The following is a 57671-nucleotide window of genomic DNA, read 5'->3' as shown; positions in this document are numbered from 1 at the left end:
CTTGGCTTTCCATCTCTAAAGACCACACAGGCGGCGACCGGATTGGTTCCTTGTATATTCGAATTATCAAAGCATTCGATATGCCTAGGCTCCTCACTAAGGCGCAGGTCTTTTTTCATCTGGGCCATCACTCTATTTACGTGCCTATCCGGATCGGTGATCTTCATTTGCTTGAATCGTTCCATGCGATAAAATTTCGCATTTCGTATAGAGAGATCAACGATTTCCTTCTTCTCGCCAAGTTTGGGGACGGTGACCTTTAGATCTTCCCCTACATCTACGGCAAACGGCACATAGATCTCTTTCGATTTTGAGTGAAAACGCTGTCTGACCTCGGTAATGGCCAATTCCAATAGCTCCTTATCAGACTCTTCCAATTTTTTCTTTATTTCAATGGTATGCGAACGAATGATGGACCCGTAGGATATTTGTAAAAAATTGACATAGCCAAATCCCTCGTCCGAGATGATACTGAAAACATCCACGTTGGTGATCTTTGGATTGACTATGGTCGACTTTACCTGATAATTTTCTAGTACATCTATCTTCTCTTTTACCTTTTGGGCAGCTTCAAATTGAAGATTTTCCGCCAAAGATTTCATTTCATCTTTGAAATCTCTCAATGAATCCTTGAAATTTCCCTTGATGATCTGTCTTATAGCCCTTATCTGTTGGTCATATTCCTTAGCGGATTGGTAGTTCTCACATGGCCCTTTACAGTTGCCCAAATGATACTCCAAGCATACCTTATATTTTCCGGCTTCCACTTTTTCCTTAGACAGGTCGTAGTTACAGGTTCTTAATGGATATAGGCTTTTCACAAGATCGAGCAAGGTTCGTACGGTCTTCATGCTGGTATAGGGACCATAATACTCAGAACCGTCCTTGATCAATTTTCGCGTGGGGAATATCCTAGGGAAACGTTCGTTCTTAATACAGATCCACGGATAGGACTTGTCATCTTTCAGCAATACGTTGTAGCGGGGCTGATACTTTTTGATGAGATTGTTCTCTAGGAGTAGTGCGTCCGATTCGGTTGGAACAACGATATGCTTTATTTCAGCTATTTTTTTGACCAATACTCGGGTCTTACCGTACGCGTGATTCTTATTGAAATAAGAGGCAACACGCTTCTTTAAATTCTTTGCCTTACCTACATAGAGTATCTTTCCATCCTTATCATAATATTGATAGACGCCGGGGTCGGATGGCAGGGTTTGCAACTGAAGCTCTATAGTGGGTTTGGTCATAACACGAAATTACATATTTTGCAGTTCAAAAGAAAAGGATGAATAAAGAGGAACTTCGAGGAAAGTATAAGATGCTCCGAAAGGAACTGTCCGATCTACAATTGGAAGAATATAGTATCGAAATTGCCAACAATCTTTTATCCTTACCGATTTGGGATAAGACCTATTTTCATATTTTCTTGCCAATTGTGAGACAGAAAGAGGTGAATACAGAATACATCCTAAATATTTTAGCAGGAAAGGATAAAGAGATCATAGTTTCTAGAAGTGACTTTAGCGATCATAGCATGCGTCATTACCTGCTTACAGATAGCACCAAAATAAGAACCAATGACTTTGGGATTCCAGAGCCTGTCGATGGATTAGAGGTACCTGTAAGGAACATCGAAGTTGTATTTGTGCCATTATTGGCATTTGATAAGCAAGGACATCGAGTGGGGTATGGGAAGGGTTTTTATGATCGATTTTTGACAAACTGTAATACAGCGGTCATCAAAGTCGGCCTTTCTATCTTTGGCCCAGAGTTACTCATTGACAATGTGCAACTTACAGATATAAAGTTGAATTTTTGTGTAACTCCCACAAAAATTTATCATTTTTAAAAGGATTGTCACACTATTAACTTAACGGCAAAAAATGTACCTTAGTCGAAATAAGTTGACTAAACCACTATTAAATTAGACCTTTAGTAGATAACCGAATAACCTAACCAATTACTCCCCCACAAATGCTGCGTGTATTCGAAAGCAAACAGAAGGAGACCGATACCAATGATTCTTTATACCAAGAAATGGCTTCTATGGCCAAAGTTGGTAGTTGGAGGATGAATTTGGACGATTTAACTGTTTTCTGGGACCAAGAAGCACAAAAGATACACGAAGTGCCATCCGGTTACATTCTTAATATTGAAGAGAGCATCAATTTCATCACGGCCGACCACCGTGAGAATGCTACCATGTATTTAGAAGAATGTCGTGATTTTGGCACCCCATTTGAAATCGAAGTAGAGATCAAGACCTTTACCAAGAATATAAAATGGATACGCATAGCGGGGAAACCAGTATTTGAAGGTAGAAAAATAGTAGGAATGAGAGGCGTTTTTCAAGACATCCACGAACTGAAAACCAAAGAAGTAACACTCCAAAAGTCCCTAGATATTGTTGCTTCCCAAAATGCACAACTGCTTAATTTTGCTCACATCGTTTCGCACAACCTAAGATCCCATTCAAGCAACTTAGAACTGGTGCTGGACATCTTAGACTCTGTAAAAGGGAAGAAAGAGAAACGGGAAGTGCTGAACAACTTAAAGCAAATATCCTCTAAACTCAATGAAACCATTACACATCTGAATGAGGTTGTTACCGTTAACAGTGCCATCGAGGACAAACTACGACCCGTAGATTTCGATAATAGCCTTCAGGTGGTGCTCACATCCATAAATGAGTTGGTGAAAAAAGAGGAGGCTACGGTCAAAGCAGATTTTTCCGCACTTCCCAGTATCGATTATATTCCAGCATATTTAGAGAGCATTCTATTAAACTTGATCACTAATGCAATAAAGTATAGAAAGCCGGAGATAGCGCCTATAATTGAAGTGAAAAGTTTTATGAGGGGTAGAACACCTGTACTCACTGTGATCGATAATGGCCTTGGTATCGACCTGGACATGCATGGCGATAAGCTTTTCGGCATGTACAAGACGTTTCACGATCACCCAGATGCAAAAGGCATTGGGCTGTTCATTACCAAGAACCAAATAGAATCGTTACATGGCAGTATTAGTGTAGAGAGCACTGTTGGTGTAGGATCTAAATTCACCGTGGAATTCAAAAACGTATAATATTTATATGAAGACTCCTTTAGAGTTAGCTTGCATTATTGATGATGATAACATTTATGTTAGCCTTATCTCTAAGATCATCAAGATGAAAAAACTGGCGAAGAATCTACTGGTCTTTCGCAATGGCCGAGAGGCGCTTTCCTATTTCGATTCGCTCTCCGAAGATTTCGATGCCAAGAAAATACCCGATATCATATTTCTAGACCTAAATATGCCTATCATGGATGGATGGCAATTCATTAAAGCGTTCGGAGAAGTAAGACAAAAGTTAGATAAGAAGGTGGAACTTTACTTGGTTAGCTCTTCCATAGACCCACGAGACCTTCAAAAGGCCAATGGGATCGAAGAGATCTCCGACTACCTTTTAAAGCCGCTGAAGATCAATGATATCGAACAAATATTCGAGATCGCCTCTTAAGTAGCCGCAGTAGTATTTTCTGCTGAAGAATTGAGTGGCTCTTCTTTTTTCTTACTAGGAAATGCCTTCTTATTAAATACCAATAAAAGACCCACCCCAGTACTTATCGACATGTCTGCAACATTAAAGATCGGATCAAAGAAGGTGAAGTGCTTTCCTCCCCATATCGGAAACCAATCTGGCAAGGTAGTGTCGATAAGCGGAAATTGTAACATATCTACAACGCATCCTTGCATAAAACCAGCATATCCGCTAAAATCGGCCTTCGATATTCCAGCGTAATATTCCCAACGCAGAAATTCTTCATTAAAGGTCGTCCCAGAGTCAAAGATATAATTATAAAAAAGCGAATCGATGATGTTGCCAAAAGCACCGGCAAAAATAAGGGAAATTGCCAAGATCAATACCCTTGGGCTACTTCTTAGGATCGACCGATACAACCAATAGCCAATACCTGCAATGGCGAAGAGCCTAAAGGTGGTTAAGATGATCTTTGAAGCAGGCTCAGAGATAAACGGTATAAAATCACTTAGTTTGCTTCCCCAGGCCATCCCCGGGTTCTCTACAAAATGCATCTTAAAAAATCCCCAGTCCATGATCGCCTCGCTTCCATAGCGCGTAATCGGAAAATTAAGTTTTACGTAAAATTTAAGGAATTGATCCAACAACAAGACCAATGCGATGATAAGAACAGACTTCTTTAATGACATGCTTTAGTTATAGATAGCCACAAAAATAGCAATATTATTCGCTTTTTTTGATGTAGATATTGCCATTAATAGATTTTAACAACAATTGTGAATTTCCACTCGAAATTTTCTCTTGTACAATACGTCCATGCCTTGATGTAGCATTTACTTCACCACTTATTTGAGATATATGAATATCACCATCCAATGTGCTGACCACAACATTGGCCGCGACTTGCCGAAGCCTGCAAGACCCATCATTCAATTGAACCTGAAGGTCTTGATATACGCCTGTGATCTTGGTATTGGTATAATTTCCACGAATTTTCAATTGCCTGTTTTCTGGAAGCCAGATCTTCATGGAAATAGAAACCACCTTATGCGCGCTTAGCTTGTCGTTCGGGTCTTTGAACATAGGTTGAAAATCTGCCCCGATCTGTAATCTGTTCTCCAATTCCTTGATGCTCACCAGCAGATCATTTTGATATTCTCCTGCTACGGCAGCTTCGATCACTATTTTGTTTTCAGCATGTGTGTTCACATCAAGTCTAAAACAATTCTCTGCATTGACCTCGATGATCTGCGCAGCCTCGAAATTTAGTACTTTTTCTACACGCTTTTGCGAGGAAGCAACACTGTAAAAAAGCAGAAATATGAGAATATATCTATTACCGAAGACCATATTCATGTAGCAATTGGTACGTGTTCTGCCTGCCCCCATTCGGTCCAGGAACCATCATAGATGGCATGGTCTGAAAAACCGGTGAGCGCTGCAGCTAGCATAATGATGCACGCGGTGATACCCGTTCCGCAAGAATATATTCTAGGGGTATTTGGCAGTTTCAAACTTTTAAAGATCGCTCTGAGCTCTTCGACTTGTTTCATCTTCCCATCTTGCAACAATTCTGTATAAGGTAAATTTATCGAATTTGGGATATGCCCACCTTTTACGTCCGCTCTAGGTTCGGGCGCCGTGCCATGGAAACGACCGCTAGAGCGTGCATCCAACACACTATGACGCTTGGTCGTTATATTTTGAAGGACCTCTTCTAAGCCAACCACCATTTCATCCTGAAAATTGGCGATAAAGTCCCCACTCTCGTATGTTTTGGTTTTACTGGCCTCTGTTTTGAAGCCCTCTGATATCCACGCTGGAAGTCCTCCATCCAACACGGCAATGTGCTCATGTCCCATAGCCCTGAACATCCACCAAACCCGTGGCGCGGCATAAATGCCTAAACGATCATACACGATGATCTTGCTATCCTTGTTAATACCTAACGCCTGCGCTGCTTCGGTGAAAGCTTTTGGTGAAGGTAAGGTATTGGGCATCGCGCTTTGCGAATCCGAAAAATTTCCTTTGATATCAATAAATCGTGCCTTGGGGATCTGTAGACCCTTGAAGTAATCGTCCCCCTCGGAAGTGGCTTTTTTTATGGTCGCATCTAGGATCACCAAATTGGGCATATCGATATTCTGATGCAACCATTCTGATGAAACCAATGGATGGGGAAGCGAGTTTGAGCTCATTTTATAAATCTCAAAAAGGTTAAACAAAAACGCCCTTCACCGAAAGAATAAAGAGCGTTTTTACTTTATATAATTATAAGAAATTACTTCTGCATATTCTTTGCTTCGATGCTCAAGGTGGCATGCGGCACCAGCTTCAATCGCTCTGGGTTGATCAGTTTTCCTGTGACCCTACAGATGCCATAGGTCTTGTTCTCTATTCGTATCAAAGCGTTCTTCAAATCACGAATAAATTTCTCCTGTCGGATGGCCAGTTGCATATTGCGTTCCTTGCTCATCGTCTCGCTACCTTCTTCGAAGGCCTTAAAGGTAGGAGAGGTATCATCCGTCCCATTGTTCTCGTCATTTTTATATGCACTTTGAATCAATTCTAGATCGTGCTTGGCCTTTTCGATCTTTTCTTCGATCAGCCTTTTGAATTCTGCTAATTCTTTATCAGAATATCTCACTTTTGTCTCTGTTGCCATAGGTTCAATGTTTTTGAATAAACAATTTGGTCTTCACCTCATCAAAAGCAATATCCGTACCATGTTCCACATTGTCTGCAAGTTCTAGTTGCGCGGTGAGCGTCTCATTCTTGATGTACTCGATATTGTTTTCAACAGCTTGCTCTACGGTACCATCTTTCTGTAGGGTAACATCTATCTTATCGGTAACATCCAAGCCCGAATCCTTACGTAAGTTTTGAATTCTATTAACGAGCTCTCTGGCGATACCTTCTCTGCGTAAATTATCATCTATGTGAATGTCCAACGCTACAGTCAATGCTCCTGAATTGGCTACTAGCCAACCTTCGATATCTTGCGAGGTGATCTCCACCTCGTCGATTCCTAAAGTAATACTTTTTCCATTAATTACAACCTGAATTTCCCCGTTTTGTTCAACTTTTTGGATCTCTTCTTGCCCAAACTGCTGAATTTCAGCTGCAATTAATTTCATATCCTTTCCAAATCTAGGCCCTAAGGCTTTGAAATTGGGTTTTATCTGCTTCACCAAAATGCCTGAAGCATCATCCAGCAGCTCTATTTCCTTTACATTTACCTCGGCCTTGATCAGGTCCGAAACTGCGATGATCTCTTCCTTCTCGGTAGCATCCAGCACTGGTATCATGATCTTCTGCAACGGTTGACGTACTTTGATCATCTCCTTTTTGCGTAACGACAATACCAATGAAGATATTGTTTGTGCGCGTTCCATTTTGCGTTCTAAGACCTTATCTATGAAACGTTCCTCATAGCTCGGGAAATCAGCCAAATGTACACTTTCAGCATTTTCTATTTGTGTCTCATTTGTTAAATCTTTGTAAAGCCTATCCATAAAGAACGGAGCCACTGGTGCACTCAATTTGGCGACCTCCACCAAACATGTATAGAGCGTCTGATAGGCCGATATCTTATCTTGACCGTACTCACCCTTCCAAAAACGTCTTCTGCTTAAACGAACAAACCAGTTGCTCAAATGTTCTTGTACGAAATCTGAAATTGCCCGCGTGGCCTTGGTAGGCTCATAATCGGCATAGGCCTCATCCACATTCTTAATTAGCGAATGAAGTTCGGACAATATCCATCGGTCAATCTCTGGTCGCTCACTTAAGGGAATATCTGCTTCTTTATAGTCGAAGCCATCAATATTGGCATACAAACTGAAGAACGAGTATGTATTATACAAAGTGCCGAAGAACTTTCTTCGTACTTCGGTAATACCATCAGGGTCAAACTTGAGATTATCCCATGGATTGGCATTGCTTATCATATACCAGCGCGTCGCATCAGGGCCATGTTCTTTGAGCGTCTCGAATGGGTCTGCGGCATTCCCGAGTCGTTTGGACATCTTTTGCCCATTCTTATCGAGTACCAGACCGTTGGACACCACATTTTTGTAGGCCACAGAATCGAAGACCATCGTTGCAATGGCGTGCAAGGTGTAGAACCAACCGCGGGTCTGATCTACTCCTTCTGCGATATAATCTGCTGGGAAACTCGTTCCCTCGTCTATCTTTTCCTTGTTTTCGAATGGATAATGCCATTGTGCATAAGGCATAGAACCTGAATCGAACCAAACGTCGATCAAGTCGCTTTCGCGTTTCATCGGTTTTCCTGAAGCGGAGACCAAGGTAATTTGGTCCACAACATTTTTATGAAGGTCGATCTTATCGTAATTGGCCTCGCTCATGTCTCCCACCACAAAATCCTCGAAGATATCTCTTTTCATAAAGCCTGCTGCGACCGCTTTCTGCATTTCTGCCTTTAGTTCCTCCACCGAACCGATCATCAACGCTTCCTTGCCATCCTCGGTACGCCAGATCGGTAATGGAATTCCCCAAAAGCGAGATCGCGACAAATTCCAGTCGTTGGCGTTTGCTAGCCAGTTACCAAAACGTCCTTCGCCGGTCGCCTTTGGTTTCCAATTGATAGTTTGGTTAAGCTCGAACATGCGGTCTTTGATATCCGTTACTTTGATGAACCAAGAATCCAATGGATAATATAAGATAGGCTTATCGGTTCTCCAGCAGTTCGGATAGCTATGCACATATTTTTCGACCTTAAAGGCCTTGTTCTCTTCTTTGAGTCTGATGGCGATCTCTACATCGACAGACTTTTCGGGTGCCTCACCTTCGGCATAGTATTCATTCTTGACATATTTTCCGCCCAAGGCTCCCAATTCTGGTCGAAACCGTCCTTGTAGATCGACCAATGGTACTAAGTTGTCATTTTCATCTTTCACCAACATTGGCGGAACTTCTGGGCTCGCCTCTTTTGCTACCTTGGCATCGTCTGCACCAAAAGTTGGAGCCGTATGCACGATACCTGTACCATCCTCGGTGGTAACAAAGTCTCCTGATATTACTCTAAAGGCATTCTCGGGATGGTCATTGGGAAGTGGTGCATCACTCCAAAGTTGTTCATACTTTATGCCTACGAGGTCTTTCCCTCGAAACTCTTTAGCAACAAAATACGGGATAACTTTATTTCCTTGCTTATAATTTGAAAGTGCTGATTCATCTTCAACCTGCTCAAACTTCTTTCCTGCGAATTGTTTGGCGACCAACGCCTTTGCCATCACTACATTGATCGGCTCAAAGGTGTATTGATTAAAACTTTTTACCAAAGCATACTCGATCTTAGGTCCTACGGTCAAAGCAGTATTCGATGGAAGTGTCCATGGCGTCGTCGTCCAAGCCAAAAAATGCACGTCCTCGTATCCTTGAAGGAAATCGGGGAGTGTCTCCTGCTTGGCTTTGAACTGGGCGACGACCGTAGTATCGGTGACATCCTGATAGGTGCCTGGTTGGTTCAACTCGTGCGAGCTAAGACCCGTCCCCGCTTTTGGCGAATATGGTTGAATGGTATATCCTTTATAGATAAGTTCTTTATCGTAGATCTGCTTCAACAACCACCAAACACTTTCCATATACTTCGACTTGTAGGTGATATATGGATCTTCCATATCTACCCAATAGCCCATTTCGCGGGTGAGGTTATTCCAAACATCGGTATAACGCATCACCGCCGTTTTACAAGCCTGATTGTATTCTTCTATGGTGATCTTCTTTCCAATATCTTCTTTGGTGATTCCAAGTTCCTTTTCCACACCGAGTTCTATGGGAAGTCCATGCGTATCCCAGCCGGCTTTGCGCTTCACCTGATAGCCTTTCTGAGTCTTATAGCGACAAAAGATATCTTTGATAGCACGTGCCATTACGTGGTGAATACCAGGCAATCCATTTGCAGAAGGAGGTCCTTCGAAAAATACGAACGGCTCTTTTCCTTCACGCGTTGTCACACTCTTCTCAAAGATGTTATTTTCCTCCCAATAGTTTAATACCTCTTCGGCAACTTTGGGCAAGTCAATTCCTTTGTACTCAGTAAACTTCATTATAAAACAAGCGTTGTCTTTAGTAAGTCTGCGAAATTAATGAATTTCATTGAAAATAGGGGTTAGAAAACATAAAAGCCTTCCATCGGGAAGGCTTTTGAATATATCTCTTCTACTTTTAGACAAACTTCTATCCCTTTTATCCAATTTCAGTTTTAACAATCGTTATAGAAGTCCCCGAAATAGAACTTGTAAAGATAATGTGTGAAGAGGCCATGGAATTATACCAACTTCTTTAATCACTTGCCCTCAGTATGTTGTAAACAGTGCAAGATTTAAAACCTAATATTTTCTAAATGAGAGTTTTGGGCTGGAAATTGGCATCATTAAAATATGAAATATTAATTCTTTACAAACTTTTTACTCACTACATATTCTTTTGTTTCAATGACAGCCATATAAACACCTGTTGCCGTAAACATAGGCACTTCGTATTGACCTTGAACCTGCTTATATCTGCCAGACCAAACCCGTTGGCCACCAAGATCATAAATAGTGATATTCGCTACCAATTCGCTTTTATCATTCTTAACAACAAGTTGAGCCCCATTGCTGTCAAAGAAAAGCATAAATTTATCAGACTTCTGCTGTTTATCTTCAAGACTAAGAACACTTCCAGGGAAGATCATCGAGAATCTATCTGTGTGCTCTCCCTGCGCTACAAAAAAGGAGTACGGTCCATCGGTTATATCAACGTAGCTTCTACTTTGATGATCGAAAATAAATAGTGGCAGATCCTCATCAAAATTTTCTAGTTCGTCCAGCATTATGGTGACCATCTGCGAACTTCCAGATCGGATACCTAAAGAAAGATGGGTCAGCGAACTTATATTGCCTATCGCCTGAATCACATGGGGTTGTCCTTCTATGAGCCAATACATATCATCGGTTTGATTCTCGATCAACGCTCCATCATAGCCCCAATCGATTCCGTCCGTTGTTCCTGGAACTATCGCAAGCAACAATTGCCGGTGAAATCCAATTTCATTCTCAAAGCCAATTCTAATTCTCGGAATATCATCCGAAGCACTTTGCGAAGCGTTCGGCCGCATGTTTATTGAAACATCTTGAAATGATAGATCCGCAGAAGTTTGTGCATACATACTACCTGTAAATAATATGGTAATAATAAATACGTGGCATGTGATTATTGATCTCTCCATGATCCTGGTTTCGTGATTATCCAGCTTATGTAGGAGAAATTGAGGAACTATTCGGATTTAAATTTAGTCATAATGCGCTACAATTCAGTTGATTCAATAAAATATTCTATAAGCCGAATGATTTGATCGTTGAAATCTTCCTAGTTCTTAATGAATTTCTTGGTCAGCGATGAATTCTCCGTTCTTATCACAGCAATATATGCTCCCGATGCGCTTGAAAGGGGAATTCTATATTCGGCCATTGCTTCGGTAAAAGCATCTTCCTGAACGACCTGACCCAACAGATCATAGATCGCAACATTTTTAACGATCTTGTCTGTATGGTTCTTAATGACGAATTGGTCTACTCTGCTATCATAAAAGCCGATCATCCCATCGATGGCATCCTCTGGATCGTCTACACTAAGTGAATTTCCAGAAAAGATCAGCGAAAACCTATCGGAATACTCACCCTCATCAAGGGAGAGTGTGATCTCCCCAGCTAGAAGATCAATGATCTGTCCGCTATAATTGTCTCTGAGGTAAAGTTCAAAGTCTTCATCGATATTCTCTAGCTCATCGATGTTGAACGTAACCTCTTGCGAACTACTGACATGCAATCCAAGGGATAGCTCGGTAGCCGGATCGGCGCTTCCGATGGCCTGTATGATGTAGGGTCTATCATCAATGAGCCAATACAGATCATCTAGCTGATTCTCTATCATGGCACCATCGTACCCAAAGTCCACACCATCGGTGGCCACGGGTGTGATGGCCAACAACAACTGCCTGTGAAATCCTAACTGGTTCTCAAATCCCAATCGAATTCTAGAAATAGGATTTGCCTCTTCTTCTTGATCATTAGCGATGCTTCTAATAAATGTAGAATTATCGTTCAAATCGGTTCCTTCTAACTCAAAGACACGTTGACTATTCTTAAACCGAATCGTTCCTCCATCACTATCAGATGCCACGAAAAAACCTTGACCTACAGGAATATATCTTCCAGGAGTTTTATTAGCTGTCACTTCTCCGTTTGCTGTTATGAAGTTAGGCGCGGGTACTCCACCTCCTTTTGTCAACAGCCCGTAGTTCCCTTGATATCCTTCTTGAATATGGGTACCGCCACCAAAATGCTCCCAAAAATAGAGTGTTCCAGTAATGGCATCACCATCCAAGCCTTGAACATTGTCATCGATAAACTTATTTGCATCCAAAGCAGAAGGATAGGGATTTCCGACCAAAGTTTCATTCCCAGCACTAATAGCATGCGTAATTTCACCATTGTTCGGCTTTCCTTCAAAAATATAAGGCTGCTCATCAAGGACCGCTCCTGTCCCCGAGCCCTTTAACGTGAATCCAAGACCGGCAGCAACACTGCCCGTATTACCTACATAGGCCCATCCATCTTCACTATCGGCCAATTGATTATCAAATTTATATACCCACCAATTGCTTAAAGTTATCGGTGAGGTCTGTGTTGCTGGTGGGCTTGCGCTACTGATCCAGCGCACAAGACCCTCTGGCGTTCTTAGCTGACTCATTTGAAAAGCGTTTCCAGATGTCGAGACTGGAGAGGAGAAATAGTTATACGTAAACTCGTCTGCCGTACCTTCTTGTCCCCTTGCGATGCTCCCTAAGCTGGATGCCGCACAGATGCTTCCTATGGTTTGAATTAATTGGGATTCTCCCTGCAGATCTAGCTTTCCATCGATCTTCAAATAATGGTTGCTCTGAATTAAGCTGTTGTTACTTACGGTCAAAGTGCTCCCACTATCTATGATGAGACCTGATACCTTGACATTGACATCCTGTGATACTTGATGCGCAATTCTTATAATAGCGTGGTCGGATGTAACCAATTGGTTAGGGTTCTGACCATCCACATTGATCGTGCTGAGCAAAGGTCCATTGGTGTCTGTAACAAAAGGAAGGGGTGTTGTCTCATCTTGAAGTCTTTTGATATTATACAAAGTAGCATCCGAGGCATTAAAAGAACGATCTTTTAGCTGATCGTCCAGGATCTCATCCATATCGTAGTAACGTATTAGCGAACCCCAAGAACTGCCGGTGATGTTCTTTTCTAGTGCCTTTCCACGTATCACTCCCGCATCTTCTTCAATTCTTTGATATACCATTTCCTGAAGTTGCGCATCGGTCAAAGCAATATCGAAAGCACGTACTTCATCCAAATTTCCTTTGAAAAAGTACTTGGTGCTACTCACAGTACTTGCAGGGTTTCTTCCTATTGCAAAGTTGTTGGCGCTATTTGAAATTCCACCAGATAGTGCCGAGGAATTGGAAGTGTTTACAGGAACACCATTGATATAAAGTTTTAACTTTTCGGTAGCATTTCCTGAATCATATATGGCCGCCACATGTATCCATTCATCTAGGCCCAATGCTGTAGACGCAGGAGCGGTCAATGAACTTCCATTGACCATGGCATTCAACCGTCTCGAACTATTGATCCTGATATGAAAACGATTCTGGCCTACTACATACCCCGTATCGGAGAAGGTGGGATCTAGTCTCACCCATGCCATAAGTGTGGCTTGGGACAAACCTCCAAGAATCGGAGTATCTTCCACATAGTCGTCAACACCATCAAAATATAATGAAAGCTCTCTATTCAAATCCCTGGGTGATCCAAAATAGGCCGTGAACGTATCCAAACGGTTATTTACGCCATCTTTATCGGTATCGGTGTCATTATCGATACGGCCGTCACCGTCGTTGTCGAGATCGGCATAGAGACTATTGGTAATATCTAAATTACCGTCATTGTCACTATCCAGTTGCAAAAAGTCGGGCGTATTATCATTATCCATATCGATTACTTCGGGTTGGTTGTCATTCGCAAATCCAAACACCTCATCTATGATCGTGGCAATTCCATCTTGGTCATTATCGGGTCCTGTAATGTCGCACACTCCATCTCCGTTCACATCGGCTGTACCAAAACCAGCCTCGTCTATATCGAATAAGCTATCATTGTCACTGTCCAGATCTTTGTAATCAAGTATCCCATCACCATCTGTATCGGGTAAATAATTGGGGTCTGTTGCCGCGGCATCTATAATATCATGTACGCCATTCCTATTGGTATCCACCCAAAGAGAAGGGTCCACTGTGCTTTTGCCAAGGTCCAAGAATGGGAATCCTGCCTCAATCAAATTAGAGATGCCATCATTGTCGGCATCTAGATCATAGACGTCGGCAACACCATCGCCGTCGGTGTCACAGAGGACTTGACTAATTTGTATGTCATCGAGGGCCAAATCATTGCCGAGCCCTCCAGGGCCATTATTGATGAAGCGAACCACAAAGTCTGTGGTCCCTAGTGAAACGGTGTTCGCGGTAAATTGCTGCCACACGGATTCGTCACATTGGTTGTATCCGGGGTCGCCCACATTGTCCCCACATCTGGTGATGTCGCCCGTGCTTAAGGTGAAGAGCGTCGTTGAAAGGTCGGTCGTCAAAAACTGGACCGTGATATTAGGTAATCTTCTGGGAAGTTCGAAGGAATCAAAAGCACTATCTCTATTGTCGATATTGATCGCCCAGAAACTATAGGTGATCGGAACATTTGGCAAAACACCAGAAATGGTCTGCTGATAAAAAACACCAGGATTTAGGTCGGCATTAAAGATGGCCATTTTACCGTTGACGTCTCCTGTGTGATCTCCTCCACTATACCAGCGGCTATCTGCCCAAGATGCCACATCCGGTCCCGCACCATCATCTATATCGCACGAACCGTCTGCATTCGAAATAGAATAGTAAACCGTATAGTAGCCATCTTTGAGATTATCTCCGTTGCAGCCACCACCACCAACACCGTCCTCGTAGGGATAAGTGGTACTCGCCGCAGGCAAATTGTCGTCGATGCGCGATCGTGTTGTTCCAGACCCAAAAGTTTCGTTCAAAAATATGATCTCTGTTTGTGAAGCTACGGGTGAAGTAAGACAAGCCGACTGTTCAATGGTATCTAAAACCCCGTCATTATCATCATCGAGATCCAATTCGTCCGTGATCGTATCACCGTCTGTGTCAGGGAAGCCAGAAGCACTGGAAGACCTATAAGGATCTACAGTTGTTTGGGCATTTGTGACAGTTAGAAAAGAGATGGAAAGTACTAAAAGAAAAAGGCTGCGCGTAAGTAATCGTTTCTCCATGTTTAGGGTTTTGGTTATTGGGTTTGTAGGAGAAGTTCTTAGGCTTGGGACACTAAAAGTAGCACATAAAGTATTGTTAATCAGATGAGAATTTGATAATTTCTACGAACTGAATGATTTTCTCGTTGAAATAAATCCAAATCATAAAGAAATCTAATTCTTACAAAAGTGAAGTCATTGAACGGTTGTACTTTACCAAAATAATCAGTAAATCACTATTCGTTTTCGGAAAAGATGATCACCGGAATCCAAATGAAGAAAATAGATTCCTTGGGAGATACTTAAATGAATCAAAGATATCTTCTCATCTATTTTTTTTGACACTACCTTTCTTCCCTGGGCATCAAAAATAGTGGCATTATCGATAGATCTGGTGGCCCCTTGTTCTATGTGCAGCAATTTCGAATCTTTGTTCCAAGCGACCTTGACATGCTCTGGAGTATACTGATCCTCGACTCCGAGAATGGAGCTTGGAAAAACGACAAGACTAAATCTATTAAGATAAGTTCCTGCAGCTAACGAAACTTGAAAATTCCCCTGTTTCAAATCATGAAGTGTTGCCTGGTCAGTATCTTTAAGTAAGATCTCAAAAGATTGCGACATATTTTCGAGAGCATTGATCATAAAAAAGATATCGCGCGCCGTTTCAATACTTACACCCAAAGGCAATTCTGTAGAATTTATCGGCTCTTCTATGGCCTGTATGGCATATTCTCCATTTTCGATCAACCAATAAGAATCTGTATTTTCAATACTAGAGAGTGCCCCGTCGAAGCCAAAATCGACATTGGAGGTAGTGCCTGGAATAAATGTGAGCAATAAGGGCCTATGATATCCCAATGCATCTTCGAAGCCGATACGAATCCTTGGATAGACCTGACCTATAGTACTGAAACACACCAAAAAAAATACGATGTATATGGGTAGAGATCTAATCGAATCGGCCTTCCTCATGATTGGGACTTTTAATGTATAACATCTCTAAATATAGAAATACTTCTTTGAAAATCAACAAATAAGCCGACCATCTATAAAAAAGAGGGGTCAAAAGTTATAACGAAGTGCAAAAATGAGGTTTCTTCCCGCTGCTGCAATCCCCGAGGAGTAGGGACGATAACGCTGATCGGTAATATTCTCTAATGAGGCCGTTGCTTCAAAATCTCGGAAAAAATTATATCGCCCTCTTACATTAAGCGTATACCAAGAAGGGCTAAACGGATTGCCATTCTTATCTAAGGCGTATAGATAGGCCTTATTTCGTTCTGAAGGAGCCAGATTATTGAAGCTTATTTCTCCATTATAGTTGGTAAAGACATCCAACTTAAACCTCAGGTTTTCCCAAATAAAATGCGCATCTCCAAAGATAGGAGCCGCATGCCTTGGTGGTGCATCGGTACCATCTTCTTGCTGCTCCTCTCCTCCAACATAGCTGAATTTGGTGGTCATGCGCATTTGTTCTGAGAAGGTATATTTTAACCCTGCCTCAAAACCATAGATACGTGCCCTCGCAGCATTTTGAATGGCTTGTACATTACTTATCTCACCATCATATAATATCTGAGACTCTCCATTGATGGTAAAGTCGTCTCTGATGAGCGCATCATCCAAAAAAGTATAATAGGTGGCCATTTCTATATCCAACTTGTCAAAGTTCAGAAGTAATCCCAACTCGCCACTATAAGCATATTCTGGGCTGAGGTTTGGATTTGGCACCACGACCGTTCCAGGTTCGGAATCGAATATCTTCCCAACGTCATCGATATTTGGTGCTCTAAAAGCTGTTGAGAAATGGGCTTTCCACTGTAATGTTTTGTTTGGTGACCAACTTACACCAGCGGTTCCCGTCAACGCACCTGTATTGATGGTAGCCTCTGCAAACGGAAAATTGAAAAACCGATTGTTCGCCTCAAAGTTAGAGGTGGAGGTAATAAAATTATATCTCAGGCCCGATTGTAAAGCCAGCTCTTTAGATGGTTTCCACTTATAGCTCGCATAAGCTGCGATCGACTGCCAGTCAGCTCCATTGGGATAACGTGTAGAGGTTGGCCTGCTTACACCTGTGCTTCTCGAGATGATATCTCCCGTTGATCGAATACGATTAAGTATATATTCCATTCCATAGTAAAGCGATGACTTTGTTCTTACTTTTTTTTCAAAGTCCAAATTAGCCGAGTATGCATCTACTGCCTCTTTACGACTGGTGAGGTCGTCATCATCAAAATCGCGATCATTTCTACTCTCTCTAAAGTATTGAAAGGCCAGTGTAAGTTTTGCATTATCATAAAAGCTGCCATCCCCTTTTTTCTCAACCTTGGTATTTCCCATAAACCACCTTTGAGGGCCGTAGAACCACTCTGCCGAACGCAAGTTTTCCTCTCCATATCTTATAAGTCTATCATATCTGGGATAATCGGATGTCGTAGAATAGATAAGGCCAAAACGATATTTCCAAATATCATTGGGCGAAAAGACCGCCTTTTGCAAGAAATTGAACTGATTGTACCCAGTCGGATTCTGCACAAGGGGATCCTCGTTGGGCACGGTTGTATCTTGTCCGTTGATCGTGGTGACATATTCATTTCTCAAATATGCTTCGGGACCATGGCGTCCCATGCGCAAATCGCCAAAATCCGTAAAACTGGTACTTGTAAGAAAAGCCCATTTTCTTAGACCGATATTAACATCTACGTGCGCCGTGCGTTCATTGCTGGCAGTAGCATATCTAACGAGACCGTTTCCAGTGAACTCTAGGGAACCCGATTGGGAGGTCTTTGGTTCTAAAGTGAAGAAATTCATGGCACCCCCGATGGCGTCACTTCCATAGATGACCGACCCAGGGCCAAGGATCACCTCGGTATTTTGTATGGAAAGCGGGTCGATGGCGATGACATTCTGAAGATTTCCTCCTCTAAAGATGGCATTGTTCATTCGCACTCCATCGACAGACAACAGCAATCTGTTGGTGGAAAAACCCCTGATGATAGGACTTCCACCGCCCAATTGACTTTTTTGCACGAACACTTGCCCACTGCTTTGCAATAGATCTGCTGCAGTCTGTGGATTGGCCAATTGAATATCCCCTTGCCGAATCCCGATGACCTTTTGAGCTACATCGCGTTTTTTCTGTTCAAATTTTGTCGCAGAAACCACGATCTCATCCAAAACCTGAGTAAGAGGTTCTAAATAAACAATACCCTTATTCTGGAGAATCTTTTTTCTGGTATAACCCACCAATTGGTGCGACACATGGCTGAAGATGATCACTTCGTCCTCAGAAAATATGGAAATATCTATGCGTCCGAATATATCGGTCGTCGCCGAGCTCGACTTGTCAGCATTGTAAACTGCAACATTGGCAATCGGCGTCTCGTCTACGATGTTGAGAACGCGGATCTCTTGTCCTTTAGAAGACCAGATTGTCACCAATAAAAGCCATATCCAATAATTCTTCATTTTAGCGAAACAATTCTTTTAAGACATCCAATGATCTCGGTCTTTTAAAACCCTGCAAATGTAACTGAAAATACCCAATTAAAATATGTAGTAATTCGTTCCGCTGACGGGCGGAAAACTTTATAGAATGTAGTACATCAAATTTTATGCCCAAGAGCTTGTTCAGGAGTTCCAATTCGTCACCCTCCACAAAATACTGCTGCGGTTGAATTTTTGAGTATTTCCCCTCAAGTAGATCGAAATATGGGAGTTCCTTTCTTTGGACATCTGGATAAAACCCAAGAAATTTGGAAAGATTCAATAAGAAGAGCAAATGAAAGTTTGCTACTTCATTGTGCATGTCCAACCAGATCAGTGTATTTTCGAGATAATCATACAGTAAAGAGTCGGACTCTTCCTGTTGTATACTATTGGAGAGCACCTCTGAGATAAACATCGCTATTCCCCTTTTTCTCATATCCTGAAAGATCGATATATAAGGGCGATGCACCTTCACCTCCTTAATATATTCCAAGGTTCCTTTTTCCCTATTCGAAGCTGTGAGTTCTAAGATGGTAAGCGGTTGAAAATATGCGACTTTGAGTTTTCCCTTTCTCGAACCCAAGATTCCCCTCAAAAGATAAGAACGCATTCCATACTCTTGGGTGTAACATTTAGCGATCAGGCTGCTGTCTCCATACTTTATTGTATTGATGACGATGGCCTTCGTAGTGATCATCGCACCACCATTACTTTGGCTACTTTGGTATCAGTGCCATCTTCATTAGAGGCTAGGATCATATAAACACCAGACGCTACCTTGTGTCTTCCAAAAGCAGTTAAGTCCCATTCTACGCTACCGCTAGTAGATGTCGTTTCGAACACCAAGTTGCCCTCAATATCCGTAATTTTCACGTTTGCCCGGTCTACCAGTCCCGTGATCGTTACGTTACCCGTGAAATTTGGCCTCACAGGATTTGGGTAAGCATATACATTCGAAAGATCTTCGCTTGGTTCAACCACGGACGACCTAAGGGACACCATTCCTTTTGAAGTTGCCATGAAGATCTCCCCTGTTTCATTGTCTACCGCTACATCTTTGACCGAGTTTGATGGCAAAGGAGAATTATCTTCGGTAAAATGGGCAAGTGTCTCCTGTCCGTCGCTGGAGAAATAAAACAATCCTGAATCGTTGGTCGCGATCCATTTGTTATTAGCTCCATCAATTTCGATATCGGTGATATATGTCTGAAATAAAAGCTCACTTGCTTCTCCGTCATCCAATACGATGATCTCATCTACCCTGACGTCATCGGTAAAGAAATCTTCGGGATTAAAGATAACTCGCAGACCCTTTTCCGTTCCTATCCAAAGATCGCCTCTCTCGTCTATGACCAGAGCACGCACATCGTTAACAGGTATATTGTCACCCTCACCTTTAAGACTTTTAAGCAACGGCCCTCCATTAACACCTCCATTTTCAGAAAACCCAATAAGACCATCTCTTGCTGAAGCGATGAACTTGAAACCATTGTCCGCGATCACGAACTCTGCAAAACCTTGCGTGGCGAATTCGTTTGGAAATAAGGAAGAAAAAGAATATCCCTGCCATTGCCCATTGGTCCTTAAGACCTTTAATGCTTCATCGGTGATACTGCTTAAAACCCAAAGATTCCCTTCGGCATCAAATTTTGTGTCGGAGATCCTAAGATTCACCCCAACTCCCATCGGGTTCGCATTAATACCTTCTAGCCCACTATTTGATTGATTATAGATAAGATCCGGATTACCATCTACGATCCTCAATACTCCAGACCAAAAAGAAGTGATGTAGGTGTCAGTGGTGTTTTGAGGGTTGATATTCACCTTGATCAAATTTGGCGCATTAAAGGCATCTTCGATTGCGATACTCTCCCATAATTGATCTGGAAATCGATAGCTGATGCCTCGAAACAGCAAAGGAGAAGGGACATATGATATGGTTTGATCACCGTAGACGGCCCAGATCTGATTGTCCTTGGCATCTATTGCCCAAATACTGTTAAAAAGTGGGCCACTGGGATGAATTTCTTCAACCGTGGACGTATTGCCTATGGCGGTTTTAAGTATCCCAAATTCTGTGGTGCCGCTGTAAATATCGTCCCCTATGGCTATGGCTGTGTTATATGCTACGCTGGGGTAATTCGTAAAGGTGCTGAAAGTGCTTATTTCAGTCAAACTCAAATTGAAAATATGCACACTGTTAGAAATACTAACGATCAAATTTTGGTCATTGGCAACCACATCCTCGATCGGGTTTGAAAAAGAAGTTGCCGCAACAAATGCACTACCATTCAATTGATACAGCGTCTGGTCGGATTGAGCTCCGATCAAATTATTCCCAAAGGAAGTGATAGCCAGCCAGTCTTGCCCCTGGGTATTCCCAAAAATGGTCCATTGGTTGAAATCGATAAGTTGGTCGCTTCCTACAGGAGCTCTGTAAACACCGACATTGGTTGCTGCGTAGATAAATCCTTCGAAGATAGCGGTCTGCCGTACTTGCAATTGCGATCCATTGGGGCCGATGAAATACGTATCATCAAACTCTAGGCGTTGAAGGTCGTATAGTGAAATTCCAAAATCGTTGGATAAATAGAGCAATCCATTGAATTCCATGATATGGTTAATGGCCTTTGCGTTTGGCAAAATTGTTTGTTTATCCAATATCTCTACAACGGTGGTTATGTCTTGCGTATTGATATCATAGACCTCAAGAAGTCCGTTTTCGTATCCAATAGCCAATCGGCCAGCTTCATCACTGAAAAAAATAGAAGAAATATCATCCCCAGAAAGCCCATTGACCGTTGAAACTTTTTGCAATTCATTGGTAAGCAAGTCGTATCTAAAAAACGCATTTTCAGTGGCGGCATAGAGAGCCTCGTTACTATTGGCGATCGCTACAACATTATTATACGAAAAGTGGTCTTGCCACAGGCTTGAAAATTCCTGTGAGAAAACTGTTATCGGCAGCAGTGCCAACAAGATCAAAATTCTTTTTCTCATATTGCAAAAGTAAGGTTTTAAGGATAACGATTTTAAGGCTTAAATAATATGCAGATCAAAAAAGGCTCTTCAAAATGGAGAGCCTTTTTTCAGTGATATCTTCAATAGTATATTTAAACTACACCTTGCGCGAGCATGGCATCGGCCACCTTCACAAAGCCAGCAATGTTTGCTCCCTTCTCATAGTTGACATAGCCATCTTCTTCTCGTCCGTACTTTAATGATGCATCGTGAATATCTTTCATGATATCCTTCAATTTTTTGTCCACTTCATCACGCGTCCAGCTATAACGCAAAGAGTTCTGCGCCATTTCAAGACCAGAAACTGCTACACCACCGGCATTAGATGCCTTTCCTGGAGCATACAAGATCTTGGCCTTATGGAATTCCAATATCGCTTCTGGCGTGGATGGCATGTTGGCACCTTCGCTTACACAGATACAACCATTTTTTATCAATTGCTTTGCATCGTCGCCGTCCAGTTCGTTTTGAGTAGCACACGGAAGGGCGATGTCACAAGCAACTTCCCAAGGCGTTTTTCCCTTATGATAGGTTGCAGAAGGATATTTATCCAAATATTCATGGATCCTACCGCGTTTCACATTTTTGATCTCCATGATGTGGGCCAATTTTTCTTCATCGATACCGTCCTCATCATAAATGTATCCGGACGAGTCTGAAAGGGTCACTACCTTAGCCCCTAACTGAATGGATTTTTCGGCAGCATATTGCGCCACATTTCCAGAGCCAGAGATCACCACAGTCTTATTCTCAAAACTATCATTCTTATTGGCAAGCATGTTTTGGGCGAAGTATACATTTCCATAACCTGTTGCTTCAGGACGGATGAGTGATCCCCCCCAAGACATTCCTTTTCCGGTAAGAACTCCTGTAAATTCGTTCTTTAGTCTTTTATATTGTCCAAACATATAGCCGATCTCTCGAGCACCGACACCAATATCTCCTGCAGGAACATCGGTGTTTGGTCCAATATGTCTGAATAACTCGGTCATGAAGCTTTGGCAAAAGCGCATCACTTCTCCATCCGATTTTCCTTTAGGGTCAAAATCAGAACCTCCCTTTCCTCCGCCCATCGGCAGGGTGGTCAAACTATTTTTGAAGACCTGCTCGAACGCTAGGAATTTTAAAATGCTAAGGTTGACACTAGGGTGAAAGCGCAATCCTCCTTTGTAAGGGCCAATAGCAGAGTTCATCTCTATCCGATACCCTCTATTCACCTGTATTTCTCCCTCATCATCTACCCACGCGACTCTAAACATCAAAACGCGCTCCGGCTCGATCATGCGAAGTAAGATATTCTTGCCATGGTATATATCGTGCTCTGCGATATAAGGCAAAACTGCATTGGCCACCTCGTGTACCGCTTGCAAAAATTCTGGCTCATGGCTATTTCGACTTTCCACAAGCTCCATAAAGGATTCAACTATTTTTTCCATGGAATGTTAAGTGATTAAGGATTTTCCAAAAAATCGTAAAAATACATTGGCAAATATACGGCACTATAAAAAATTCAACTACTTTTTTTTTGATTTGATAATTTTTCAAAAAAAATACCGTTTGAATAAAATTGCGCGCATCTATTAAGACAAACGGGAAGACCCTTTTAATACGTATTAAATCACATTTTATTTTTTTGTTATACGAGTTTTTATATATTTGCTGCAATGCCCTTAAAAATATTGATTAGTAACATGTTAATCAAAGTCATGACTAAAGCCCTACTTTCTTGCATGCTGATGGTAAGTTTCTATGCCTCGGCCCAGCTTGGATTTTCACACGAGTTAGGTGTAATCGCAGGCCCCGTTCCATTTCAATCTGATTATGGGTTACGTTACGATTTTGAGACCAACAAAGGGAACCTCGGATTCGGTGGAGGTATCGTACACTATTTGAACTTCTCCTATCAAAGTGATTGTGATTGCTACACAACCTATACTTTCTTTAATGACCACTTCAAGATCAGAAACGAGCTGTCTTATATGACGATCGACTTGAATCACTTTGGAGAATTAGCTGAGAAAAATTCTCCAGGAGGTGAATTTCTTCGGTCGGTATCTGGAAGGACCAAACTGCTGAACATAGGTGCACAGTTGGAATTCTTCCCTTTAAGTATCAGGGATTTTGAAAATGGTGGATTTGCGATATCACCCTTTGGAAGTATAGGGGTCATGTATACCAATTATACGCCTGAAGCAAATGGTTACGAAGAAGCTAGAGCGATTCTCGCAGCAGCAGACCCAGATAATAACTTGCTTGCCAAATATGGACCAGACGCTATTAATGTCGAATCTGGCGGAGTATTTTCGTTGACCGGTAGTGTAGGTGCTAGGTACAAATTTTCGGCTATCTCCGACGTATTGCTAGAGGCAAGATGGCAATATTTCTTGTCCAACGATATCGATGGCCTAAATCCAAATCCGGACCTTTATCCAGAGAACAGAGCCAATGATTGGTTGTTTTTTCTTACAATCGGCTATATTTTCTATTTGTAAGTTGTCCTTATTAGCCCATTATATACCCCTTCAAAAACATCATAAATGCAACTTATTGATAATCAACGTTGTAGATTGATTAAAAGTAATGTTAATTCTGTAAGTTATTGTTTTCAAGCATTTTAGGTTTTTTACTATTAAAAGCCATTTCTCCTTAGAAAGCTACCTTTTATCGAAATGCGTCATCTAGCGTTTTGACCTCCAAAAAATTACCCTATTTTCACGATCCAAATTTTTATAGCCCATTCTTTAGAATCAAGTTGTTTTCCTCAATTGGATTTTTAAGAAATAACTAAAACTAACCTTTAAAGCTATGAAAAAACTGTCTTTAGTTTTTTTGACATTTTGGTTTTCGGGAATAACAATCAATGCCAACATTGATAGCGACCTCTCTATCATTAATGAGTCTACAAAAGATTCTTTAAGCCAACAAAAGAAACCAACCAACGCCTTACGACCTCCAGCCTGTACCTCAGCCAATCTCGAATTATGGCTACGAGCAGATATCGGCGGACTTTCCTGGACGGATCAATCTGGAAACGGAGTGGGTGTCGCTGGTGGAAGCGGGGCAACATTATCCTATATCAATTATAACGAGGCCATTACCTTCAATGATAATATTACCTCGGTCTATAATTTATCTGGTGCCAACTTTGCCTCGGGTAATAACGATAGGACCATTATCGTAGTAACTAGACCCAATACGCTTGATGATGCGTTCGTATTTGGCTATGGTGCCTCTACGTCAACGAACAACAGATACTTTGCCTTAGGGACTAACTCGAACAATCCAGGAAGAGGGCTTTTGTTCGAAAACGACGACGAAACTTATTCAAATGACGGTTTTTGGGACAATGATGTCGCCAACATCAATAGCATTGTTGTGGATGGTGGAAACGCGGAATTCTATCGCGATGGCAATGGAATCTCATTGTTTGCTGATACCTCACCTTTTAATACGGGCAATGTTTCCACAGGGGTCATCGGAGGTTCTTTTTCGACCTCAGACGACTTTTGGGATGGAGAGATCGCCGAGGTATTAGTTTATAACCGCGTCTTGACCTCCACTGAGCAACAAGAGGTCGATACCTATCTCGCCATAAAATATGGGGTAACCCTTACCAAGGACTACGTGGCCAACAGCGCAAGCATCACGGCACCTCTTTGGGATTATGGAAACACTGGAGGTTTTGATAATAACATCGCCGGTATTGGTAGAGAGAATTGCCAAGGATTACAGCAATATCAAAGTAGTTCGACCAATCCGACATCTATCGTATCAATTGGTTTAACAAGTTTGCTTGCAACCAACGCTGCAAACATAAGCTTCAATGAATTCGGTGCTGGAAATCCAATGAACAACGAGGCTTTCATGCTTTGGGGCCATAATAATGGATCGGCATCCTTTAGTAGTGCCGATGGTCACCCAACACAGTTTATTCTCGATAAAAAATGGAAGGTATATGAAACTGGTTTTGTCGACGTTGTGGAAATTGCCATAGATGTCAACAATACCTTCTTTGATGTCCCTTTTAGCCCATCCTATTATTTTATCTACGATAGTGATAATGATGGCGACCTTAGTGATGAGACCGCAACGCTGATGTACGATGATGGGACCAACGGAGATAATACGGCCAATGACGGTGTTTATACCGCCGTTGGCATCAACTTTACCAACGACACGCTTTTCTCCATTTCGATACCTAATCTCGATACAGATTCGGACAATATTCCCGACTCGGTTGACATCGATGATGATAACGATGGAATTATAGACATAAGAGAACAAGGTAACTTTTTCGCCCTTCCAGGCTCTGGTGTGAGTTTTGATCCACTCTCCGACTTCGATGGTGATACTGTTCCTTTATATTTAGACGATAATGACACGCCAGTTGTGGGTGTCGGTATCGGAGACGACAACAACAGTATTGAACCAGGTTGGGATACCGATGGTGATGGAATTCCAAATTTCAGAGATCAAGATTCTGATGGCGATGGAGTGCCGGATAATGTAGAAGGACAAGCCACAGGTAGTTTTGTGATTTGGGTGAATACGGATTCAGATAACGACGGATTGGTTGACTCTTATGACACCAACGCTGCCACTGCTGCAAATGAGGGTATTTTTCCATTGATAGACACCTTGAATGATGGAACCTTGGACTTCCTCAATAGTGATGCTGATGGTGACGGGTTCAATGACGGTGCGGAAACTGGCATACCGTTAAGTGGTTTTGACTATGATGGTGACGGAATGGACAACTTCGTCGATGATGTTCCCGGGTTTAACTCGCCAGAAGGAACTATCGATGATCCGACCATCCTACCTGACGACGATGGAGATCTAGGCGTCGGTGGTGGTGATGTCAATTATCGAGATGCCTTACCCGATTTTCCAGATACCGATGGTGATACATTTACAAACGATGTTGACCTGGATGACGATAACGATGGTATTCCAGATTTTCAAGATGTGATTCAAATTGATGTTTCTGGAACATGTAGCTTTCCATCTGGAGAGTTTAAGCTGTCTAGAAATAGCCCTCCAGAGTCAGGTACTTTTGGTCAAGTCGGTGCTGTATGGCGTTTTCCAGATGTTGTAAACTATCAAGGAGTGATACTGGATGCCCTCGTAGAATTAACTGCGAAGACGTCTGGGGCTACCTTGGTCAGCATCGATGATGATACCAATAATTTTAATGACTGGAGGCCTAGAGTTAGAGGAGATGGTAGTGGCATCGAATCATGTACTTTTACTGTCGACCTAGTCATCACTGGGACCTCTATTCCATTTACCGTTCCAAGGTTTGGTGGTATTGCCCTTGATATCGACGGTGGGTCTTTCAACGAGGTCGTAAGTATTTTCAGCCCAGACTACTGGGCCCTTAATGCGGTTACAGATATTTTACATACATCTGTCTCTGGCGGGGAAGAACAATTTGCAAGTACGGGTCCAGAATATAGCTCTATCAATAGGGACCCCGAAGCTTTGTTTTTCTTTGGATATGTGAACACACAGACTTTTACGGTAAAGGTAGGTACCACAAACAATAGAACCAGACTCTTCAACTTGTCCTTCAGCGAATGTTTGGTGCAAGATCTCGATGACCCGGTGGTGGTCATCAATAACGGTAACGACAATGACAATGATGGCGTTCCTAATCACCTAGACCTAGATTCAGATGGCGATGGAATGCCAGACAGCTATGAGGTTGGACACGGACTGGACGCCGACTATGACGGCCGAGTGGACTATACCAATGTTTCAGAGTTCGGTACCAACGGTATTTTAGATGCGTTAGAAACAACACCCGATAGCGGCACACTCAACTATATTTTTAATAATCAAAATGAAGGTGATACCAAGGCAGATTATGTTGATATTGATAGTGATGGAGACGGTATTCCAGATAACATCGAGGCCCAACCTACCACAGGTTATCTAGCTCCTTCTGTAGTGCGAATCACACACCCTACATTAGGCGCTCCTTTCGAACTTGCTATTAATATCTCCAATCCTTCAAATGGATACAATACTTCCTACATTGATGGACTTGGAAACAACAGCTTCAATCTGCCAGTAGACACGGATGGAGACGGTACTCCAGATTATCTAGACACCGATTCTGACGATGATGGCCTAGCGGACATTTTAGAGAACGGAATGTCCAATGGCGCCAGTGGCGTCGATACTGACACCGATGGGCTTGATTATGTTTTTGAAGCAGGAGCAAATGTTCCTTCGGCTTTCTACGATGTAGACAGTTATGACCCTAACGACGAGATCAATGATCCATCTGCGTCCGTCTTACCAGATTCAGATGCCGATCTTGCATTAGGTGGCGATCTTGATTATCGCGATCCAAATTTCGTAAATCCACCTTCGGATGCTGCCATCGACTTTGATGGAATCGATGACCACGTCATTACTCCGGCATTCTTGGGCGGACGCAGCGAAGTCACTGTCATGGGATGGTTGAAGATGGATAGCGGTTTTAATAGTACAGGTGTGGTGGCAGGAGAAGAAATGTTCTACATCTACATTCGCAATAATGGCACGCCACGATTACACGTCGAAACAACAGGCGGCACTAATGCAGATATTCAAGCATCCTCCGGAGCCGCAAACAAGAACGAATGGGTACACGTGACGGCAACGTTTGATGCGAGTGCCAATGAAGCCAGATTATATGTAAACGGCGAGTTAGAGGCAACCTTAGCTACTAGCGGAGTATTATCCTCTGGCACCGATGACTTTACCATTGGAAGAAGAAGTGACGGAAGCGGCAGTTATTATGAAGGCGCCATCGATGAGGTACGAGTATTTTCATCTGCCCTAAATGACAAGCAAATTCAGCGTTTGGTCTATCAGGAAATAGAACAAAATGGTACTGAAGTCGCTGGAAAGATCATTCCGAAATTGGTTTCTGAAGATGGCGGGACGAGCATCTTGTGGAATGATGTGGAAGCATACTACCCGATGACCAATATCGTAACAGGACGTACCACTGATATCTCTGGAAAGGGTAGAAATGCATTCCTTAAGAACATCACCACTTTCCAAACACAAACAGCACCAATGCCATACCAAACATCCGCCGACGGTGCTTGGACTTCGCAAAGTACATGGCTTCATGGTGACGTTTGGGATATAGACTATATAAACGATAATAAGGACTGGGCCATTGTTCAGATCAATAACGATGTCACTACGGTAAATGATCATCGCCTTCTTGGACTCAGTATTTCGGGAAGCGCCTCTTTATCTGTAAACAATGATAACAGCATCATTAATGATTGGTATTTGGAAATCGATGGAAAGATCGATCTTCAGGGAGAATCTCAACTCATCCAAACCGAAGAAAGCACATTGGAGGTCACCAGTGCCGGAACTATAGAGAAAGACCAGCAAGGTACGACAGACCAATATACCTACAACTATTTCTCATCTCCAGTTGGGGTGAGCAATGTTGTTCAAAACAATGCGGATTTCATTACAGCGATGATGCGAGACCAAAATGGAAACCTGCAATTTACCAATAGTATCGATGTGCCAAATCCACAAACGACTCCCATAACATTAAGCAGTGCATGGATATACACCTTCAACGATTCTCCAGCCGAAGATTACAACTCATGGAGCTATACTGGAAATACCAATGCAATTCCTGCTGGAATGGGCTTCACTTTGAAAGGCTCGCAATACAATCCAGTGACCTCAGAACAAACATATATCTTTGAAGGGAAACCAAATAATGGGGTTATCTCCCATTCTATTTCAGGAACCAACCAAAGTCTTCTTGGAAACCCATATCCATCCGCACTGGACTGTGATGAATTTATAGATGACAATATCAACGCCATTACTGGAACGCTGTATTTCTGGGAACACTACGGTGGAAATTCACATGTCTTAGAAGAATACCAAGGCGGTTATGCGGTGTACACGAAAGCGGGCGGTGTGATGGCCGTTGCTCACCCAGATGTAAGCCAAACAGGTGCAGGTACCAGACAACCTACACGCTATATGCCCGTAGGACAAGGATTCTTTGTAGAGGCAGACGCCGATGGGGGCACCATTGAGTTCAATAATAGCCAACGTACTTATAGAACAGAAGGACCAGGAAACTCTATTTTTATCCGAGGAAGCAGTGATGAAGGAAACACTGAGGAAAGTGAAGACCAGATGCAACGAATTCGGTTTGGTATCGAGAATTCTGAAGGATTCCATAGACAATTGTTGCTCGCCTTCGCAGAGGATGCCACCGATGGCATCGATAAGGGATACGATGGGAAGTTGAATGAAGAGCAACTTAGCGATGCCTTTTGGATGATACAGGGGCAACCACATATCATTCAGGCGGTTAAAGACCTAAAAGAAACCTATGAGTTGGCACTTGGACTTAAGGTGCATCAAAAACACGCTAACGAAAACATCACTTTTATGATAGATGCGTTAGAGAATATAGAAGCGGACAACAATATATATATCAAGGATAAGCTCACTGGTGATATCCATGACCTGCGAGACGATTCCTTTAGTATCGCTTTAGAGGCTGGAGCATATTTGGACCGCTTTGTAATTACCTTTGAAAGAGACGTGGCATTGAGCAATGATGATTTTATTGAAACGGATGATTTCAATATTTCTTATGCGAACAACGTCAATGCTGTCATCATAGAAAATTCGAAAGGAATTTTCCTCAAGAAATTGGTCCTTTATGGTATTCAAGGCCAGCGAATAATGTCTCAGATTGTCAATAGCAATGACAGCAGGGTCATGATTCCTGTCCAAGGAGGCCATGGAACATTTATCATGGAGATAACGACCGAAAAAGGGAACGTCACTAAAAAGTTGATCACCAATTGATCTTCATTTATACAAATATAAGCCGCTCATCTTGAGCGGCTTTTTTTTGGCACATACACAACCAACTGTTTTATAAATGTCAGGTACAATATTTATCGATTAAGTGCATAAATATTCGTTCAAAGTAGTAGGAAAATACGTCAGATGTGTTAAAAAAGCATGTATTTCATCGATCCTACGTTCCTTAGCGATTGACAAACAATAATTTATTTTATTTTCACTTTTCCCTCTGCCCAATAGAGGGTAGCCCAAATTTAATCAAGATTAAACATTTCTGAATTGAATATGTTGAACCTCATTAACCCAAATTGCCATGAAGAAAAACTACTTTTTTCTTTTGCTAACGGCTGCCATGCTATCATCTGGAAGCCTTTTAGCAAAAGTCCCTTATTCAGTAACTCCTTTTTCAAAAAAAGTCCCTCCCAGTGAGGTAGAGAACGATTCGTTGATAGCGGAGACGAAGAAAGCTCCTGCTATACTCTCACTCCCTCCTGCGTGCACAAATAGCCAACTTGCCCTTTGGCTAAGAGCTGACGTCGGCGGATTGGGTTGGACAGACCAGTCAGGATCTGGTGTGACCGTTACCGATGGCACAGGAGCGACCCTAAATCTTACCAACTATATAAATTACAACGAGGCCATCACCTTTAACGATGGAATCACTTCGGTCTACACCTTGAACAATGTCAATTTTAATTCAGGAAACAACGACCGTACCATCTACGTCGTTACACGACCTAGAACACTAGACGATAGCTATGTCTTTGGATATGGAAACACTTCTGGAGGTACCGCCTTTGGCTATGGTTCCGAAATCAATGAGGCCACGGCAGGAGCGATCAACGAAGATGGTGAGGTCACCTTTTCTCAGACTGGTTATTGGGAAAACAACATCCCTTCCATCAATAGCATTGCCATCAATGGAGGTGCTGCCGAGTTTTATAGAGATGGTGTATTGTTTACCAACGACTCTATCTCTGCACCTTATAATACCGCCAGTGCCACAACGGCTAAGCTAGGTGGTTGGTTATCCACGTCCAATGGTTTTTGGGATGGTGAGATTGCGGAGGTACTTGTTTACAACAGAGCAATAACCAATGCGACCGAGCGTGACCAAATTGACACCTATCTCGCCCTAAAATATGGCGTTTCTCTGAACAAGGATTACATCGCTGTCGATGCCTCTATCACCAATCCACTTTGGGACTATGGGAACACAGGTGGTTTTGACAATGACATCACTGGTATAGGACGGGAAGACTGCCAAGGTTTGTACCAAAAACAATCCATTTCAAGTGCCAACGACGGTATCGTTGCTATTGGAAATATCTCCTTGGATCCTTCGAATAATGCCAACACAAGCACGATCAACAACCTTAATTTTATGCTTTGGGGAAACAACGGAGGTAATGCCGCTTGGGCCTCTAGTAATAATCCTTCTGGCTTTTTTGTGTTAGATAGGAAATGGAAAGTTGCTGAAACAGGTAGTATTGGAAATTTGGAGATTTCGATCAATATGAATAACATTTTCTTCAACATTCCCACCAGTGCCCAATATTATTTTGTCTATGATTCTGATGGAGATGGTAGCTTGACTGACGAAACTCCTACTTTGATGTATGATGATGGAAACAATGGCGATGACAACATCGCGGGAGATGGATTTTACTCAACCGCAGCACTCGACTTGCCAGACGGCGCCATCTTTACCATTGCAATCGCTAACTTGGACACCGATGGGGACGGTAGCCCCGATGCTACAGATATAGATGATGACAACGACGGTATATTGGATACTGTAGAGTCCGGTGGAATTGATCCGTTGACCGACGGTGATTCGGATCTAGTCCCGATCTTTTCAGATAATGATGATACCAACGCCGCTATTGGAGATACCGATGGTCTGGTTGAAGCTGCCTTCGATATCGATGGAGACAATATCGCCAACCATCACGACCTAGATAGTGATGGCGATGGTATCCCAGACAATGTAGAAGGACAAACAACTACAGGGTTTATTACCTATGCGGCCACTGATTCTGATGGTGATGGTTTAGTGGATACCTATGAGCCATCTGGAATTAATCCGGTAGATACTTTGAATGACGGCTCTTTCGACTTCTTAAACAACAATGCCGACGGAGATGCATTTACCGATAATTTTGAAGCAGGAATCGCCCTGAACAATCTTGATTATGATGGTGATGGCCTAGATAACTATGTTGACGATCTTCCTGGTTATGGCGATCCCGATGGAAATATCAACGATCCTACTCTATTGCCAGATAGCGATAACGACCTAGGTATCGGGGGTGGCGATGTCGATTACAGAGATGCGTTACCAGACTTCCCAGATACCGATGGTGATGGTATTAATAATGATGAAGACATTGATGACGACAACGATGGAATCCCAGATTTCTTTGATCTTATTCAAATCGACCTTGATGGATTTTGCTCCTTTCCAGATGCGCAATTCTCAGGATCTTCGCTAGTAAGCGGTACGGCCGGACAGGTTGGAGCAGTTTACAGATTTCCAAATGTGGTCACCTATATCGGACTTACTTTGGACGTGCTTTGCGAAATCACCGATAAAACATCTGGAGCGACCTTGATCAGTGAAGATTCAACAGCCTATGGTATTGACGGTCACTGGCAACCCAGAGTAAGAGGAAACGGAAATGGAATTCAGTATGTAGAGTTCGAATTACAGCTCGTTCTTGGTGGCACCAGTGTGCCCTTTAAAGTTCCCCGATTCGGTGGCGTTGCCATCGATATCGATGGATCAGCATTCACTGAGGTGGTCACCGTGTTTACGCCAGACTATTTTGCGCTGAATAATCCAACAGACGTACAGCACGTAACACTAAGTGGTGGAAGAGAGCGTTTCTCATCTAACGGCCCTAACTATAATGCGGCCAACAGAGATCCCGAAGCGATCATGTTCTTTGGATATATCAATCGTGATACTTTTAAAGTACAAATTGGGACAACCGCTAGTTATCGAAGAAACTTCTCGTTAGATTTTGGAGAATGCAACGTTCAAGATCTCGACGATCCGTTCGTTCAAATCAATAACGGGTCTGACAACGATACCGACGGATTACCCAATCATTTGGATATCGACGCCGATGGTGATGGTATTTTGGACACCATGGAAGTAGGGCATGGATTTGACACCGACTTTGACGGCCGTGTTGATAACGGATTAACAGATATTGGCGCTAACGGTCTTCTAGATGACTTAGAGACGTTCCCCGATAGCGGTGTTCTAAATTATACCTTGCGCGCCACACCAGACAATGACACAAAACTAGATTATGTGGATTTAGATAGTGACGACGATGGAATCCCTGACAATGTTGAAGCTCAATCTACCGCTGGTTATATTCCGCCGACCGTAGTGTTCATCACTAGCCCTCTGGGTTATCCTTTCGCCATTAACATATCTACAGCCGAGGGTGTCAACGTGGCCTATGGCAATGGATTTACCTCAGTAGAGGATACCGATGGGGATGGTACGCCAGACTATCGAGATACCGATTCTGATAATGATGGCATTCCCGATGTACAAGAGAACGGAATGAGCAATTTCCCTTTTGTACTCGATATCGATACCGACGGATTGGATTATGCCTTCGAAGCTGGAGCAGGAGCGCCTAGCAGTGGCGATGATCTGGACGGTTATGATCCTAACGATACTATAAACGACCCGGCAGCTTCTGTGTTACCAGATAGTGATGGAGATCTTGCTCTTGGAGGGGACTTGGACTATAGAGATCTTCCGTTTGTTAATCCACCTTCCACCGCAGCGATCGACTTTGATGGTATAGATGACCACATGACGACGCCAGGATTTATGGGCGGAATGGGTGAAGCGACCATCATGGCTTGGGTCAAGTTAGATGGCGGTTATAGCAATAGAGGGCATATCGCAGGCGAAGAAATGTTCTATATCTATACCGACGCCAGTAGAATCCCTCATGTATATGTCAATACGAACGGTGGCACAAATGCTAGTCTTGCTGCGACCTCTGGCGCACTTAAGTTAAACGAGTGGGCGCATATTACCGCTACATTCAGTGCAACTGATAATCAAGTCCGCATCTATGTCAATGGTGAACTTGAAGGAACTTTGGGGTCTTCAGGTCTATTGAACGATACCATGTCTACACCTAATAGAGATTTTACTATAGGACGTCAAAGTGGTGCGAGCACCAATTATTACCGCGGAGCCGCAGACGAAGTAAGAGCGTTCAGTACTAGGTTGAATGCCAATCAAATTCAACGTTTGGTGTACCAAGAAATTCAGCAGAATGGTACTGAGGTAGAAGGAACGGTTATTCCAAAAACAGTGGCCATGGATGGCGGAACTGCCATTCAATGGAACGATTTAGAAGCCTATTATCCTATGACCAATATTTTGACCGGTAGAACAACAGATGCCTCTGGTAAAGGAAGAAATGCATTCCTAAAAAATATCACCACCTTCCAAAGTCAGACAGCACCGATGCCTTACATCACCACCTCGGATGGGGCGTGGACCTCTCAAAGTACATGGTTATATGGCGATGTTTGGGACATCGAAGATGTTGCCAGCAACAAACCATGGGCCATCGTCAATGTTGCGCATGACCTTACGACATCCGATGACCATGACCTATTAGGTTTGATCATCGATGGCAGTGGTTCTTTTACGGTTAATAATGACCGAGCCATCACCAATGATTGGTATTTAGAGCTGGACGGAAGAATTGATCTAGAAGGAGAATCTCAATTGATACAAACTGCGAACAGTACCTTAGAAGTTACCAGCGCTGGTATTCTGGAGAGAGATCAGCAAGGTACTGCGGATCAATACACCTATAATTATTTTTCATCGCCTGTTGGGGCACCGAGTGTGACACAAAATAATTCGGACTTTATCGCGGCAACGCTCAAAGAGCCTAATGGTACTGTGCAGTTTACTACAGACATCAATGTTCCAACCACTCAAACCAATCCACTGACCTTAAGTAGCAGCTGGATATATATGTTTGACAACGGAGCAGCAGAAGATTATGACGCCTGGTCATTTACCGGGAATTTGGGAAGCATTCCTGCAGGAATGGGCTTTACTCTAAAAGGAGCTCAGTATAATCCAGGAATAGGTGCCGAGCAAAACTATATTTTTGAAGGGAAGCCTAACAACGGTACGATCACTCATGCTATTTCGGGCACCAACCAAAGCTTGGTTGGGAATCCCTATCCTTCTGCCTTAGACGCTAATCAATTTATTTTGGACAACAATGGCGCTATCACTGGAACTTTGTATTTCTGGGAACACTATGGTGGCAACTCACATAATTTGATCGATTATCAAGGAGGCTATGCATTGTATAACCTTTCGGGAGGTGTGATGGCTGTTGCTCATCCCGATGTAAGTCAATCTGGTGCGCCATCGAAAGTGCCTACAAGATACGTTCCCGTTGCTCAAGGTTTCTTTGTGGAGGCAGATGCCGATGGTGGAACCATAGAATTTAACAACGGTCAACGTGTCTTTAGGAAGGAGAACACAGGTGATTCGCAATTTATTAGAAATGCGAACCGAGATGATGGCGACAACGATATCATTGCAAATCAGCAAGAAACGCAAAGAATAAGAATCGGTTTTGAAAATGCCGAAGGATTCCATAGGCAATTGCTATTGGCATTTATCGAAGGTACCACCGATGGTGTTGACCCTGGATACGACGGTAGACTTTTAGATGATCAGCGATCGGATGCCTATTGGATGCTTGAAAATGAAAAGTATGTGATCCAAGCGGTAGATAGCTACGATAAAGATAGACGTTTGGCGCTAGGCTTCCAGATCGATGAGGCGCACGCCAACCAAGAGTTCACCATCATGATCGATGAGCTAGAAAATATATCAGAAGATGTAGATATCTATATTAGAGATAACGAAGATGGTTCGCATCATGACCTTAGAAGTGCTCCTTTCAAAGTAGTGCTGGACCAACAGGTGAATACCGACCGTTTTCAGATGGTATTCAAGCCTGCAGAGGAAGAAGTGACCCCTGAGGAGGATGCTTCACACCTACCGATCTTTGTGATCTACTCTCGAAGAGGAAAAGAAGTGAAGATCTTCAACTTTAGAAAAGACCATATTCATAACATGGTGATCTATGACCTTCAAAGAAGGCCTGTTGTAGAAGCTACCATTGAGAGTAATGATCGTAGAATTGATATTCCGGTGAACATACAAAGAGGAATCTATATTGTAAAAATATATACCGATAAAGGAGTTGTCACGAGAAAAATGTTAAGGTATTGATATCGTTTAATTTGCTCCTTACTTAATTCAGTTAAAAAGCCGCTTATTGATAAGCGGCTTTTTTATTCAACACTATTGATGTTATCAAGTAAATTACCCTATTGCCTGACGAAGATCCTCAATAAGGTCTTCCACATCTTCAATTCCAACACTTAGTCTAATCAATGAGTCGACAACTCCTGTCTTTTCACGTTCTTCCTTCGGAATAGAAGCATGGGTCATACTTGCGGGATGTCCCGCCAAGGACTCTACGCCTCCCAGCGATTCCGCCAGTGTGAAGATCTTCAACTTTTCAACGATCTTGATGGCCTCGGCATAATTGCTTCCTTTGGTAATGAACGAGACCATTCCTCCAAAATCGTTCATCTGTCGTTTCGCAACGTCATGGTTGGGATGATCTTCGAACCCTGGCCAATAGACCTTTTCAATTTTTGGGTGGCTCGCCAAATAGGCAGCGATAGCCTTCCCATTCTCACAGTGCCGCTGCATCCTTACATGAAGCGTCTTTATGCCACGAAGCACCAAAAAGCTGTCCATAGGGCCACAAACTGCACCACTTGCATTTTGTATAAAATATAACTTATCTGCTAGCTCTTTGTCTTTTACAACCAAGGCGCCCATTACCACATCGCTATGACCGCCCAGATATTTGGTGGCAGAATGCATCACGATGTCGGCCCCAAGTTCTAAGGGTTGTTGTAAATATGGAGTGGCAAAAGTATTGTCGACCGCCAATAATATATCGTGCTCTTTGGCGACCGCAGCTACCGCTTGGATGTCGATGATATTCATCATTGGGTTGGTAGGGGTTTCCACCCAGATCAAACGTGTCTTTTCGTTGACATAATGTGCAACCTTATCGGCATTTTCCATACCAATAAAGTGGAATTTTATCCCGAAATCCTCGTAAATCTTAGTGAACAAGCGATAGGATCCACCATAGAGATCATTGGTGGAGATCACTTCGTCTCCCGGCTTCAATAATTTGATCACCGCATCGATCGCAGCCAATCCACTGCCAAAAGCCAAGCCGAAATTACCATTTTCTATGCTTGCAAAGGAATCCTCTAGCGCTTTGCGTGTAGGATTGTGCGTGCGACTGTACTCAAAACCTTTGTGCCCTCCAGGCGTGGTTTGCGCATAGGTCGACGTTTGATAGATAGGAGGCATCACTGCCCCATAAGCCTTATCATATTCTTGACCACCATGGATGGTCTTTGTATTGAACTTAATATTCTCCGAACTCATAATAGCTATTCTTAATGCAGACAAAAATACCGTTTCCTTTTGGGGATTACAATCTAGTAGGTACTTTTAGAGTTATAAATCGTAAATCGTATGATGAAAAAAGTTTTATGCCTACTGCTTCTTGTTATATCGCTAATTGGTTGCGAAAAAGAAGCAACACTTACATTTGAAGCTATCGACAGCAAAGAAAGCAGTGATCATTGCGACGACGAATCTTGTGCAGAGATAGCACTCAACTATGTTTTGGCGAAGGGTGACGAGAAAGTACAAGAAACCATCAATGAGGCAATTATAAGTGCCATTCTTCCCTATCTAAACTATAGTGAGGATGAGGGTATAGAAACGATTGATGCGGCTAAAAGATCATTTTTTAAATCGTTCGAGGAAAACAAAGAGGAATTTGAATCAGAGGCCAGTTGGTATGCCTTCATATTCGGTGATGTCTCTTACCAGACCGATCAACTTATCTCCATAAGACTTGATGTAGAAATGTATGTCGGCGGGGCTCATGGTTACCAAAGCACCAAGTATTTGAATTTTGATCCAAAAACGGGAAACATCATGGAACCAAAGGATCTGTTTGAAGATCTCGATGGATTTATAGCACTGGCGGAGGGCCAATTCAGAAATAAATATAAAATTCCAGAAGTAGCAAACATCAATTCGGCCGGCTTCGATTTCGAGAATGATCAATTTCACCTTCCTGAGACCATTGGCTTTACCAAAGAGCATATTGTAATGACTTACAAACCCTATGAAATTGCTCCGTATACGGAAGGGCCGCAATCCTTGACCATCGATTATGCTACAGTCGAGGAATATCTTAAGAAACGATAGCCTTTTTCATGGCTAGAATATAGCCCAAATGGATCCCTTCGTGAAAATTGTTGAAGTTCAATCCGTCCTCTACCGTCTTCAAGGTCACTTTTAAGGAAGTCGTATAGGAACCATAATTTTTAAAGACACTTTTTGCATAGTCCTCCTTCGTCTTTTCCAATGTTGCGAACAGCCATTCCGAAACCTGCTTTACATCCTGTTCAGTGGCATCTTTTTCGTGCTTGGTTCCCTTGCGGAAACTATCGATAAACGATTGCGGCAGCATTGATTCTTTCCCTGATAGCGTATAAACGAGCAATTGCTGAGTGACCACGACATGTGCGATATTCCAAAAGATACTATTGGAAAAACCAGCTGGTACCGTATTTAACTCTTGAAGGGAAAGGTTATTCAAAAAATAGTGAAGCGACCTCCTGTTTTGCAGTGAAGTTTCGAAAACGAAATCCATGTGGCGATTTTTTGCTAAAGATAATTTTTTCAGTTTTAAATGCTGTTTCTTTGCATTGAAAAGCGTACCTCATGAAAAAAATATACCATCTTCAAACATGCGATACCTGCCAACGGATCATCAAGGAATTGCAGCTGCCTTCAGATTTTGTGTTACAAGACATCAAGACCGAAAAAATAACAACAGAACAGCTCGATGAGATGCATCGGCTCGCTGGGAGTTATGAGGCACTTTTCAGCAAACGTGCCAGATTGTATAAAGAACGTGGTCTAAAGGATAGGGCACTCACGGAAAAGGATTACAAGGACCTCATTCTAGAACATTATACCTTTTTAAAACGCCCCGTAACCATTGTTGACGACCATATCTTTATAGGAAACAGTAAAAAAGTGGTTGCGGAAGCAAAGGATGCCATTCATTCGTAATTTATAATGAGCAAAAGAACACTGGCCCTAATGGCCGCTTTTACGGCGAGTAGCATTTATGCCGTTAACCACACCCTTGCCAAAGGAGTAATGCCTATCTACATCAAATCTTTTGGATTCATACTACTGCGGGTGCTGGGCGCTGGCATTCTATTTTGGCTCATCAGTATTTGGGCGCCTAAAGAAAAGATCGCAAAGAGCGATTGGCCACGTATCCTTGCCTGTGCCTGCTTTGGCATGGTGCTCAATATGCTATCGTTCTTTTGGGGACTAGAGCTTTCTACCCCGATCAATAGTTCGGTGATGATCACCGTATCGCCCATTTTGGTGTTTATCCTTTCGGCCGTTCTAATTGGTGAGAAGATAACGTGGGTCCGAGCTGTTGGAATATTGCTTGGCTTCGCAGGAGCCTTGGGTCTCATTCTATTTGGGGATGAAGTTCGACAAGATGCACCAAATATCCCGTTGGGAAACACGCTGTTCATACTAAATGCAGCTTTCTATGCGATCTACTTGGTGCTTGTAAAGCCGCTAACCGCCAAGTATCATTCGATCACCCTGATGAAGTGGTTCTTTGCCATTGCCATTGTGATCAATTTTCCTATTACCATCGCGGAATTTAACGAAGTACAATGGACGTCACTTCCGATGGACGTTGTCTGGAAAATGGTCTTTGTTGTGGTCGGGACCACCTTTTTAACGTATTTATTGAATGTCTATGCGCTTAGAGAACTCAAAGCTTCCACAATCGGTGCATTTATCTATTTACAGCCTCTATTGGCCATCGCATTTGCCATGGTTATGGGAGCGGATGCTTTAAATATAGTGAAGGTTGTTGCCGCCGTCCTCGTTTTTATAGGCGTCTACTTGGTAACCAAGGTGTCCAAGAGAAAGCGAGAAACGTAAGCCTAGAACTTAAGGTCTACTGGTTTTTTTGCATATTTACGCGTATCCTCTCTGGTCAACAGTCTAAAATTGGCTGAGTGTTCCAATTGGTCCACCACCTTCCTTAACTCGTCCGGTAGGCCGATCAGTTTGCGTTGTCCAAGATCTAACCATCCTCCCATCATTTCACCGCGACACATGTTTCTCCCTTTATAGTCATAAAAATTATGGATGAACTCGTAAAACATGCCGTCCTCACTCATGCCACCCAATTCCAAGGTAACCTTTATAGGATGCCCCGCAAAAACTTCCCTAAAGTAGTACACATGCTCGTAGAATATGACCGGCCCAATATTATAATGCTGCATCTGTCGGTGTCCAAAACCATGCTCGCCCAAAAACGCCATACGGGTATGTGCCATAAAGGCGATATATGAAGAATTGGCCAAGTGTCGATTGGCATCGAGGTCATTCCAGCGGATATCAAACTCTTTTGAATACATAGGCGAACAATTTTTGCAAAGATAATTAATTTGCTATGCGCGCATAGTTTTTATTTTATCTGTTTTGACGATCGATGAGAATCTTTCAAGGAGCAGTTGAAGTTTTGGAGCGATGTATTTTTCACAAAAAGGCTTTTGAGGGTTGGTGTAGTAATAATTGGTAATTTCTTCTCTTGAAGGTTCAAAGTTTTTGAACGGTAGCACTTGGGTAATGATCCTTTCGTCAAATTCCGCTTGGAGGACTTTCAGAATAGAGCTGCTTTCTGCGCTTTGGTCTTGAGAAAAATAGTAAATGGCCGATCGATATTTTTTTCGCATGCTATGATCGGAAGTGCTTTGATGCGTATAAAGATGTACTTCGATCAGCTCTTTTAGCTGAATACGTGCAGCATCGAATTGAACGATCACTGCCTCCGAAAAGGAATCATCCTTTCCTTCTGAAGACACCCAACCTTGTTCAACTCGAAGAACGCCTTTCAATGACTGAAAAACAGCCTCTGTACACCAATGGCAACCTCCTCCTAGTCCGATTTTTAGAATCATTGACCTATCTGCATATGTGATTATAAAAATTATGACACATCAAAGATAACCTTATTACATTCAACAGAAAGGAGCAACAAATTGTTAATTGAATAGCAGCAATATTCACAATAGGGATGAGTAAAAATATCGTAAATTTGCCCTCCGGATAATAGAAGCTACATGTTAGACAAATTAAATATCGTAAAGCAACGTTTCGACGAGATCTCTGATCTGATCATTCAACCCGATATCATCGCCGATCAAAAGCGTTATGTACAGCTCAATCGAGAATATAAAGAATTGAAGCAGCTTGTGGACAAACGTGAGGTCTACAAGTCCTTATTGGATAATGTGAGCGAGGCCGAAGAGATCATTGCCGATGGCGGCGATGCAGAGATGGTAGAAATGGCAAAGATGCAGCTCGAAGAGGCAAAAGAACAACTTCCTGCTCTTGAGGAAGAGATCAAATACATGCTGATCCCAAAAGATCCTGAAGATGCTAAGAATGTGGTTGTCGAGATCAGAGCGGGGACCGGAGGTGATGAAGCCAGTATCTTTGCAGGCGATCTACATAGAATGTACACCAAATATTGCGAAAGCAAGGGCTGGAAAGTGAATGTCGTCGATTTTAATGCAGGCACCTCTGGTGGTTTCAAAGAGATCATCTTTGAGGTGAGTGGCGAAAACGTCTATGGTACGATGAAGTTTGAAGCTGGTGTGCATCGTGTACAACGCGTACCACAAACAGAGACGCAAGGAAGGGTACATACCTCGGCAGCAACTGTAATGGTATTGCCAGAGGCAGAAGAATTTGATATTGAGCTAGACATGAGCGAGGTTCGCATCGAACGTACCACCTCGACCGGCCCTGGAGGACAATCGGTAAATACAACCTACTCGGCCATCAAACTACATCACGAGCCAACCGGACTTATCGTAAGCTGCCAAGACGAGAAGTCGCAGCATAAAAATCTTGAAAAAGCGATCAAGGTGCTACGCTCGAGATTATACGATCTGGAATTGGCCAAAAAGCAAGCTGCCGACTCAGCCAAACGAAAGAGTATGGTAAGCAGTGGCGACCGTAGTGCGAAGATCAGGACCTATAATTATCCTCAAGGCCGCGTGACCGATCACCGCATCGGATTAACACTTTATGACCTAAGTAATATCATCAATGGCGATATTCAAAAGATCATCGACGAGTTGATGCTTGCTGAGAATACCGAGAAGTTGAAAGAAGCAAGCGAGACGATATAGTCGTTGGGTGTTGGGTACTAGGTGTTGGATGTTGGGTTTTTGTTATGAATTAGATTGAAAAATAAACCTTTAATTATTTGAGAAACTTTAGGGAACTTGATGTATGGAATGATTCAATTGCTTTTGTAAAACTCGCATATTTACATATTTCGGATTTTCCAAAAGAAGAAAAGTTTGGCTTTAAATCTCAAATAGCGCGAGCTGTAGTTTCAATCCCTTCCAACATTGCAGAAGGATGCTCTAGGAATTCTCAAAGAGAGTTTTCAAGATTTTGGCAGATAGCCCTCGAATCTTCCTATGAGTTAGAAACCCAATTGCATATCTCCAAAGAAATCGGTATTCTTTCAGAAGAAAAATACACCTTATTGGTTATTGAATTAAATCGAATCCAAAAGCGAATGAATTCGTTACGAAAATATGCAGATTAGAAAGTGTAACACCTAAAACCTAGCACCCAAAACCCAATAATGACCACAAAACAACTCATCGCCCAAATACACCAAAAGAAGTCCTTTCTCTGTATCGGCCTCGACGTCGACCTCAACAAGATCCCTGAACATTTGCTACAAGAGGAAGATCCCATTTTCGCCTTTAACAAAGCAATTATTGATGCCACCCATCATCTTGCGGTGGCCTATAAGCCCAACACGGCCTTCTATGAGGCCTATGGATTAAAAGGATGGCGCTCATTGGCCCGTACGATCGAATATCTCAATACGAATCATCCCGAGATCTTTACCATCGCTGATGCGAAGCGCGGCGATATTGGGAATACGTCCACCATGTATGCGAAGGCCTTTTTTGAGGATCTGGAGTTCGACTCGGTGACGGTGGCCCCTTATATGGGTAAGGATTCGGTAGAGCCCTTTTTGGCATTCGAGGATAAGCATACCATTCTTCTGGCATTGACCTCTAACCAAGGGGCCTTTGATTTTCAGACCAAGAAGGTACCAGAGCGCGAGCTTTACAAAGAGGTGTTAAGGACATCCATCACTTGGAAGAACTCAGAGAATCTAATGTATGTGGTGGGTGCCACCAAAGCAGAATTCCTCCAAGAAATACGCCAGATCATCCCCCAGAGTTTTTTGCTGGTCCCTGGCGTTGGAGCACAGGGCGGCAGCTTATCTGAAGTATGTAAATACGGGATGACGAAAGATGTTGGTCTGCTCATCAATTCGTCTCGTGGTATTATCTACGCTTCCAAAGGAAAAGATTTTGCTCAAGCGGCGGCAGAAAAGGCAGAAGCACTACAAAAAGCGATGGCCGCCATTTTAGAAGACTAATTCTTAAATTTCGATCATGGTGGAATATCGGGATCAGTTACAAAGAACTATTCGCCTAGCTCAGACCCCAAAGCGAATCATCTCGTTAGTTCCCAGTCAGACAGAACTGCTATATGACCTCGGCCTTGAGAATGAGGTCATGGGTATTACCAAATTCTGTGTGCATCCTTCTCACTTTAGAAGTACAAAGAACATCGTCGGTGGCACCAAGCAGGTGAAACTAGACAAGATCATAGCCTTAGCTCCAGATATCATTTTGTGCAACAAAGAGGAAAATACCAAAGAGATGGTTGCCGAATTGGAGACGATCGCTCCCGTTCATGTCTCCGATATCGCAAATATTGATGATTGCATCGAAATGATCCAACAGTATGGAACGCTATTCGACCGCAGAACAGAAGCTTCAAACATTGTACAAAAAATAGCATTTGATCTGGATGATTTTCAAAAATTCATTAAAACTCGACCGATAAAGAAGGTGGCCTACTTTATTTGGCGAAAACCATGGATGGTAGTGGGCAAAGATACCTTTATCAACTATCTTTTAGAATTGAATCACTTTGAAAATGTCTATAAGCACAAAGGTCGCTATCCCGAGATCGATCTAGAGAATCTCCGTTCAGAAGGAGGAGGTCCGGAAGTCGTATTTCTTTCTTCGGAACCTTATCCATTCAAAGAAGACCACGCCTTTGAAATAGCGAGATATGTCCAAAATGGAAAGACGGTATTTGTAGACGGCGAACTGTTTTCTTGGTATGGGTCTAGGCTTACAAAATCTTTTGAATACTTTAAAGATCTGCATCAACGGCTAAAGGACAATTCCTGATCGAGATCCTGCAGACGTTCTAACTTTTCTAGGATCTTCTGTGCCTCATATTCGCAGAAATCACTAAGTGCAGCATCTGTTTGTCTAAAATTGTAGGCGCGCTCTACCAATATCTTGTAGCGCTTTTCGAGCTGTGCTTGAGTAAAACGCCGGCGCAATTTGGAGATACGTGTTTTCATGATAACGGGTTCTGGTTATTGATAAATTAAATATAACTAAAATGCTGTAAAACAGCGTAATAAAACTGAAAAATTATTTACTGACACAAACTTTTGATTAAAACCTTAATCAGCTCAAAATATTGTTATCTTTACCCAAAATTGCTGCTAAGTGCTTAATTACACTGTCTATCGTCATAAAAATTCGACTGAGTGGGTGACCTTCGTACATGGTGCAGGGGGCAGCTCTTCTATCTGGTACAAACAACTAAGAGAATTTCAAAAGCACTTTAACATCCTATTGCTCGATCTACGAGGCCACGGAGAGTCGAAGGCCTCGATCAAGGATGCATTTAACAAGAAATACACCTTCGATGCCATCGCCAATGATATTTTGGAAGTGATCGATCACGAAAATATCCAACGTTCTCATTTTATCGGGATCTCTCTAGGTACGATCCTCATTAGACAATTGGCAGAAATGCACCCGCATCGCGTACAAAGCATGATCATGGGCGGTGCGATCATGAAGTTGAACTTCCGCTCGCAGATCTTGATGCGCGTTGGTATTGTCTTCAAATCGCTGATCCCCTATCTGTGGCTGTACAAGTTCTTTGCATTCATCATCATGCCGAACAAAAATCACAAAGAATCTCGTCTGCTTTTTATCAGGGAGGCCAAAAAACTCTATCAGAAAGAATTTGTGCGTTGGTTTAAACTTACGGCAGAGATCAATCCGCTGTTGCGATGGTTTAGACAGGTAGAATTACAGATCCCTACCTTGTATGTCATGGGTGGGGAGGATTATATGTTCTTGCCCTCAATAGAAAAAGTCGTTCAAAAACACGAATATGCCAGCCTTTTTGTCGTTCCCAACTGCGGCCATGTGGTGAATGTGGAACAACCTGCACTCTTTAATGCGGAAACCATACGCTTTATCTCCCAGCAATAAAAAACCAATCCTTTTAAAGATTGGCTTTTTTCGCTAACTAACTCAAATGAATTTACTTCATTAACCATGCAATGGATATTGCAAATATCTGTTGCTTAGCCTCGACATGCGTTAATTTAAAATTATCGAAGTATTAAAAGCTCATTACTTTAATGAATCAGGTAGTGCTGATGAACACTTTAGCCTAACAAAAAAACAGCATGTTTTCATTAAAGAAACGTTAAACACCGGATTTTGTATGATTCAAAGTGGTAATTTTAATAGAAGCGGTACTATTATTTCTATTAAATTTTGATGAAATGAAAAGACTTTTCCTGTTATTCAACCTCTTGGTCATTGTTACCATCGGTTTTGCACAAAGCACTAGTTGCAATTGTTGTACAGACAACCATCAAGCCTTCGACTTTTGGGAAGGTACTTGGGAAGTCTCAAAACCGGATGGTTCTGAAGCGGGCACCAATGTAATCGATAAGATTCAAGACGGGTGCATTTTACGCGAAAATTGGACCAGCGCCTCGGCCGGCTATACTGGCACCAGCTACAATTTTTACAATGCCCAAAAAAATCAGTGGGAACAAATATGGGTTGACAATCAAGGTGGAAGTCTTCATTTAAAAGGAAACCGGGTTGGCAATCAAATGATATTGGAATCCGATGAGTTAAAGAACCAACAGGGACAGCTCTATAAAAACCGCGTGACGTGGACCCTGAATGAAGACGGAAGCGTTAGACAATTATGGGAATACCTACAAGGAGAGAAAGTTGTAGGTGTGGCCTTTGATGGGTTATACAAAAAGAAAGTTCAGGAATAGGTGTTCTTTATCATATCTTCGGTTTCTTTCAAACTCTTAAAGACCTGAAAATCCTTTCCCTGCGTTCTTAAGGCTCCCAAAGCATTTGCAAATTGCGCTGCCTTTGTGGCATCATCATGCATGGTAAAACCATAGGCGAGGCCTCCTGCAAAAGAGTCGCCACATCCGGTAGTATCTACCACATCGGCAACAGGAATAGAAGGTATGAACTGTTTTTTGACCTTTCCTACCTCGTCTTTATACATCATGGCACCTCGGCTATCCAAGGTCACATAAAGCACTTTCACTCCGCGATCTAGGACGTATTCGGCAAAAGCATCTAGATGTTCTGTCTGATCCTCATCAAATGACGAGTCGTCTGCATAGTCCTTCTCAAACCAACAGCAAATAGACTCTTCTAGATTCATTTTTAGAACATCTATAAATGGAAACCATTGTTCTTTATCGTTCCAAAATTTTCGCAAGCGTGTGCCATCTTCTGTGACGAATGTTGTGGGCCCATGGGCGTCAAAGATTATCCGTGCATTACTATTATCCTTTATATACTGAAGCGTATCCAGGGATATCTCAAAATCGGTTATCGGAACAAACACAAAGCAATCTACATTCAGAAATGGCTTCACATCCTCTGGTGTCACTGGAGTCATATTAGCGGTCTGTTGCTCAAGCCTGTTGTTTTGATCGATAAACTTCAGATCGATGATAGTCCCTTGATCGTTTTGGTCATCGACCCCTTCCGTATTGATATTTGAATATGGCTGGAATAATCTTAAAATAGAAAGATGATCCTCCTTGTGAACATGGGAAATCGGTATCACCTCCCCAGTACCTTCCAATAGTTTTGCAAGGGCGATCGTAGGATGTGTCACACAACCATATTTTTTTATCACCTCACCTTTATGCGTGGTGATAGTATCTCTAGGTATCGGTCCTACGACCGCAATTCTTTTCAAACTCATTTTAATTTTTTTGAGCGTCCTGAAGCGCAAACACTTTACGTAAAAGATCCGTAGTCCTTGCGGACACCTTACTTCTGATTTGCTTTTCCTCTACCGCTATCATGGTATAGACACCATCCAATGCTTCTCCGGTAACATAATCGGTAAGGTCTGGATTCACCGGATTCACCAATGGCAAACTATTATATCTATTGATCAAGTTATTCCATATCTGATCTGCACCGACTTTAGAAAACGAATTCTGTATCACTGGATGAAATTTATCATATAAGGCTTGTGACGTTCTATCTTCAAGATAGGCAGTTGCGGCATTCTGTTCCCCAAGCAAAATATTTTTTGCATCATCAAAAGTAATGTCTTTCACCGCATCTACAAATATGGGAGTCGCCTCTTTTACCGCATCTTCTGCCGCTCGATTCAACGCTTTCAGACCTTCATCAGCTAGACTGCTCAATCCTATTTTTCGTAAGGCCTTGTCTACTTTTTGTAATTCCTCTGGCAGCAAGATCTTTACCAATTCATTTCTGTAAAACCCATCCTTCTGTGTCAATTTCGTCACCTGCTTATCGATTCCAAAATCCAATGCTTGCCTTAGACCAGCGGCTATGTCGGCATTAGAGAGCCCACCTTGAGGCAATTGATTGACCACCTGTTGCAGTTCCGCACATCCAAATAGCGACATTACTAGAACCAAGCTCAAGATCTTCTTTATCATAAAATTCTTTTGTGTATCTTTTCTTTATAAATGTAGTAAATAATCATGAGGATTCTAGTGCTTTTAAGCATCGCTTTTCTATTGACCGCATGTGGGGAAATGAATACCGATAAAATTGAAAAATCGGATACAAACACCAGTCAATTTATTCAGGTATTGGGAATTTCGCAGGATGCAGGATTTCCTCAGATAGCGTGCAAAAGGGACTGTTGTAAGAAAGCTTTTGAGAATACCTCGGTAGGTGAAATGGTCACAAGCATCGGCATTGTGGATCTAAATTTCACACAAAAATTCCTTGTTGAGGCCACCCCAGATATCTCTTATCAACTGCAACATCTCAACGAATCAGCTGGCAATGAGAAAACCATCGATGGCATCTTTATTACGCATGCGCATATCGGTCACTACACCGGGCTCATGTATCTCGGTCGAGAATCTCTAGGTGCAAATAATATTCCTGTCTACGCCATGCCAAGAATGAGGTCCTTTCTTGAAAACAATGGCCCTTGGAGCCAACTGATAAGTCTTGAAAATATCACCTTGGAAAACCTTGAAAAAGATTCACCCGTTGCGCTGAACGCCCATTTGAGAATCACGCCATTTTTGGTGCCACATAGGGATGAGTTCTCCGAGACCGTTGGCTTTAAGATTACTGGAAAAAGTAAGTCTGCATTATTTATTCCCGACATAGATAAATGGGAGAAATGGAAGAACGATATCGTTGAAGAAGTGAAGAAGGTCGATTACGCCCTACTGGACGCTACCTTCTTCAAGAATGGAGAAATTCCCAGAGACATGAGCGAAGTGCCACACCCCTTTGTAGAAGAGACCGTCGCACGCTTTAAAGGAACTTCAAAAGAAACCAAGCAAAAAATTATTTTTGTCCATTTTAATCATTCCAACCCAGCCTTGAATCCAGAAGATCCATTAAGACAAGAATTGGAAGCTGTCGGCTATCGATTTGCATTTCAGGGGATGCGATTACCCTTGGACTAAGAAAAAATGACCGTTTTGTTATTATAGACCATGGTCTTTCGCTCAATATGTAGTTTTATGGCTCTCGACAAGACGATCTTCTCTAGATCCCTTCCCTTGGCTACAAGATCTTTGATCGAATGCGAATGCGAAACTCGCACTACATCTTGCTCAATAATAGGTCCAGCATCCAACTCCTCAGTAACGTAATGGCTTGTGGTACCGATGATCTTCACCCCTCTTGCAAATGCCGAATGATACGGCCTAGCGCCTGGAAATGCAGGTAAGAAAGAATGATGGATATTAATGATGCTGTTGGGAAATTCTTTGATCAACCTTTCTGTGACGATCTGCATATAGCGAGCTAACACGACGAAATCCACCTTGTATTCCTTTAGAAGTTTAAGCTGTTTTTCTTCTGCGGCAGCCTTGTTCTCTTTGGTCACTGGAATGTAGTGATAGGGGATATTGAAACTTTCGGCGATCGATCTGAGATCATTATGATTGCTTATGATAAAAGGGATATCTACCTTCAATTCTCCAGCGTTATACCTTCCTAAAATATCATACAGACAATGGTCATATTTAGAGACAAACAGTGCCATTTTAGGCGTCATATCATCAGGATACATCTTCCAACGCATCCTAAAGTCTTTTGCAATGCTCTTTTCGAATGTTGCTGCTAGCGCTTCAAATCGAAAATCATCATCATCGAACTCCCCTTCAAGCCGCATGAAGAAGATATTCTGCTCTCTATCTACATGCTGGTCGATATAAACGATATTTCCACGACTATGATGGATAAAATTGGTCACTGCGGCGATGATGCCCTTTTGATCGTCGCAATTGATCAACAAGGTGATAGTGTTCATGATTTCTAGCCCTTTTCTCTTTTAAAAGTACTCTGAAAACCCGAATCTTTTTAACATCATTTCAATTTTAGATAATCCAAAATAGGAACCTCTTTTTTTTGAATATTCCGTAAATTGCAGCACCAAAATCGAGGATTTATTACAGATGAAACGACAATTAAGAAATTGAGGCATTTATTAAAGCATGTCTCCATTTGTAAATTGGAGAACGATCTGGTTGCACAGATTCTCAATTTTTTAATTAGCTCTTCATTACAATTATAAAAATTAGAACGTGTGAAACAAATTGCACCTTATACCCCTAAACATAAAGTACGAATTGTGACGGCCGCATCCCTATTTGATGGGCATGATGCTGCGATCAATATCATGCGGCGTATCATTCAATCCACCGGAGTCGAAGTCATTCATTTAGGGCACGACCGAAGTGTGGAAGAGGTGGTCAATACCGCCATCCAAGAAGATGCCAATGCTATTGCGTTGACCTCTTATCAAGGAGGCCATAATGAATATTTCAAGTATATGCACGACCTTTTGAAAGAAAAAGGCGCGGATCATATCAAGATCTTTGGCGGCGGCGGCGGGGTGATCCTTCCTGAAGAGATCAAAGAGTTGATGGATTACGGTATTACTCGGATCTATTCGCCAGATGACGGTAGAGAACTAGGCTTACAGGGAATGATCAATGATCTCGTAGAAAAATCTGATTTTCCCGTTGGTGACCAAATGAATAGTGAGGTTGAGCATTTAGCAGAGAAAGATCCTAAGGCCATCGCCAGGGTCATCTCTTCTGCAGAAAACTTTCCCGAGGTTGCAAAAGATGCATTGGCGACCATTCATGCCAAAAATGAAACCAGTCAAATTCCCGTACTCGGTATCACCGGAACGGGCGGCGCTGGAAAATCCTCCTTGGTCGATGAACTTGTACGACGTTTTTTGATCGATTTCCCAGAAAAGACCATCGGTCTTATTTCTGTAGATCCTTCCAAGCGAAAAACGGGTGGCGCCTTGTTGGGAGACCGGATCCGAATGAACGCCATCAACAATCCGCGCGTTTACATGCGAAGCTTGGCCACACGCCAAAGCAATTTGGCCCTTTCAAAATATGTGAATGAGGCGATTGAAGTCCTAAAAGCTGCTGAATATGACCTCATCATTTTAGAAACTTCTGGAATCGGACAATCGGATACCGAAATCCTAGAGCATAGCGATGTATCACTCTATGTGATGACGCCAGAATTTGGCGCTGCCACACAACTGGAGAAAATTGATATGCTCGATTTTGCAGACCTCGTTGCCATCAATAAATTTGACAAGCGAGGTGCCTTGGATGCCTTGCGGGATGTGAAGAAACAATATATGCGCAATCACAATCTTTGGGATACCCCTCAAGAAGAACTGCCGGTGTTTGGCACTATCGCTTCACAATTCAATGACCCTGGGATGAATACGCTCTACAAAGCGATCATGGATAAGATCGTAGAGAAGACCGAGGCAGACCTTAGATCGACCTTTGAAATCTCCAAGGAAATGTCCGAGAAGGTCTTTGTGATCCCTCCCGCTCGTACCCGTTATCTTTCGGAGATCTCAGAGAATAACCGTGCCTATGACAAGACGGCGAGTACCCAGGTAAACGTAGCACAAAAGCTCTATGGCATCTTTCAGACCATTCTATCGGTGGCTAAAGTGCACCAAGGGGCTATCGAAGCTACATTTTTGATGAAATCTGGGTTGAATGAAGAAGCGATCCAACGACAAGTAGAGGAAAGTGATATTGAATTTATCGGTCTACTGATCGCTGAATTCAACAAGGTGAAAATGAATCTTGATCCTTATAATTGGGAGATCATATTAAATTGGTCTGAAAAAGTACAGCGATATAAAGACCCTATCTATTCATTTAAGGTCCGAGACAAGGAAATAAAGATAGAGACCCATACCAAGTCACTGTCACATAGCGATATTCCAAAGGTGGCCCTTCCAAAATATGAGGCCTGGGGTGATCTGTTACGTTGGAGTTTACAGGAGAACGTACCGGGAGAATTCCCATATACCGCAGGCTTGTATCCATTTAAGAGAACAGGAGAAGACCCTACCAGAATGTTTGCGGGTGAAGGCGGCCCTGAGCGTACCAACCGCCGTTTTCATTACGTGAGTTTGGGAATGCCAGCCAAACGATTGTCAACCGCATTTGATAGTGTAACCCTCTATGGAAATGACCCTGGGCATCGGCCCGATATCTATGGGAAGATCGGGAATGCAGGAGTTTCCATCTGCTGTTTGGACGATGCAAAGAAACTATATTCGGGCTTTAATTTAGCCGATGCTATGACCTCGGTGAGTATGACCATCAATGGTCCTGCTCCGATGCTGCTTGGTTTCTTTATGAATGCGGCCATCGATCAGCAGTGCGAATTATACATAAAAGAGAACGGCCTTGAAGAAGAGGTAGAAAGAAAGATCAAAAATATATATAAGGATAAAGGCGTTGAAAGACCATCGTACAATGGTGAATTACCTGAAGGGAACGATGGTTTAGGCTTGATGCTACTCGGTGTTACGGGGGATCAAGTGCTTCCAGAAGATGTGTATCAGAAGATAAAGGCTGCAACCTTGTCTCAGGTAAGAGGAACGGTACAGGCAGATATTCTAAAGGAGGATCAAGCGCAAAACACCTGTATCTTCTCTACTGAATTTGCACTGCGACTTATGGGTGATGTGCAAGAGTACTTTATTGAGAATTCGGTACGAAACTTTTATTCGGTATCCATCTCTGGGTATCATATCGCTGAGGCCGGAGCTAATCCCATTACGCAATTGGCCTTCACATTGGCAAATGGTTTTACCTATGTAGAATACTATTTGAGTCGAGGGATGGACATCAATAAATTTGGCCCAAACCTCTCATTTTTCTTTAGCAATGGGATCGATCCGGAATACGCTGTCATCGGCCGTGTGGCTCGAAAGGTCTGGGCAAAGGCGATGAAATATAAATACGGAGCCAATCCGCGAGCGCAAATGTTAAAGTATCACATTCAGACCTCGGGAAGGAGTTTGCATGCCCAAGAGATCGACTTTAATGATATCCGAACGACGCTTCAGGCATTATATGCCATTTATGATAACTGCAATTCGCTTCATACCAATGCGTACGACGAGGCCATTACCACCCCGACCGAAGAATCTGTTCGTAGAGCTATGGCCATCCAATTGATCATCAACAAAGAGCTTGGTCTGGCGAAAAACGAGAATCCGATACAAGGTGCATTCATTATTGAAGAATTGACCGATCTGGTCGAAGAGGCCGTTTTGCAAGAATTTGATCGTATCACAGAGCGTGGTGGTGTGCTTGGTGCCATGGAAACCATGTACCAGCGCAGTAAGATCCAAGAAGAGAGCTTGTATTACGAAACTCTGAAGCATACGGGAGAATTTCCAATCATCGGGGTAAATACCTTTTTAAGCTCAAAAGGATCTCCAACGGTTTTGCCGGCAGAAGTGATCCGTGCAACAGAGGAAGAGAAGCAGTTTCAGATAGCTACCAAAGAAAATTTGAATAAGGCCAATACAGCCGAAGCAAAAGAGCAACTCTCTAAAGTGCAGGAAGCGGCGATCCACAACGAGAACATCTTTGAGGAACTCATGGAGGCCACTAAGGTGTGTTCGCTAGGACAGATCACCTCAGCACTATTTGAGGTCGGTGGCCAGTACAGGAGAAATATGTAAGCAGCACGCATCATTTTGCAACGCAAATATTGCATATCGCTTACCCCGAAAAGAGTAAAACGATATTTGGGGTCGTGCTAATTACGGTGTAAGGCTAGGAAATTTAATTGAATCAGTTGTCCCTACGTAAATACGATCTCGAGTTTTCCTAAATAAATAGCAGTTCTATTGGACCCGTCAGGTTTTGAAAACCTGACGGGTCTTTCTATATTTAAGTCCAATTAGGAGCCTATTTGAAAAAAAGTACCCTCACGAACACATGAGGGTACTTTCTAACTAACTAACACTTATTACCTCGATACTCATTCATAGCGGGAAAAAGCACGGGCAAAATCAACCAAATCAATATTTTTTGGCAAAAGTGTCTCTTGCAAACGACTGGTCGAATCCTAAACTGTCGGTCTCCCTTTAAGACGTTTTTCTACTTTTCTTTTCTTGGCTGTCAACCGTTTCATCAGATCCATTAAACTAGAATCTTTCGTCTTCTTGTAGATCTCGTTGATACCCAAAACATATTCTTTTAGTTTTCGTGCAGCAACGATACGGTCGTCTGTAGTGACAAAACGGAGTTTTGTCTGTTCGTAAGCTTCGGCTTCTAAAATGAGGTCGGTATTCATAACAATATCTTTTTCTGTAAATTTAGAATCTGTCTAAATAACTTCAAATAGCAAAAGTGTTAAATGCTGGTTAAAATTTGTTCAACAAAATTGAAATTACTCTCACAGACGAAAAGATCAAAATCAACTGGTTTTCATATCTTTAAGTAAATCTTGTCCAATGTCCATATCCAGCTTCTTTAAGTCAAAGATCTTCCCTATCCTTTTGGTAAACTTCATTGGAATCCTTGGTTATAGCATTGTCATTCCTATCCTAATTTTTATCGTTACCGACCTCGGTGGAAATGGATTTATCTATGGTATTCTTGGAGCGATGTACCCCTTCTTCCAATTTATTGGTGCTCCAATCTTAGGAAGGCTCTCAGACCGTATTGGAAGAAAAAAGGTGTTGATCATCTCTCAGGCTGGCACCTTTCTCGCATGGCTATTGTTTCTTTTGGCCTTCATACTTCCTAAAACCGAACTCTGGTCCCAAAATACAGAGTTAACAGGAAGTTATGTCATGACACTGCCACTGATCATGATCTTTGTCGCGAGGATATTTGATGGCTTTACCGGTGGAAATGTCTCCGTGGCCAATGCGTATCTCTCTGATATTTCTACAGATGAGGACCGCAACAAAAACTTCGGACTCATGGGCGCTTCGACAAGCACAGGTTTTGTACTGGGACCTGCCGTCGCCGGAATCTTGGCATCGACGATACTGGGGGAATCATTGCCACTGATGTTGGCGGCGTTAATATCGTTGATCGCCATCTTTGTCATCAACACTCGACTCAAAGAAAGCAATCCCTGCGTTGTGGATACCTCCAACGTGAATTTGACATCTTTCAGACGTTTTTTTCAAGTGGAGCATAAGGATTGTTATACACAAGGAGAGGAGCAGCTGCAACCTGAATCGCACAAAGGCTTTCTTTCGGTGTTAAAGCAGCCAGGAATTCCGGTGCTGTATACCGTTTATTTTTTGACCTTTTTGGCATTCAGCTTATTCTATGCTGGATTGCCGATCTACGCCAGTACGCTTTTGGATTGGACCGCAACCGACCTGGGTGTTTTCTTAGCATATTCAAGCCTTGTCATGATCATCATTCAAGGACCAGTGCTGACACGTCTCTCTGGAAAGGTTCGCAATCAATCTTTAATTCTTGTCGGTTCTTTGTTTTTAGCCAGTAGCTTCGTATTGCTCACTCAACAGAATATCACCCTTCTGTATGTCGCCATCACCCTTCTGTCTATTGGAAATGGTTTGATGTGGCCAAGTTTTCTGGCACTTTTGGCCAAAGTTGGGGATAGGAGTATGCAAGGAGCCATTCAGGGATATGGTAATAGCATGGGTAGCTTTGCAAGTATGATCGGCCTTATTTTGGGGGGATTGTTGTTTGAGAGTATGACTACCATGGTATTCATTGTAGGGAGTGGTATCTTTTTGGTGATAAGTCTATTGATGACCATACATTGGTTAAGACATCGACCAATGAGATTACGTTCAGCGAAAGTTTCTGCGACTGTTCCCTCTTGAACTTCGCATGAAATTTGCCATTCAGAGGGCAAGATGTTATTTTTAAGTCAATTAAAGTATCGCTATGTATATAAAACGAAATATCGGTTGGGGGCTCATTCTTCGCTATGCTTGGAAGAACCTTTTATTTTTTATCATTTGGGCGGGTGCTATTTTTTCGGTGTATCACTTTTTAGGATGGACACATATCGACATTCCCTTTCAACCTCTAACGGTGATCGGTATTGCGGTAGCATTCTATATTGGATTTAAAAATAGTCAGAGCTATGATAGGTTCTGGGAGGCTAGAAAGATCTGGGGCGGTATCGTCAATTATTCCAGAACATGGGCCAATCAAGTATTATGCCTTGTAGATGCAGATCACGAGACCAAAAAAACATTGATCTATAGGCATATTGGTTGGATCAATGCGTTGCGCATTCAATTACGGCAACCGACCTCTTTCTCGATCAAAGAAAATGCCTCTGTTGAGCGACTTTTTAAAAAGCATGGTGAAAAAAATCCTGCCTGCGATGCAGTATTGCTCTTTGTTTCCAAGAAAGAATATGAAGATCTTAGCAAGCGTAAGAATGTGGCCACCAATCTGGTGAAGAATCAGGGCTTACAGTTAAAGCAGTTGCTAAATGAAAAAAAGATGACCGAATTTGACAAGCAATTGATGCATGGTGTACTGGAAGAATTATACAATCTTCAGGGGAAATGCGAGCGCATTAAGAACACGCCATTTCCAAGGCAGTACGCTTACTTTAGCACCGTGTTCACCTGGATCTTTGTATTGTTACTTCCTTTTGGTCTGCTAAATGTTTTTGAAGGACAGTTGCGAAACATGGACGGCGATATGAGGTCGTGGTTCATATTTTTGATGATCCCACTTACGGTATTGGTCTCTTGGATCTTTACCACGATGGAAAAAGTGGGCAGCAATAGTGAAGACCCTTTTGAAGGCAGGGTCAACGATGTTCCTATGACCGCATTATGTAGAACGATCGAGATCGACCTTAGAGACATGCTTGACGAAGAGGAACTTCCTCCAAAGATTCAGCCACAGGATAATATTTTGTATTAATGCCGATCATCCCATCCACCTACAACCCACCTCATGTTTTCAAAAATGGACACTTTGCCACCATATACGCAGGTGTCTTCAGAAAGGTAAATAGTATCTCGCAGCAACGCGAACGTATTACATTGCCCGATGGGGACTTTCTGGATCTCGATTGGAGCTTTGCCAAAGATAAAACGGAGAAACTCATCGTCGTTCTCCATGGTCTAGAAGGAAATGCACAACGCCCTTATGTATTGGGTACGGCAAAGATATTCAATAGGAATGGATATGATGCACTTGCTGTAAATCATCGTAGTTGTAGCGGCGAACCCAATGCTTTATATCGTTCATACCATTCTGGGGCTACCGAAGACCTTGCCGCCGTTATCGAATATGTGCTTGCCACTAAAAGTTATACTGAAATCGTTATCAAGGGATTTAGCCTTGGTGGAAATCTTACTCTCAAGTATTTGGGAGAGCGACAG

General features: G+C 42.5%; 42 protein-coding genes (2 of these 42 cut by a window edge). 20 read left to right on the top strand and 22 right to left on the bottom strand.

Annotation, left to right across the window (positions count from 1 at the left end):
* On the bottom strand, positions 1-1250 hold the 5' portion of the coding sequence (gene uvrC, locus ACFQ1M_RS14710) for an excinuclease ABC subunit UvrC (protein ID WP_386409531.1). It extends 541 nt beyond the left edge of the window; only the first 1250 of its 1791 coding nucleotides appear in the window; it begins with the start codon at positions 1248-1250; its stop codon lies off the left edge, out of view.
* Between the two features lie 38 nt (positions 1251-1288).
* Between uvrC and ACFQ1M_RS14705 the strand changes: the two genes are divergently transcribed.
* The 3 genes from ACFQ1M_RS14705 (at position 1289) to ACFQ1M_RS14695 (ending at position 3508) form a co-directional block, all read left to right on the top strand.
* Positions 1289-1852, top strand: coding sequence for a 5-formyltetrahydrofolate cyclo-ligase (locus ACFQ1M_RS14705; protein WP_386409529.1), 564 nt, complete (start codon positions 1289-1291; stop codon positions 1850-1852).
* Positions 1853-1977: 125 nt separating this feature from the next.
* Entirely contained in the window at positions 1978-3090 is a 1113-nt protein-coding gene (locus ACFQ1M_RS14700) for a sensor histidine kinase (RefSeq protein ID WP_386409527.1), read from the top strand.
* Between the two features lie 7 nt (positions 3091-3097).
* Complete coding sequence (locus ACFQ1M_RS14695) at positions 3098-3508, top strand: response regulator (RefSeq protein ID WP_386409525.1); 411 nt, start codon at positions 3098-3100, stop codon at positions 3506-3508.
* Here the strand turns inward: ACFQ1M_RS14695 and ACFQ1M_RS14690 are convergent.
* From ACFQ1M_RS14690 to gdhA, 12 genes are all read right to left on the bottom strand, one after another.
* A complete protein-coding gene (locus ACFQ1M_RS14690) occupies positions 3505-4218 on the bottom strand; it encodes a lipoprotein signal peptidase (protein ID WP_386409523.1) in 714 nt (237 codons plus the stop codon). The genes ACFQ1M_RS14695 and ACFQ1M_RS14690 overlap by 4 nt on opposite strands.
* Before the next feature lie 34 nt (positions 4219-4252).
* Positions 4253-4885 (bottom strand): hypothetical protein, encoded by a 633-nt coding sequence (locus tag ACFQ1M_RS14685; protein ID WP_386409521.1) that lies wholly within the window; start codon positions 4883-4885, stop codon positions 4253-4255.
* Positions 4882-5727, bottom strand: a complete 846-nt coding sequence (locus ACFQ1M_RS14680) for a sulfurtransferase (RefSeq protein WP_386409519.1) — start codon at positions 5725-5727, stop codon at positions 4882-4884. Before ACFQ1M_RS14680 ends, ACFQ1M_RS14685 begins: the two co-directional genes overlap by 4 nt.
* An 83-nt stretch (positions 5728-5810) precedes the next feature.
* Positions 5811-6194, bottom strand: a complete 384-nt coding sequence (locus ACFQ1M_RS14675; RefSeq protein ID WP_386409517.1) for a TraR/DksA family transcriptional regulator — start codon at positions 6192-6194, stop codon at positions 5811-5813.
* A 4-nt stretch (positions 6195-6198) separates the two neighbouring features.
* Entirely contained in the window at positions 6199-9603 is a 3405-nt protein-coding gene (gene ileS / locus ACFQ1M_RS14670; RefSeq protein WP_386409515.1) for an isoleucine--tRNA ligase, read from the bottom strand.
* 341 nt (positions 9604-9944) lie between these two features.
* Positions 9945-10766: a T9SS type A sorting domain-containing protein gene (locus tag ACFQ1M_RS14665; RefSeq protein ID WP_386409513.1), complete on the bottom strand. Its 822-nt coding sequence runs from the start codon at positions 10764-10766 to the stop codon at positions 9945-9947.
* A gap of 140 nt (positions 10767-10906) precedes the next feature.
* A complete protein-coding gene (locus tag ACFQ1M_RS14660; RefSeq protein ID WP_386409511.1) occupies positions 10907-14923 on the bottom strand; it encodes a LamG-like jellyroll fold domain-containing protein in 4017 nt (1338 codons plus the stop codon).
* Between the two features lie 204 nt (positions 14924-15127).
* Complete coding sequence (locus tag ACFQ1M_RS14655) at positions 15128-15877, bottom strand: T9SS type A sorting domain-containing protein (protein ID WP_386409509.1); 750 nt, start codon at positions 15875-15877, stop codon at positions 15128-15130.
* A gap of 90 nt (positions 15878-15967) precedes the next feature.
* Positions 15968-18376, bottom strand: coding sequence for a TonB-dependent receptor plug domain-containing protein (locus tag ACFQ1M_RS14650; RefSeq protein WP_386409507.1), 2409 nt, complete (start codon positions 18374-18376; stop codon positions 15968-15970).
* A gap of 1 nt (position 18377) precedes the next feature.
* Entirely contained in the window at positions 18378-19094 is a 717-nt protein-coding gene (recO, locus tag ACFQ1M_RS14645; protein ID WP_386409505.1) for a DNA repair protein RecO, read from the bottom strand.
* Entirely contained in the window at positions 19091-21397 is a 2307-nt protein-coding gene (gene porZ / locus ACFQ1M_RS14640) for a type IX secretion system anionic LPS delivery protein PorZ (RefSeq protein WP_386409503.1), read from the bottom strand. Before porZ ends, recO begins: the two co-directional genes overlap by 4 nt.
* A 113-nt stretch (positions 21398-21510) precedes the next feature.
* Complete coding sequence (gene gdhA / locus ACFQ1M_RS14635; RefSeq protein ID WP_386409501.1) at positions 21511-22854, bottom strand: NADP-specific glutamate dehydrogenase; 1344 nt, start codon at positions 22852-22854, stop codon at positions 21511-21513.
* A 255-nt stretch (positions 22855-23109) separates the two neighbouring features.
* Between gdhA and ACFQ1M_RS14630 the strand changes: the two genes are divergently transcribed.
* From ACFQ1M_RS14630 to ACFQ1M_RS14620, 3 genes are all read left to right on the top strand, one after another.
* On the top strand, positions 23110-23910 hold the full coding sequence (locus ACFQ1M_RS14630) for a THC0290_0291 family protein (protein ID WP_449343016.1): 801 nt from the start codon (positions 23110-23112) through the stop codon (positions 23908-23910).
* Between the two features lie 313 nt (positions 23911-24223).
* Positions 24224-30283, top strand: coding sequence for a LamG-like jellyroll fold domain-containing protein (locus ACFQ1M_RS14625; RefSeq protein WP_386409497.1), 6060 nt, complete (start codon positions 24224-24226; stop codon positions 30281-30283).
* A gap of 313 nt (positions 30284-30596) precedes the next feature.
* Positions 30597-36599, top strand: coding sequence for a LamG-like jellyroll fold domain-containing protein (locus ACFQ1M_RS14620; RefSeq protein ID WP_386409495.1), 6003 nt, complete (start codon positions 30597-30599; stop codon positions 36597-36599).
* Between the two features lie 93 nt (positions 36600-36692).
* Here ACFQ1M_RS14620 and ACFQ1M_RS14615 read toward each other — a convergent pair whose 3' ends face one another.
* A complete protein-coding gene (locus ACFQ1M_RS14615; protein WP_386410889.1) occupies positions 36693-37832 on the bottom strand; it encodes a cystathionine gamma-synthase in 1140 nt (379 codons plus the stop codon).
* A gap of 105 nt (positions 37833-37937) precedes the next feature.
* On the opposite strand from ACFQ1M_RS14615, the gene ACFQ1M_RS14610 reads away from it, so the two are divergent.
* Positions 37938-38684 (top strand): DUF3298 and DUF4163 domain-containing protein, encoded by a 747-nt coding sequence (locus ACFQ1M_RS14610; protein ID WP_386409493.1) that lies wholly within the window; start codon positions 37938-37940, stop codon positions 38682-38684.
* Here ACFQ1M_RS14610 and ACFQ1M_RS14605 read toward each other — a convergent pair.
* The gene (locus ACFQ1M_RS14605; protein ID WP_386409491.1) at positions 38671-39132 is read right to left on the bottom strand and encodes a DinB family protein; all 462 of its coding nucleotides are present in this window, start codon (positions 39130-39132) and stop codon (positions 38671-38673) included. The genes ACFQ1M_RS14610 and ACFQ1M_RS14605 overlap by 14 nt on opposite strands.
* Positions 39133-39203: 71 nt before the next feature.
* On the opposite strand from ACFQ1M_RS14605, the gene ACFQ1M_RS14600 reads away from it, so the two are divergent.
* Positions 39204-39557 carry an arsenate reductase family protein gene (locus ACFQ1M_RS14600; protein ID WP_386409489.1) on the top strand — a complete coding sequence of 118 codons (354 nt, stop codon included), beginning with the start codon at positions 39204-39206 and terminating at the stop codon, positions 39555-39557.
* Positions 39558-39563: 6 nt separating this feature from the next.
* Positions 39564-40463, top strand: a complete 900-nt coding sequence (locus ACFQ1M_RS14595; protein WP_386409487.1) for a DMT family transporter — start codon at positions 39564-39566, stop codon at positions 40461-40463.
* Between the two features lie 2 nt (positions 40464-40465).
* Here ACFQ1M_RS14595 and ACFQ1M_RS14590 read toward each other — a convergent pair whose 3' ends face one another.
* The gene (locus ACFQ1M_RS14590; protein ID WP_386409485.1) at positions 40466-40945 is read right to left on the bottom strand and encodes an acyl-CoA thioesterase; all 480 of its coding nucleotides are present in this window, start codon (positions 40943-40945) and stop codon (positions 40466-40468) included.
* Between the two features lie 33 nt (positions 40946-40978).
* Positions 40979-41488, bottom strand: a complete 510-nt coding sequence (locus tag ACFQ1M_RS14585; protein WP_386409483.1) for a peptide-methionine (S)-S-oxide reductase — start codon at positions 41486-41488, stop codon at positions 40979-40981.
* Positions 41489-41650: 162 nt separating this feature from the next.
* Between ACFQ1M_RS14585 and prfA the strand changes: the two genes are divergently transcribed.
* The 4 genes from prfA to ACFQ1M_RS14565 all read left to right on the top strand — a co-directional run bounded on the left by prfA (position 41651) and on the right by ACFQ1M_RS14565 (position 44836).
* Positions 41651-42727 carry a peptide chain release factor 1 gene (gene prfA, locus ACFQ1M_RS14580; protein ID WP_386409481.1) on the top strand — a complete coding sequence of 359 codons (1077 nt, stop codon included), beginning with the start codon at positions 41651-41653 and terminating at the stop codon, positions 42725-42727.
* Between the two features lie 77 nt (positions 42728-42804).
* Positions 42805-43155 carry a four helix bundle protein gene (locus ACFQ1M_RS14575; protein ID WP_386409479.1) on the top strand — a complete coding sequence of 117 codons (351 nt, stop codon included), beginning with the start codon at positions 42805-42807 and terminating at the stop codon, positions 43153-43155.
* Positions 43156-43194: 39 nt separating this feature from the next.
* Complete coding sequence (gene pyrF / locus ACFQ1M_RS14570) at positions 43195-44010, top strand: orotidine-5'-phosphate decarboxylase (RefSeq protein WP_386409477.1); 816 nt, start codon at positions 43195-43197, stop codon at positions 44008-44010.
* A 16-nt stretch (positions 44011-44026) separates the two neighbouring features.
* A complete protein-coding gene (locus ACFQ1M_RS14565) occupies positions 44027-44836 on the top strand; it encodes an ABC transporter substrate-binding protein (RefSeq protein WP_386409475.1) in 810 nt (269 codons plus the stop codon).
* Here the strand turns inward: ACFQ1M_RS14565 and ACFQ1M_RS14560 are convergent.
* A complete protein-coding gene (locus ACFQ1M_RS14560; RefSeq protein ID WP_386409473.1) occupies positions 44812-45015 on the bottom strand; it encodes a Lacal_2735 family protein in 204 nt (67 codons plus the stop codon). The two genes, ACFQ1M_RS14565 and ACFQ1M_RS14560, sit on opposite strands and share 25 nt — an antisense overlap.
* A gap of 151 nt (positions 45016-45166) precedes the next feature.
* On the opposite strand from ACFQ1M_RS14560, the gene ACFQ1M_RS14555 reads away from it, so the two are divergent.
* Positions 45167-45946 carry an alpha/beta fold hydrolase gene (locus ACFQ1M_RS14555; protein ID WP_386409471.1) on the top strand — a complete coding sequence of 260 codons (780 nt, stop codon included), beginning with the start codon at positions 45167-45169 and terminating at the stop codon, positions 45944-45946.
* Between the two features lie 299 nt (positions 45947-46245).
* Entirely contained in the window at positions 46246-46758 is a 513-nt protein-coding gene (locus tag ACFQ1M_RS14550) for a hypothetical protein (RefSeq protein ID WP_386409469.1), read from the top strand.
* Here the strand turns inward: ACFQ1M_RS14550 and ACFQ1M_RS14545 are convergent.
* Entirely contained in the window at positions 46749-47717 is a 969-nt protein-coding gene (locus ACFQ1M_RS14545) for a carbohydrate kinase family protein (protein ID WP_386409467.1), read from the bottom strand. The two genes, ACFQ1M_RS14550 and ACFQ1M_RS14545, sit on opposite strands and share 10 nt — an antisense overlap.
* A 1-nt stretch (position 47718) precedes the next feature.
* Positions 47719-48432, bottom strand: coding sequence for a DUF4197 domain-containing protein (locus ACFQ1M_RS14540; RefSeq protein WP_386409465.1), 714 nt, complete (start codon positions 48430-48432; stop codon positions 47719-47721).
* A gap of 45 nt (positions 48433-48477) precedes the next feature.
* On the opposite strand from ACFQ1M_RS14540, the gene ACFQ1M_RS14535 reads away from it, so the two are divergent.
* The gene (locus ACFQ1M_RS14535; protein WP_386409464.1) at positions 48478-49428 is read left to right on the top strand and encodes an MBL fold metallo-hydrolase; all 951 of its coding nucleotides are present in this window, start codon (positions 48478-48480) and stop codon (positions 49426-49428) included.
* Here the strand turns inward: ACFQ1M_RS14535 and purU are convergent.
* Entirely contained in the window at positions 49425-50279 is an 855-nt protein-coding gene (purU, locus tag ACFQ1M_RS14530; protein WP_386409462.1) for a formyltetrahydrofolate deformylase, read from the bottom strand. The genes ACFQ1M_RS14535 and purU overlap by 4 nt on opposite strands.
* Before the next feature lie 276 nt (positions 50280-50555).
* Here purU and ACFQ1M_RS14525 point away from each other — a divergent pair, with 276 nt between their 5' ends.
* The gene (locus tag ACFQ1M_RS14525; protein ID WP_386409460.1) at positions 50556-54005 is read left to right on the top strand and encodes a methylmalonyl-CoA mutase family protein; all 3450 of its coding nucleotides are present in this window, start codon (positions 50556-50558) and stop codon (positions 54003-54005) included.
* Between the two features lie 389 nt (positions 54006-54394).
* Here the strand turns inward: ACFQ1M_RS14525 and ACFQ1M_RS14520 are convergent, their stop codons facing one another.
* Positions 54395-54622, bottom strand: a complete 228-nt coding sequence (locus ACFQ1M_RS14520; protein WP_386409458.1) for a hypothetical protein — start codon at positions 54620-54622, stop codon at positions 54395-54397.
* A 160-nt stretch (positions 54623-54782) separates the two neighbouring features.
* Between ACFQ1M_RS14520 and ACFQ1M_RS14515 the strand changes: the two genes are divergently transcribed.
* The 3 genes from ACFQ1M_RS14515 to ACFQ1M_RS14505 all read left to right on the top strand — a co-directional run.
* The gene (locus ACFQ1M_RS14515; protein WP_386409456.1) at positions 54783-56141 is read left to right on the top strand and encodes an MFS transporter; all 1359 of its coding nucleotides are present in this window, start codon (positions 54783-54785) and stop codon (positions 56139-56141) included.
* 64 nt (positions 56142-56205) lie between these two features.
* Complete coding sequence (locus ACFQ1M_RS14510) at positions 56206-57207, top strand: bestrophin family protein (RefSeq protein ID WP_386409454.1); 1002 nt, start codon at positions 56206-56208, stop codon at positions 57205-57207.
* Positions 57207-57671, top strand: partial view of a YheT family hydrolase gene (locus tag ACFQ1M_RS14505; protein WP_386409452.1) — the 5' portion only. It continues 513 nt past the right edge of the window; 465 of the gene's 978 nt are visible here — the first part of the coding sequence; its start codon is at positions 57207-57209; the stop codon falls past the right edge of the window. Before ACFQ1M_RS14510 ends, ACFQ1M_RS14505 begins: the two co-directional genes overlap by 1 nt.

Origin of the sequence: Sungkyunkwania multivorans (assembly GCF_042675645.1) — a bacterium.
Taxonomy (GTDB): domain Bacteria; phylum Bacteroidota; class Bacteroidia; order Flavobacteriales; family Flavobacteriaceae; genus Sungkyunkwania; species Sungkyunkwania multivorans.
Note: the sequence above shows the minus strand (reverse complement) of the source record. Positions and strands in the feature narration are given on the sequence as shown.

What these genes read in the sequence shown, in the direction of transcription:
- porZ (WP_386409503.1), bottom strand. Translation starts at nt 21,397, where the DNA reads ATGAGAAAAAGAATTTTGATCTTGTTGGCACTGCTGCCGATAACAGTT.
- ACFQ1M_RS14630 (WP_449343016.1), top strand. Translation starts at nt 23,110, where the DNA reads ATGTTAATCAAAGTCATGACTAAAGCCCTACTTTCTTGCATGCTGATG.
- pyrF (WP_386409477.1), top strand. Translation starts at nt 43,195, where the DNA reads ATGACCACAAAACAACTCATCGCCCAAATACACCAAAAGAAGTCCTTT.
- ACFQ1M_RS14545 (WP_386409467.1), bottom strand. Translation starts at nt 47,717, where the DNA reads ATGAGTTTGAAAAGAATTGCGGTCGTAGGACCGATACCTAGAGATACT.
- ACFQ1M_RS14510 (WP_386409454.1), top strand. Translation starts at nt 56,206, where the DNA reads ATGTATATAAAACGAAATATCGGTTGGGGGCTCATTCTTCGCTATGCT.
- ACFQ1M_RS14595 (WP_386409487.1), top strand. Translation starts at nt 39,564, where the DNA reads ATGAGCAAAAGAACACTGGCCCTAATGGCCGCTTTTACGGCGAGTAGC.
- ACFQ1M_RS14590 (WP_386409485.1), bottom strand. Translation starts at nt 40,945, where the DNA reads ATGTATTCAAAAGAGTTTGATATCCGCTGGAATGACCTCGATGCCAAT.
- ACFQ1M_RS14610 (WP_386409493.1), top strand. Translation starts at nt 37,938, where the DNA reads ATGATGAAAAAAGTTTTATGCCTACTGCTTCTTGTTATATCGCTAATT.
- ACFQ1M_RS14585 (WP_386409483.1), bottom strand. Translation starts at nt 41,488, where the DNA reads ATGATTCTAAAAATCGGACTAGGAGGAGGTTGCCATTGGTGTACAGAG.
- ACFQ1M_RS14540 (WP_386409465.1), bottom strand. Translation starts at nt 48,432, where the DNA reads ATGATAAAGAAGATCTTGAGCTTGGTTCTAGTAATGTCGCTATTTGGA.
- prfA (WP_386409481.1), top strand. Translation starts at nt 41,651, where the DNA reads ATGTTAGACAAATTAAATATCGTAAAGCAACGTTTCGACGAGATCTCT.
- ACFQ1M_RS14520 (WP_386409458.1), bottom strand. Translation starts at nt 54,622, where the DNA reads ATGAATACCGACCTCATTTTAGAAGCCGAAGCTTACGAACAGACAAAA.
- ACFQ1M_RS14665 (WP_386409513.1), bottom strand. Translation starts at nt 10,766, where the DNA reads ATGGAGAGATCAATAATCACATGCCACGTATTTATTATTACCATATTA.
- ACFQ1M_RS14680 (WP_386409519.1), bottom strand. Translation starts at nt 5,727, where the DNA reads ATGAGCTCAAACTCGCTTCCCCATCCATTGGTTTCATCAGAATGGTTG.
- gdhA (WP_386409501.1), bottom strand. Translation starts at nt 22,854, where the DNA reads ATGGAAAAAATAGTTGAATCCTTTATGGAGCTTGTGGAAAGTCGAAAT.
- ACFQ1M_RS14690 (WP_386409523.1), bottom strand. Translation starts at nt 4,218, where the DNA reads ATGTCATTAAAGAAGTCTGTTCTTATCATCGCATTGGTCTTGTTGTTG.
- ACFQ1M_RS14515 (WP_386409456.1), top strand. Translation starts at nt 54,783, where the DNA reads ATGTCCATATCCAGCTTCTTTAAGTCAAAGATCTTCCCTATCCTTTTG.
- ACFQ1M_RS14620 (WP_386409495.1), top strand. Translation starts at nt 30,597, where the DNA reads ATGAAGAAAAACTACTTTTTTCTTTTGCTAACGGCTGCCATGCTATCA.
- ACFQ1M_RS14660 (WP_386409511.1), bottom strand. Translation starts at nt 14,923, where the DNA reads ATGGAGAAACGATTACTTACGCGCAGCCTTTTTCTTTTAGTACTTTCC.
- ACFQ1M_RS14605 (WP_386409491.1), bottom strand. Translation starts at nt 39,132, where the DNA reads ATGGATTTCGTTTTCGAAACTTCACTGCAAAACAGGAGGTCGCTTCAC.
- ACFQ1M_RS14705 (WP_386409529.1), top strand. Translation starts at nt 1,289, where the DNA reads ATGAATAAAGAGGAACTTCGAGGAAAGTATAAGATGCTCCGAAAGGAA.
- ileS (WP_386409515.1), bottom strand. Translation starts at nt 9,603, where the DNA reads ATGAAGTTTACTGAGTACAAAGGAATTGACTTGCCCAAAGTTGCCGAA.
- ACFQ1M_RS14695 (WP_386409525.1), top strand. Translation starts at nt 3,098, where the DNA reads ATGAAGACTCCTTTAGAGTTAGCTTGCATTATTGATGATGATAACATT.
- ACFQ1M_RS14535 (WP_386409464.1), top strand. Translation starts at nt 48,478, where the DNA reads ATGAGGATTCTAGTGCTTTTAAGCATCGCTTTTCTATTGACCGCATGT.
- ACFQ1M_RS14650 (WP_386409507.1), bottom strand. Translation starts at nt 18,376, where the DNA reads ATGAAGAATTATTGGATATGGCTTTTATTGGTGACAATCTGGTCTTCT.
- ACFQ1M_RS14655 (WP_386409509.1), bottom strand. Translation starts at nt 15,877, where the DNA reads ATGAGGAAGGCCGATTCGATTAGATCTCTACCCATATACATCGTATTT.
- ACFQ1M_RS14550 (WP_386409469.1), top strand. Translation starts at nt 46,246, where the DNA reads ATGAAAAGACTTTTCCTGTTATTCAACCTCTTGGTCATTGTTACCATC.
- ACFQ1M_RS14560 (WP_386409473.1), bottom strand. Translation starts at nt 45,015, where the DNA reads ATGAAAACACGTATCTCCAAATTGCGCCGGCGTTTTACTCAAGCACAG.
- ACFQ1M_RS14565 (WP_386409475.1), top strand. Translation starts at nt 44,027, where the DNA reads ATGGTGGAATATCGGGATCAGTTACAAAGAACTATTCGCCTAGCTCAG.
- ACFQ1M_RS14685 (WP_386409521.1), bottom strand. Translation starts at nt 4,885, where the DNA reads ATGAATATGGTCTTCGGTAATAGATATATTCTCATATTTCTGCTTTTT.
- recO (WP_386409505.1), bottom strand. Translation starts at nt 19,094, where the DNA reads ATGATCACTACGAAGGCCATCGTCATCAATACAATAAAGTATGGAGAC.
- ACFQ1M_RS14600 (WP_386409489.1), top strand. Translation starts at nt 39,204, where the DNA reads ATGAAAAAAATATACCATCTTCAAACATGCGATACCTGCCAACGGATC.
- ACFQ1M_RS14625 (WP_386409497.1), top strand. Translation starts at nt 24,224, where the DNA reads ATGAAAAAACTGTCTTTAGTTTTTTTGACATTTTGGTTTTCGGGAATA.
- ACFQ1M_RS14700 (WP_386409527.1), top strand. Translation starts at nt 1,978, where the DNA reads ATGCTGCGTGTATTCGAAAGCAAACAGAAGGAGACCGATACCAATGAT.
- ACFQ1M_RS14675 (WP_386409517.1), bottom strand. Translation starts at nt 6,194, where the DNA reads ATGGCAACAGAGACAAAAGTGAGATATTCTGATAAAGAATTAGCAGAA.
- purU (WP_386409462.1), bottom strand. Translation starts at nt 50,279, where the DNA reads ATGAACACTATCACCTTGTTGATCAATTGCGACGATCAAAAGGGCATC.